The 56,218-nt window shown below is 71.6% G+C and carries 55 protein-coding genes, 1 pseudogene and 1 riboswitch (1 of these 57 cut by a window edge); of the genes and pseudogenes, 43 read left to right on the top strand and 13 right to left on the bottom strand.

The features are described 5' to 3' along the window. Positions 1-198: 198 nt before the first annotated feature. The 5 genes from ABZ854_RS25470 to ABZ854_RS25490 all read left to right on the top strand — a co-directional run bounded on the left by ABZ854_RS25470 (position 199) and on the right by ABZ854_RS25490 (position 4,528). Entirely contained in the window at positions 199-966 is a 768-nt protein-coding gene (locus ABZ854_RS25470; protein WP_361214755.1) for an enoyl-CoA hydratase-related protein, read from the top strand. 286 nt (positions 967-1,252) lie between these two features. Then, positions 1,253-1,771 carry an ATP-binding protein gene (locus ABZ854_RS25475; protein WP_164992284.1) on the top strand — a complete coding sequence of 173 codons (519 nt, stop codon included), beginning with the start codon at positions 1,253-1,255 and terminating at the stop codon, positions 1,769-1,771. Between the two features lie 48 nt (positions 1,772-1,819). Beyond that, the gene (locus ABZ854_RS25480) at positions 1,820-2,638 is read left to right on the top strand and encodes a polysaccharide deacetylase family protein (protein WP_361214758.1); all 819 of its coding nucleotides are present in this window, start codon (positions 1,820-1,822) and stop codon (positions 2,636-2,638) included. After that, the gene (locus ABZ854_RS25485; RefSeq protein WP_361214762.1) at positions 2,638-3,825 is read left to right on the top strand and encodes a hypothetical protein; all 1,188 of its coding nucleotides are present in this window, start codon (positions 2,638-2,640) and stop codon (positions 3,823-3,825) included. Before ABZ854_RS25480 ends, ABZ854_RS25485 begins: the two co-directional genes overlap by 1 nt. 76 nt (positions 3,826-3,901) lie before the next feature. Continuing rightward, on the top strand, positions 3,902-4,528 hold the full coding sequence (locus ABZ854_RS25490; protein ID WP_361214764.1) for an ADP-ribosyltransferase: 627 nt from the start codon (positions 3,902-3,904) through the stop codon (positions 4,526-4,528). On the opposite strand, the gene ABZ854_RS25495 is transcribed toward ABZ854_RS25490, so the two are convergent. Further along, on the bottom strand, positions 4,485-5,156 hold the full coding sequence (locus ABZ854_RS25495) for a GNAT family N-acetyltransferase (RefSeq protein ID WP_361214766.1): 672 nt from the start codon (positions 5,154-5,156) through the stop codon (positions 4,485-4,487). The genes ABZ854_RS25490 and ABZ854_RS25495 overlap by 44 nt on opposite strands. Positions 5,157-5,204: 48 nt before the next feature. On the opposite strand from ABZ854_RS25495, the gene ABZ854_RS25500 reads away from it, so the two are divergent. The 9 genes from ABZ854_RS25500 to ABZ854_RS25540 all read left to right on the top strand — a co-directional run bounded on the left by ABZ854_RS25500 (position 5,205) and on the right by ABZ854_RS25540 (position 16,575). Then, entirely contained in the window at positions 5,205-6,116 is a 912-nt protein-coding gene (locus tag ABZ854_RS25500) for a MerR family transcriptional regulator (RefSeq protein ID WP_361214768.1), read from the top strand. Between the two features lie 59 nt (positions 6,117-6,175). Next, the gene (locus tag ABZ854_RS25505; protein ID WP_129311749.1) at positions 6,176-6,388 is read left to right on the top strand and encodes an EF-hand domain-containing protein; all 213 of its coding nucleotides are present in this window, start codon (positions 6,176-6,178) and stop codon (positions 6,386-6,388) included. Between the two features lie 130 nt (positions 6,389-6,518). Next, positions 6,519-7,181: an NAD(P)-binding domain-containing protein gene (locus ABZ854_RS25510; protein ID WP_361214770.1), complete on the top strand. Its 663-nt coding sequence runs from the start codon at positions 6,519-6,521 to the stop codon at positions 7,179-7,181. A gap of 285 nt (positions 7,182-7,466) precedes the next feature. Beyond that, positions 7,467-8,594, top strand: a complete 1,128-nt coding sequence (locus ABZ854_RS25515) for a hypothetical protein (RefSeq protein ID WP_361214772.1) — start codon at positions 7,467-7,469, stop codon at positions 8,592-8,594. After that, positions 8,591-11,008 (top strand): hypothetical protein, encoded by a 2,418-nt coding sequence (locus tag ABZ854_RS25520; protein WP_361214774.1) that lies wholly within the window; start codon positions 8,591-8,593, stop codon positions 11,006-11,008. The genes ABZ854_RS25515 and ABZ854_RS25520 overlap by 4 nt, the downstream gene beginning before the upstream one ends. Further along, positions 11,005-12,900 carry a hypothetical protein gene (locus ABZ854_RS25525; RefSeq protein ID WP_361214776.1) on the top strand — a complete coding sequence of 632 codons (1,896 nt, stop codon included), beginning with the start codon at positions 11,005-11,007 and terminating at the stop codon, positions 12,898-12,900. The genes ABZ854_RS25520 and ABZ854_RS25525 overlap by 4 nt, the downstream gene beginning before the upstream one ends. Positions 12,901-12,945: 45 nt before the next feature. Next, on the top strand, positions 12,946-13,626 hold the full coding sequence (locus ABZ854_RS25530) for a hypothetical protein (protein ID WP_361214778.1): 681 nt from the start codon (positions 12,946-12,948) through the stop codon (positions 13,624-13,626). A gap of 1 nt (position 13,627) precedes the next feature. Continuing rightward, positions 13,628-14,890, top strand: a complete 1,263-nt coding sequence (locus ABZ854_RS25535) for a protein phosphatase 2C domain-containing protein (protein ID WP_361214780.1) — start codon at positions 13,628-13,630, stop codon at positions 14,888-14,890. Then, positions 14,887-16,575 (top strand): lipopolysaccharide kinase InaA family protein, encoded by a 1,689-nt coding sequence (locus ABZ854_RS25540; RefSeq protein ID WP_361214782.1) that lies wholly within the window; start codon positions 14,887-14,889, stop codon positions 16,573-16,575. The genes ABZ854_RS25535 and ABZ854_RS25540 overlap by 4 nt, the downstream gene beginning before the upstream one ends. An 18-nt stretch (positions 16,576-16,593) precedes the next feature. On the opposite strand, the gene ABZ854_RS25545 is transcribed toward ABZ854_RS25540, so the two are convergent. Next, positions 16,594-17,274, bottom strand: coding sequence for a Crp/Fnr family transcriptional regulator (locus tag ABZ854_RS25545; RefSeq protein ID WP_361214784.1), 681 nt, complete (start codon positions 17,272-17,274; stop codon positions 16,594-16,596). A 593-nt stretch (positions 17,275-17,867) separates the two neighbouring features. On the opposite strand from ABZ854_RS25545, the gene ABZ854_RS25550 reads away from it, so the two are divergent. Beyond that, positions 17,868-18,242: an endonuclease domain-containing protein gene (locus ABZ854_RS25550; RefSeq protein WP_361214786.1), complete on the top strand. Its 375-nt coding sequence runs from the start codon at positions 17,868-17,870 to the stop codon at positions 18,240-18,242. Here ABZ854_RS25550 and ABZ854_RS25555 read toward each other — a convergent pair. The 5 genes from ABZ854_RS25555 to gcvT all read right to left on the bottom strand — a co-directional run bounded on the left by ABZ854_RS25555 (position 18,176) and on the right by gcvT (position 23,221). Continuing rightward, the gene (locus ABZ854_RS25555) at positions 18,176-18,733 is read right to left on the bottom strand and encodes a GH25 family lysozyme (protein ID WP_361214788.1); all 558 of its coding nucleotides are present in this window, start codon (positions 18,731-18,733) and stop codon (positions 18,176-18,178) included. The genes ABZ854_RS25550 and ABZ854_RS25555 overlap by 67 nt on opposite strands. A gap of 122 nt (positions 18,734-18,855) precedes the next feature. Next, entirely contained in the window at positions 18,856-20,223 is a 1,368-nt protein-coding gene (locus ABZ854_RS25560) for an L-serine ammonia-lyase (RefSeq protein ID WP_361214790.1), read from the bottom strand. Positions 20,224-20,292: 69 nt separating this feature from the next. Next, entirely contained in the window at positions 20,293-21,561 is a 1,269-nt protein-coding gene (gene glyA, locus ABZ854_RS25565) for a serine hydroxymethyltransferase (RefSeq protein ID WP_361214792.1), read from the bottom strand. A gap of 14 nt (positions 21,562-21,575) precedes the next feature. Further along, complete coding sequence (gcvH, locus tag ABZ854_RS25570) at positions 21,576-21,950, bottom strand: glycine cleavage system protein GcvH (RefSeq protein ID WP_361214794.1); 375 nt, start codon at positions 21,948-21,950, stop codon at positions 21,576-21,578. A 143-nt stretch (positions 21,951-22,093) separates the two neighbouring features. Next, a complete protein-coding gene (gcvT, locus tag ABZ854_RS25575; protein WP_361214796.1) occupies positions 22,094-23,221 on the bottom strand; it encodes a glycine cleavage system aminomethyltransferase GcvT in 1,128 nt (375 codons plus the stop codon). Positions 23,222-23,379: 158 nt separating this feature from the next. Beyond that, positions 23,380-23,477, bottom strand: a riboswitch (glycine riboswitch). 178 nt (positions 23,478-23,655) lie between these two features. Here gcvT and ABZ854_RS25580 point away from each other — a divergent pair. The 10 genes from ABZ854_RS25580 (at position 23,656) to ABZ854_RS25625 (ending at position 35,180) form a co-directional block, all read left to right on the top strand. Next, positions 23,656-24,333 (top strand): AAA family ATPase, encoded by a 678-nt coding sequence (locus tag ABZ854_RS25580; protein ID WP_361214923.1) that lies wholly within the window; start codon positions 23,656-23,658, stop codon positions 24,331-24,333. 61 nt (positions 24,334-24,394) lie between these two features. Further along, the gene (locus ABZ854_RS25585; protein WP_361214798.1) at positions 24,395-25,186 is read left to right on the top strand and encodes an enhanced serine sensitivity protein SseB; all 792 of its coding nucleotides are present in this window, start codon (positions 24,395-24,397) and stop codon (positions 25,184-25,186) included. A 264-nt stretch (positions 25,187-25,450) separates the two neighbouring features. Beyond that, positions 25,451-26,269 (top strand): enhanced serine sensitivity protein SseB C-terminal domain-containing protein, encoded by an 819-nt coding sequence (locus ABZ854_RS25590; RefSeq protein WP_361214800.1) that lies wholly within the window; start codon positions 25,451-25,453, stop codon positions 26,267-26,269. Between the two features lie 353 nt (positions 26,270-26,622). Continuing rightward, on the top strand, positions 26,623-27,621 hold the full coding sequence (locus tag ABZ854_RS25595; RefSeq protein WP_361214802.1) for an ABC transporter permease: 999 nt from the start codon (positions 26,623-26,625) through the stop codon (positions 27,619-27,621). A 35-nt stretch (positions 27,622-27,656) separates the two neighbouring features. Next, positions 27,657-29,432: an ABC transporter substrate-binding protein gene (locus ABZ854_RS25600; protein WP_361214804.1), complete on the top strand. Its 1,776-nt coding sequence runs from the start codon at positions 27,657-27,659 to the stop codon at positions 29,430-29,432. A gap of 71 nt (positions 29,433-29,503) precedes the next feature. Then, positions 29,504-30,511 (top strand): ABC transporter permease, encoded by a 1,008-nt coding sequence (locus tag ABZ854_RS25605; protein WP_361214806.1) that lies wholly within the window; start codon positions 29,504-29,506, stop codon positions 30,509-30,511. Then, positions 30,508-31,599 carry an ABC transporter ATP-binding protein gene (locus ABZ854_RS25610; protein WP_361214808.1) on the top strand — a complete coding sequence of 364 codons (1,092 nt, stop codon included), beginning with the start codon at positions 30,508-30,510 and terminating at the stop codon, positions 31,597-31,599. The genes ABZ854_RS25605 and ABZ854_RS25610 overlap by 4 nt, the downstream gene beginning before the upstream one ends. Next, positions 31,596-32,984, top strand: a complete 1,389-nt coding sequence (locus ABZ854_RS25615; RefSeq protein WP_361214810.1) for a dipeptide ABC transporter ATP-binding protein — start codon at positions 31,596-31,598, stop codon at positions 32,982-32,984. The genes ABZ854_RS25610 and ABZ854_RS25615 overlap by 4 nt, the downstream gene beginning before the upstream one ends. Positions 32,985-33,085: 101 nt before the next feature. Beyond that, positions 33,086-34,477, top strand: a complete 1,392-nt coding sequence (locus tag ABZ854_RS25620; protein WP_361214812.1) for a M1 family metallopeptidase — start codon at positions 33,086-33,088, stop codon at positions 34,475-34,477. Between the two features lie 43 nt (positions 34,478-34,520). Continuing rightward, positions 34,521-35,180: a trimeric intracellular cation channel family protein gene (locus tag ABZ854_RS25625; protein WP_361214814.1), complete on the top strand. Its 660-nt coding sequence runs from the start codon at positions 34,521-34,523 to the stop codon at positions 35,178-35,180. Here ABZ854_RS25625 and ABZ854_RS25630 read toward each other — a convergent pair. Continuing rightward, positions 35,089-36,324 (bottom strand): alpha/beta hydrolase-fold protein, encoded by a 1,236-nt coding sequence (locus tag ABZ854_RS25630; RefSeq protein WP_361214816.1) that lies wholly within the window; start codon positions 36,322-36,324, stop codon positions 35,089-35,091. The genes ABZ854_RS25625 and ABZ854_RS25630 overlap by 92 nt on opposite strands. A 153-nt stretch (positions 36,325-36,477) precedes the next feature. Here ABZ854_RS25630 and ABZ854_RS25635 point away from each other — a divergent pair, with 153 nt between their 5' ends. Next, positions 36,478-37,338: a thioesterase family protein gene (locus tag ABZ854_RS25635; protein ID WP_361214818.1), complete on the top strand. Its 861-nt coding sequence runs from the start codon at positions 36,478-36,480 to the stop codon at positions 37,336-37,338. Positions 37,339-37,409: 71 nt separating this feature from the next. On the opposite strand, the gene ABZ854_RS25640 is transcribed toward ABZ854_RS25635, so the two are convergent. Then, positions 37,410-38,009: a TIGR03086 family metal-binding protein gene (locus ABZ854_RS25640; RefSeq protein ID WP_361214820.1), complete on the bottom strand. Its 600-nt coding sequence runs from the start codon at positions 38,007-38,009 to the stop codon at positions 37,410-37,412. Positions 38,010-38,109: 100 nt separating this feature from the next. Between ABZ854_RS25640 and ABZ854_RS25645 the strand changes: the two genes are divergently transcribed. After that, positions 38,110-39,099 carry a YafY family protein gene (locus tag ABZ854_RS25645; protein ID WP_361214822.1) on the top strand — a complete coding sequence of 330 codons (990 nt, stop codon included), beginning with the start codon at positions 38,110-38,112 and terminating at the stop codon, positions 39,097-39,099. A gap of 10 nt (positions 39,100-39,109) precedes the next feature. On the opposite strand, the gene ABZ854_RS25650 is transcribed toward ABZ854_RS25645, so the two are convergent. Further along, positions 39,110-39,736, bottom strand: coding sequence for a TetR family transcriptional regulator (locus ABZ854_RS25650; protein ID WP_129306420.1), 627 nt, complete (start codon positions 39,734-39,736; stop codon positions 39,110-39,112). 147 nt (positions 39,737-39,883) lie between these two features. Here ABZ854_RS25650 and ABZ854_RS25655 point away from each other — a divergent pair, with 147 nt between their 5' ends. The 4 genes from ABZ854_RS25655 (at position 39,884) to mnmA (ending at position 42,921) form a co-directional block, all read left to right on the top strand. Beyond that, the gene (locus ABZ854_RS25655) at positions 39,884-40,051 is read left to right on the top strand and encodes a hypothetical protein (protein ID WP_164992281.1); all 168 of its coding nucleotides are present in this window, start codon (positions 39,884-39,886) and stop codon (positions 40,049-40,051) included. A gap of 32 nt (positions 40,052-40,083) precedes the next feature. After that, the gene (locus ABZ854_RS25660; RefSeq protein WP_129306419.1) at positions 40,084-40,362 is read left to right on the top strand and encodes a DUF4190 domain-containing protein; all 279 of its coding nucleotides are present in this window, start codon (positions 40,084-40,086) and stop codon (positions 40,360-40,362) included. A 220-nt stretch (positions 40,363-40,582) separates the two neighbouring features. After that, complete coding sequence (locus tag ABZ854_RS25665; protein WP_361214825.1) at positions 40,583-41,758, top strand: cysteine desulfurase family protein; 1,176 nt, start codon at positions 40,583-40,585, stop codon at positions 41,756-41,758. 41 nt (positions 41,759-41,799) lie between these two features. After that, positions 41,800-42,921, top strand: a complete 1,122-nt coding sequence (mnmA, locus tag ABZ854_RS25670) for a tRNA 2-thiouridine(34) synthase MnmA (protein ID WP_361214827.1) — start codon at positions 41,800-41,802, stop codon at positions 42,919-42,921. A 58-nt stretch (positions 42,922-42,979) separates the two neighbouring features. Here the strand turns inward: mnmA and ABZ854_RS25675 are convergent, their stop codons facing one another. Then, on the bottom strand, positions 42,980-43,762 hold the full coding sequence (locus tag ABZ854_RS25675; RefSeq protein WP_361214829.1) for an alpha/beta hydrolase: 783 nt from the start codon (positions 43,760-43,762) through the stop codon (positions 42,980-42,982). 37 nt (positions 43,763-43,799) lie between these two features. Then, entirely contained in the window at positions 43,800-44,123 is a 324-nt protein-coding gene (locus ABZ854_RS25680) for a DUF427 domain-containing protein (RefSeq protein ID WP_361214831.1), read from the bottom strand. 62 nt (positions 44,124-44,185) lie between these two features. Between ABZ854_RS25680 and ABZ854_RS25685 the strand changes: the two genes are divergently transcribed. The 5 genes from ABZ854_RS25685 (at position 44,186) to ABZ854_RS25705 (ending at position 51,231) form a co-directional block, all read left to right on the top strand. Beyond that, the gene (locus ABZ854_RS25685; protein WP_361214833.1) at positions 44,186-44,725 is read left to right on the top strand and encodes a TIGR00730 family Rossman fold protein; all 540 of its coding nucleotides are present in this window, start codon (positions 44,186-44,188) and stop codon (positions 44,723-44,725) included. Positions 44,726-44,732: 7 nt separating this feature from the next. Next, positions 44,733-45,431, top strand: coding sequence for an SDR family oxidoreductase (locus tag ABZ854_RS25690; RefSeq protein ID WP_361214835.1), 699 nt, complete (start codon positions 44,733-44,735; stop codon positions 45,429-45,431). Between the two features lie 47 nt (positions 45,432-45,478). Further along, the gene (locus ABZ854_RS25695) at positions 45,479-46,486 is read left to right on the top strand and encodes a methionine synthase (RefSeq protein WP_361214837.1); all 1,008 of its coding nucleotides are present in this window, start codon (positions 45,479-45,481) and stop codon (positions 46,484-46,486) included. Positions 46,487-46,501: 15 nt separating this feature from the next. Next, positions 46,502-48,697, top strand: coding sequence for an NAD-dependent DNA ligase LigA (gene ligA / locus ABZ854_RS25700; RefSeq protein ID WP_361214839.1), 2,196 nt, complete (start codon positions 46,502-46,504; stop codon positions 48,695-48,697). A 260-nt stretch (positions 48,698-48,957) separates the two neighbouring features. Further along, positions 48,958-51,231 (top strand): bifunctional diguanylate cyclase/phosphodiesterase, encoded by a 2,274-nt coding sequence (locus ABZ854_RS25705; protein WP_361214841.1) that lies wholly within the window; start codon positions 48,958-48,960, stop codon positions 51,229-51,231. Between the two features lie 144 nt (positions 51,232-51,375). Here the strand turns inward: ABZ854_RS25705 and ABZ854_RS25710 are convergent. Further along, positions 51,376-51,495: pseudogene (locus ABZ854_RS25710) on the bottom strand (TetR family transcriptional regulator); the annotation flags it as partial. Between ABZ854_RS25710 and ABZ854_RS25715 the strand changes: the two are divergent. The 7 genes from ABZ854_RS25715 to ABZ854_RS25745 form a co-directional block, all read left to right on the top strand. Beyond that, positions 51,464-51,859, top strand: coding sequence for a DUF4267 domain-containing protein (locus ABZ854_RS25715; protein WP_361214843.1), 396 nt, complete (start codon positions 51,464-51,466; stop codon positions 51,857-51,859). The pseudogene ABZ854_RS25710 and the gene ABZ854_RS25715 sit on opposite strands and share 32 nt — an antisense overlap. 34 nt (positions 51,860-51,893) lie before the next feature. Further along, entirely contained in the window at positions 51,894-52,388 is a 495-nt protein-coding gene (locus tag ABZ854_RS25720; RefSeq protein ID WP_361214845.1) for a cupin domain-containing protein, read from the top strand. Between the two features lie 121 nt (positions 52,389-52,509). Continuing rightward, positions 52,510-52,806 (top strand): Asp-tRNA(Asn)/Glu-tRNA(Gln) amidotransferase subunit GatC, encoded by a 297-nt coding sequence (gene gatC, locus ABZ854_RS25725; protein ID WP_030231941.1) that lies wholly within the window; start codon positions 52,510-52,512, stop codon positions 52,804-52,806. A gap of 6 nt (positions 52,807-52,812) precedes the next feature. After that, entirely contained in the window at positions 52,813-54,312 is a 1,500-nt protein-coding gene (gatA, locus tag ABZ854_RS25730) for an Asp-tRNA(Asn)/Glu-tRNA(Gln) amidotransferase subunit GatA (protein WP_361214847.1), read from the top strand. Continuing rightward, on the top strand, positions 54,309-54,551 hold the full coding sequence (locus ABZ854_RS25735) for a hypothetical protein (RefSeq protein WP_129306408.1): 243 nt from the start codon (positions 54,309-54,311) through the stop codon (positions 54,549-54,551). The genes gatA and ABZ854_RS25735 overlap by 4 nt, the downstream gene beginning before the upstream one ends. Before the next feature lie 15 nt (positions 54,552-54,566). Then, a complete protein-coding gene (gene gatB / locus ABZ854_RS25740) occupies positions 54,567-56,081 on the top strand; it encodes an Asp-tRNA(Asn)/Glu-tRNA(Gln) amidotransferase subunit GatB (RefSeq protein WP_361214849.1) in 1,515 nt (504 codons plus the stop codon). Positions 56,082-56,173: 92 nt separating this feature from the next. Next, a protein-coding gene (locus ABZ854_RS25745) for a hypothetical protein (protein WP_361214851.1) crosses the window boundary here: on the top strand, positions 56,174-56,218 show its 5' end (the start). It continues 339 nt past the right edge of the window; the window shows 45 of its 384 coding nt (coding positions 1-45); its start codon is at positions 56,174-56,176; its stop codon lies beyond the right edge, outside the window.

A 56,218-nucleotide genomic window follows, 5' to 3' on the forward strand; every position in this document is an offset into this window, starting at 1 on the left:
GTTCCCGGGGCGGCACGGCTGGGGGTACGACGGGGTGTCGCCGTGGGCGGTGCACGAGCCGTACGGCGGACCCGAGGCACTGAAACGGTTCGTCGCCCCTATAGGGGCGCGGGGAACTGCGCGAGCAACCCACCACGACCGCAAGCCGACGACGTACCGGAGTAACCCCGGCCGTGAACGCCCGCTAACCTGCGGAGCATGACCGTGAATCTCGAAGTCGCCGAAGGTGTCGGAACCCTGCGCCTGGACCGCCCGCCGATGAACGCGCTGGACATCGCCACGCAGGACCGGCTGAAGGAACTCGCCGAGGAGGCCACCCGCCGCGACGACGTGCGCGCCGTGGTGATCTACGGCGGCGAGCGGGTGTTCGCGGCGGGTGCGGACATCAAGGAGATGCAGGAGATGGACCACGCCGCGATGGTCCTGCGCGCCCGCGCCCTCCAGGACTCCTTCACCGCCGTGGCCCGCATCCCCAAGCCCGTCGTCGCGGCCGTCACCGGCTACGCCCTCGGCGGCGGCTGCGAACTCGCCCTGTGCGCCGACTACCGCATCGCCGCCGAGAACGCCAAGCTCGGCCAGCCCGAGATCCTGCTCGGCCTGATCCCGGGCGCCGGCGGCACCCAGCGCCTGCCCCGCCTGGTCGGCCCCTCCAAGGCCAAGGACCTCATCTTCACCGGCCGTATGGTCAAGGCCGACGAGGCCCTCGCCATTGGCCTGGTGGACCGGGTCGTACCGGCCGACGAGGTGTACACGCAGGCGCACGCCTGGGCCGCGAGGCTCGCGCAGGGACCGGCGATCGCCCTGCGCGCGGCGAAGGAGTCCGTGGACACCGGTCTGGAGACCGACATCGACACCGGTCTCGCCGTAGAGCGGAACTGGTTCGCGGGCCTGTTCGCCACCGAGGACCGCGAGCGGGGCATGCGCAGCTTCGTGGAGGAGGGCCCGGGCAAGGCCAAGTTCCTCTGACTCCTTCGGCCGAACTTGGGCCAAGTCCCGCCGAGTTGACGCGTCGTCCGATATGGGTCCCCCGATGGGGCGGTTTATGGCAGCCTTAACGCAGCCTTAAGTCTGCCTCGTCGAGGGAGTCGGACGATTGCCCCGTGATGAGTCGTCCCCGCAGGTCAGCCGGGTTCTCGCCGAGCCTCTCCTGCCGTCGGCATATGCCGAGCGAATGGGGCGCATCAGGGGCGTGCGGGGGGCGTATTCCTCCGGAACGGCCACGGAGACGGCTCCGGACCGCCATCATGGGGGCATGGCGGGGCTGGAGGGTATCGAACAGCCGCGGGGACACAGCCGTGCGGCCGCGGCGCGCTGGTCGCCCGCGGTCGAGGACGAGCGAGGACTGAAGGCGCTCGAACTCTTCGGCAATCCCGCGCAGTCGGAGGTGCCGCTGCCGTCCCGCCCCGAGTCCGCGGCCACCGCGCGCCGCCTCGCCCAGGTCGTCGTCCTGCGCAACTGGGGGCTCACCCCCAAGATGACCGAAGAAGTCGTCTTACTCGTCTCCGAACTCGTCGGCAACGCCGTACGGCACACCGGCGCCCGGGTGTTCGGGCTCCGGATGCGCCGCCGCACCGGCTGGCTCCGCGTCGAGGTCCGCGACCCGTCCCGCGGGCTGCCCTGTCTGATGCCGGTTCAGGAGACCGACGTCAGCGGCCGGGGACTCTTCCTGGTCGACGAACTGGCCGACCGGTGGGGCGTCGACCTGCTGCCGCGCGGCAAGACGACCTGGTTCGAGATGCGCGTCACCGAACGCGACCCGAAAATTCCCTAAAATGGGGTAATCGGCGGTTTTCTTACCCAGTCCCCCTTAAATGGTCGGGTGACCACGACCAACCGACGCGAGGTGCTGCGCGCGGGCGCCGGGCTCGTCGCCGGGGGCGCCCTCGCCGCCGGGTGCGGCAGCGCCCCGGACCATCCGTCAGCCGCGGCCTCACCGGCCGCGAACGCCCCCACGTCCTCCACCGCCCCGTCCTCCCGCGCGTCCGGCCACCCCGCGGCCACCCCCCGCACCGCCCCCGCCCCCCGCGCCTACCCCGGCGAACCCGCCCAGATCACCCACGGACCGCGCACCCGCCCCCAGGTCGCCCTCACCTTCCACGGCCAGGGGGACCCCGCCCTCGCACACTCCCTGCTCACCGCGGCCGAACAGCAGGGCGCCCACCTGACCGTCCTCGCCGTCGGCACCTGGCTGGACGACCACCCCGACATGGCCCGCCGCATCCTCGACGGCGGCCACGACCTCGGCAACCACACCCAGCGGCACGTCGCCATCAACGCCATGTCCGAGGCCGACGCCCGCGCCGAGATCACCGGCTGCGCCGACCGGCTCAAGCGGCTCACCGGCTCCATCGGCAGCTGGTTCCGCCCCTCCCGTGCCCCCACCGCCTCCCCGCTCGTCGCCCGGCTGGCCCGCGCGGCCGGCTACCCGCACGTGCTGTCGTACGACGTCGACTCGCTGGACTACACCCGTCCAGGCGCCGACGCCGTCACCCGCAAGGTCCTCGCCGAGGTGCGCGGCGGCTCCGTCGTGAGCATGCACTTCGGATATCCGGACACGGTCGCCGCCCTCCCCGCCGTACTCCACGAACTCGACCGCCGCGGCCTGCGCGCGGTCACCACCACGGAGCTGCTGAGCTGATGCAACCCACCAAAGCCGCCCGCCTGCTGGCCGCCGGAGCCGCCCTCACCGTCCTGTCCCTGCTCTCCGCGTGCGGCACCCAGCAGCACGCGGACGAGGCCCTCGGCAGCAAGGCACCCGCCGCGCCCCGGCCGAAGCCGAAGAAACCCCAGGTCAACGTGTTGCCCGGGATGCCCCCGGTCACCGACCCCAGCGACGTCTACGCCGCCGACCGGCCGAACCACCTCTCCCCGGTCGTCAAGGACTTCCCGCCCCGGGTGTACGTGCCCAACACCGAGTCCGACACGGTGACCGTCATCGACCCGAAGACGTACAAGGTCATCGACACCATCCCGGTCGGCCGGCAGCCCCAGCACGTCGTGCCGTCCTGGGACCTGAAGACGCTGTGGGTCAACAACGACCTCGGCAACAGCCTCACCCCCATCGACCCGCGGACCGGCAAGGCGGGCGACCCCGTCCCCGTGCACGACCCGTACAACCTGTACTTCACGCCCGACGGCAAGTACGCCATCGTCATGGCCTCCATGGACCGCCAGCTCGTCTTCCGCGACGCGCACACCATGAAGACCGTCAAGGCGCTGCCGGTCAGCTGCTACGGCGTCAACCACGCCGACTTCTCCGTCGACGGCCGCTACTTCATCGTCTCCTGCGAGTTCAGCGGCGAGCTGCTGAAGGTGGACACGGTGAAGATGAAGGTCGTCGGACAGCAGAAGCTGCCCTACGACGACGCCCAGCCGCAGGACGTCAAGATCTCCCCGGACGGCAAGCGGTTCTACATCGCCGACATGAAGGCCGACGGGGTGTGGATCCTGAACGGCGACACCTTCGCCAAGCCCACGTTCCTGCCCACCGGCAAGGGCGCCCACGGGCTGTACATCAGCCGGGACTCCCGCGAGATGTACATCTCCAACCGGGGCGAGGGCTCCATCTCCGTCTTCGACTTCACCCAGAACCGGCTCACGAAGAAGTGGCACCTGCCCGGCGGCGGCAGCCCCGACATGGGCGGCGTCTCCGCCGACGGCAAGGTGCTGTGGCTGTCCGGCCGCTACAACGCCGAGGTGTACGCCATCGACACCCGCACCGGCGACGAACTGGCCCGCATCAAGGTCGGCAGCGGCCCGCACGGCCTCGCCGTCTACCCCCAGCCGGGCCGCTACTCGCTCGGACACACCGGGATCTTCCGCTGACCGAGAGTCAGTTGACGCGCCGACGGACGGGTGACGGTCCCGCCCGAGGCGCGCGCGAGCGGCCATCGTGCTCCGTATGACCAGCACCACTCGCTCGCGCCGCCGCCGCGGCACCGCCGCCGTCCTGTCCCTCGGCGCCGTCCTCGCCACCACGGCCGCCACCGCGCCCACCGCGGCCCCGGCCAGGACGGTCCACGCGGCCCCCGCCGCGAAGGCCGCGGCCTCCTGCCCCCAGTTCGACGACAAGCTCCGGGCCGCCGCCGACCGGCGCGCCGACCTCGACCGGATCACCCCGAAGCCGGCGTGGCGCACCACCTGCGGCACCCTGTGGCGCAGCGACAACCGTGACCCGGAGACCGTCTTCGAGGAGGGCTTCCAGCCGAAGGACGTCATCAACGGGCAGTACGACATCGAGAAGTACGTCCTCGTCAACCAGCCCTCGCCGTACGTCTCGACGACCTACGACCACGACCTCTTCAAGGCCTGGAAGTCGAAGTACAACTACTACGTCGACGCGCCCGGCGGCATCGACGTCAACAAGACCATCGGCACCGCCCACAAGTACGCCGACCAGGTCGAGGTCGCCTTCCCCGGCGGCATCGCCCGGCAGTACATCGTCGGCGCCTGCCCGGTCGACAAGGCGACCAAGACGGAGATCCTCAGCGGCTGCGAGAGCAATCCGTTCTACGCCCCGTGGCACTGAGCAACGCCTCCGAGCCCACCGGACGGTAGCCGGCCGCCTGGAACGCCCGCAGACTGCGGGCGTTCCCCGCCGCGACCTGCGCCCACACCGGCTCCCCGGCCAGCCGCCGCGCCGCCGTCACCAGCGCCCGCCCCAGCCCCCGGTGCCGTACCCCCTCGTCGACCTCGACGGCGACCTCCAGCCGCCCCGCGACCCCACGCCCCAGGACGAGCAGCCCGCCGTCCGCCGCCCACACCCGCACGTCGTCCCGCCGCTCGCGCGCGGCCACCACCCGGGGATGCCCGGGGTCGCCGATCTCCCGCAGGGCCGGACCGCCATCCCCGGCCGGCAGCGGCGGGGCGACCAGCAGCACGTCGATCGTGTCGGTACGGCGGCCGGTCCGCTCCATCACCGCGGCGAGGAACCGCGCGTTCATGGGCGCGGCCAGGGCGTCGCACTCGCCGGCGACCGCGTCCAGCGTCTCGCGCACCCACTCCGGGTCCTCGTCCGTGAAGACCACCGAGTGCGCGGTGAGGGCGAGGACGCCGGCGTCGCGCGGCGAGGGCTGCGGCACGACCGTCGTGGTGCCGTCGGCCGGCGGGAAGACACCCCGCGCCGCCCCGTCGAGAATGTCCCGCAGACTCCGCACACCGCTCCCCTTGAGTCTCCACCCGCTGGAAGGCACAGACTCGCAGACGTGAACGACGACGGCACCGCACTTCTCACCATCGGCGCGCTGGCGCGGGCCACCGGCCTGACCGTGCGCACCATCCGCTACTGGTCCGACGAGGGCGCCCTGCCCGTGGTGGCCCGTTCGGCGGGCGGCTACCGGCTCTACGACGCGGGCTCCGTGGCCCGCCTCGAACTGATCCGCACCCTGCGCGAGCTGGGTCTCGGCCTGGACGACGTACGCCGGGTGCTGGCCGGTGAGCGGACGGTGGCCGAGGTCGCGGCCGCACACGTGGCGGCGCTGGACACCCAGATCCAGTCGCTGCGGGTGACGCGCGCGGTGCTGTCGACGGTGGCACGGCGTGGTTCTACGGCGGAGGAGATGACCCTGATGAACAAATTGGCGAGGCTGTCGGCGGCCGAGCGTCGGCGGATCATGGAGGAGTTCGTGGAGGAGTTGTTCCACGGGCTCGACAGCGTGGACTCCGACATCCACGAGAGGATGCGGCAGACCGCGGTGAACCTGCCGGACGACCCGACGCCCGAGCAGGTCGACGCGTGGGTGGAACTGGCGGAGATGGTGCAGGACCCCGGGTTCCGGGCGCAGATGCGCGGGGCCGCCGAGTTCAACGCGGCCGACCGGCGCCACGACACGCCTCCCGGTGCGTCGACGTGGTTCGCCAAGCGGCTCGTCGAGCTGGCCGGGCGGGCCCGGGAGCAGGGCGTCGACCCGGCGGCGCCGGAGGCGGAGAAGGTGCTGCGCGACCTGATCGGCACGGCGGACCGGGCCACCGTGCTGGACCGCATGAGACGCGTCCACCATCCCCGGCTCGCCCGCTACCGCGAACTCGTCGGCGTTCTGAAGGGAACACCCGTCTCCGCCCACGAGGAGGACTTCGCCTGGGTGGTCGCCGCACTGGAGTTTCGGGCGGGCCGTTAATCTGACCTGCGTCAGTAGGCCTGCACGGCATGAGAAACACGAACAAAAGGGGCGGATCGGTGGCGGACATCGAGGAAGCACGCAAGGAATTCCAGCGGATCGACGCGGACGGTGACGGATTCATCACCGCCGCGGAGTTCAAGTCCGCCCTGGCTCAGGGCGGTGACTGGAACGTCACCGACACGGTGGCGGAGGCCATCATCAAGACCCGCGACCTCAACGGCGACAAGGTCCTCTCCTTCGAGGAGTTCTGGGCCCACCTGAGCAAGTGACCCACCTGGGGGTGCCCGTCCCGCGAGGGAGGGGCACCCCTTTGCCGTAGCAGCGGAATAGGCCCGTGGGTGCCGGGGTTGAGGCCCGTGTCGGAAGCATGCATGTGCATTGATCCTGGAAGGGTCTGTCATGAAGATCGGCATCATCGGCGCGGGCAACATCGGCGGCAACCTCACCCGGCGGCTCACCGCGCTCGGTCACGCCGTGTCCGTCGCCAACTCCCGCGGCCCCCACACCCTGACCGCACTGGCCGAGGAGACCGGGGCGACGCCCGTACCGGTGGCGGAGGCCGCCAAGGGCGCCGAGGTCGTGATCGTCACCGTGCCGCTGAAGGCCGTGCCCGACCTGCCCGCGGGGCTGCTCGACGGGGCGGCGGAGGGCGTCGCCGTGATCGACACCGGCAACTACTACCCGCAGCAGCGGGACGGCCGGATCGCCGCCATCGAGGACGAGGGGCAGGTCGAGAGCCGCTGGAGCGAGCGGCACATCGGGCACCCCGTGATCAAGGCCTTCAACGGCACCTACGCCCAGGACCTCCTGGACCGCCCGCGCCCGGCGGGCGACCCCGAGCGCATGGCGCTGCCGGTCGCCGGGGACGACACCGCCGCCAAGGAGAAGGTCCGGGCCCTGATCGAGGAACTCGGCTTCGACACCGTCGACGCGGGCGGCATCGACGACTCCTGGCGCCAGCAGCCGGGCACGCCGGTGTACGGACTGCAGGCCGGCGCGGAGGCCGTGCAGAAGGCGCTGGCCGAGGCGCCGAAGGAGCGGCCGACCGACTTCCGGGGCTAGGCGTGTGTGGGGGGGTGCGAGAGATGCGCCGAGTGGCCAGAGTTGGCAGGGTTGACGATCAACTCATCTCTCCAGCACGGAATATGACGCTTCGCCAGTTTCCGTGCGCGGGTTTCCGATAAACCTGAGCGGGGCATCGTACGCCTCCTGTGACGCGGTGTCGGAAACAGCGGTTCGCGCAAGAGGCCGCTGTGCGCCAGTTGGCGTAGACACCGCACACGGCGCGTTCTATCCAGTTGAGGGCGCGGGGCGCACGCGACCCTGCACCGGTACGGGAGGTCGCACATGGTGGTACAGGACGATCCGCAGGACTACTGGATCGCGCTCCTCGACATCGAGGACTTCAGCCTGCGCCCGGAGACCACCCAGGCCACACTGCACGACGGCCTGTACGACGCCGTCGAGTTCGCGCTGGCGCGCGCCGGCATCGGACCGGAGCAGTACACGGCGCAGGACCGCGGCGACGGCATGCTGCTGCTCCTGCCGCCCGAGACGCGCCCCACCCGGCTCCTGCGCGAACTGGTGCGCGGGCTGGACGACGCCCTGGCCCGGCACCGCGACACCTACAGCGAGGACCACCGGATGCGGCTGCGCCTCGGCCTCGGCCAGGGCCTGGTCCTGCGCAACGGGCAGCGGTGGACCGGCACCGGCATCAACGACGTGGCACGGCTCGTCGACGCGGCCCCCGTCAAGCGGGCGCTCGCGCGGGCCGGCCGCGCACACCTGGTGGTGGTCGTCTCCGACGCCGTGCACCGCAAGGTGGTGCGGGGCCGCTACCCGGGCATCGACGCGGCTGCGTACCTGCCCGCCGACTTCGTCACCAAGCACGGCGAGCAGTGCCGGGGCTGGGTCACCGTGCCCGGCTACCCGGCACCGCCCGGACTTCCCGCGGACTCGGGGGAGCCGCCACGCGCGAGAGCCGGCTCCGGGGGACCGGCCGGTGCGGGCGGTACCGCGGGAGCAGCGGGCGGCGGGACCGAACCGGGGAGCCCGGTCCCGCCGCCCGCCCAGCACGGCCGGCACGGCCGGCACGCCCAGCAGGCCTACGACGCCGGTGACGACGGCGCCACAACCGCAGGCCGCGACGCCGTCGACGCCTACATAGGGCGCGACCGCGTGGGCCAAGACCGGTTATCCGTCCAGGGCGACTACGCGGGCCGCGACCGGGTCACGGTCGACGGCGACTACGCGGGCCGCGACCGGGTCACGGTTCACGGCGACTACGCCGGCCGCGACCACATCACCATCCAGGGCGACCACGTGGACGGCGATCAGCTCACCGTCCACGGCGATTACGTGGGCGGCGACCGGATCACCGTTCACGGTGACTACTTCAGGGACGCGAGACCCGAGCCCCGGCCGGGTGCCCCGGGCGATCGGCGTGGCACGGGCGCCGGGGACGGCCGCTCATGACCACCCCCGCCGGGACCGGGCCGGCCGCCGCGCCGACGACGACGGCCGCACCGGCGGTCACCCCGACGGCGTCCCCCGGCCCGACCGGCCCGAACGGTCCCACCAGTCCGAACGGCCCCGTCGGCCCGCAGGTGCCGACCGCTCCCTCGCCGGGCAGCGGCGGCACCGCACCCGACCCCGGCGCCGGTGGCGCCCACGGCGCCGACCACCAGGCGGGCGCGCCGAACACCGCCCAGCCGGGCGGCCCGTCGGCCCCCGACAACACCGTCGGCAAGAGCGAGAGCGCCAGTCAGGCCACCGCCCGGGTCGGCGCCGGCAGCCTGCGGGCCGGACTGCTGCGCACCGCCTGGACCCGGATCGGCGGCGACCGGGTCGAGGGCGACAAGATCGTCATCCAGGCCGGCAGCGAACGCGGCGTCGTTCTGCGCGTCCTGGCCGCCGGCGTCGTGGAGACCGTCCGGCACACCTTCCAGCCCCCGCCCCGCTGGGACGACGTCGTCGCCGACGCCTGGCGGCGCCGCTCGGTCGTGCTGCGCGGCCCCCTCGGCGCCGGAAAGACCGCGGCCGCCGTACGCCTCCTCCTCGCCGCCCAGGCCAAGTCCTTCTACCTGCTGGACTCCGTCGCCGAACTGACCCGCCTCACCGAACTCTCCCGGCTCGGCACCGGCGCCGGACTCCTCGTCGACCGGCCCGTCGACCTGTCCGAACTGCGCGCCACCCAACTCGCCGGACTGGAAGACCTGTTGCTGCGCGCCGACGCCCACCTGGTGGTGACCGCCGGGCCCGAGGCCGAGCTGGGCCGGGACGTCACCGAGTACGTGCAGCGCATCACCCGCCCCCACGCCCTCGACGGCGTGCTGCGCGCCCACCTCACCCACCGGCTCGGCGAGCCGGACACCGACGGCGCGCTGACCTCCGCCGGTGTCCCCGGACTCGTCACCGAACTGCTCGACAGCGCCGCCGGCTGCCTGCACGCCGCCCGCCTCGCCGAGGTCCTCGCGCACGAGCACGGCACCGGCGCCATCGACCCCGAGCGGGTCCGCGCGCGGATGGACCACACCGGCGGGGAGACCCCCGAGGAGTGGTTCGAGTCGCTCGGCGACACCGCACTGCGCACCCAGGCCGTCGCCCTCGCCGTCCTCGGCGGACTCCCGCAGGAGCATGTGGCCATGGCCGCGAGCGCCCTCCTCGACCGGTTCCGCAGCGAACGGGGTGTCCTCGCCGACAGCGTGCGGGACGGGCCCGTACCCCTGAGCCAGGACCCGTTCAGCCAGTCCCGCCGGCTCCTCGCCGACCAGTTGCGCGCCCGTACCGTCTCCGCCGTCACCAAGGGCGACCTCGGCCTGCTGCCCTGCACGGTCGCCGAGTACCGCGACCCCGGCTACCCGGCCCGGATCATCCGGCACGTCTGGTCCGAGTACCGCATTCAGCGCGAACTCATCGCCTGGCTGGGCGAGTTGGTCGACAAGCCGTCGCTGTCCGTGCGCAGCTTCGCCGGGACCGCCCTCGGCCTGATCGCCACCGAGTCCTTCGACCACATCGCCACCCAGGTGTTCCCCGGCTGGCTGCACGCCGAGCACACCGGCGCGTTCCGCCGCGAGGCCATCGCCTACGCCCTGCGGATCTGCCTGCGCGACCCCCAGGTGCGCACCGGCGTGCGCGCCCTCGTCGACGGCTGGTACATGAGCGGCGCGTGGCAGTCCCAGGCCGCCGCCGCCCGCGCCTACGGCCTCTGCCTCGGCGGCGCCGACCTCGCCACCGCCGTGCAGCGGCTGACCCGGCTCGGCACCGTCGACCACATCGACGTGGCCATCGCCATCGGCGACGCCTTCTCCGACCTGCTCGAACAGGACGTCGCCGGGCACGCGCCACTGGTCCTGCGGGCCGTCGCCGAGATGGCGCACGAACCGTCCAGCAGGCCCTCCGGCCATCTCGCCTTCCTGATCCTCGCCAACGCCCTGCTCACCGAGGAACCCCCCGGCTCCACCCGGCAGCCCCGCCCCCGCCTGCTCACCCTGGCCGCCGAACAGCCGCCCGGCCACGAACTGCGCCGGCTGCTCGGCTACCTGTGGGCGGAGGTGATCAACGGCGAACTCTTCTCCGACGACGCCGGCAGCGTCCTGGAGGGCTGGTTCGCCCGCGCCGAGACCGATCCCCAGCTCCTCGACGACATGGTCCGGCACGTGGTGGAGGACGTGGCCCGCAGCAGCCCCCGTACGGCGATGCTGCTGGACCACCAGGCGGCCCGCTGGACCGACCCCGACCGCTTCCTGTCGCTGCCCCGCTCCTCGGCCGTCCTGCGCGCCGCCCTGCGCGCATCCGCCTCCACTCCGTCCGCCTCGTCGGCGGTGGGCGCCGCAGCCGGCCCCTCCGCCCCGTACGCCCGTCCCACACAGCCAGGAGGTGGCCGGTGAGCGACCCGGTCTCGTTGATCGTCAGCCGCGAGCCCGTGCCCCGGGTGGCCGTCGGGCCCACCAAGGCCAAGGACCCGCACCTCGCGGTCGTCTACGCCACCGCCTCCGGCGAGGTGGACTGCTTCGACGGCGGCCGCCCGATGACCGCCTCGCAGCAGGTGTTCTCCCGCTACCGCACCCGCTACGAGGTCGACCTGCGGCCCCGCAGCCGTACCGCGGTCCTCGGCCGCAACCCGGTCGTCTCCCAGGACGGGGTGCACGCCTTCGAGGTCAAGGTCGACTTCTCCTTCCGCGTCGACGGCTCCGAGGGCGCCAAGAACCTGGTGCGGGCCGGCATCGACGACGCCCTGCCCGTCGTCCACGGCTACCTGGTCCGCCGGTTCCACGGCGCCGGACAGCGCTTCGCCATCGAGCGCTCCTTCGAACTCCAGCACCACCTCAACCAGTTGTGTGCCCAGCCGATCGTGCTGGCGGAGGGCCTGGTCGTCTACGACTGCCAGGTGTCGGTACGGCCCGACGCGAAGTCCCTGACCTACCTGGAGTCCCTGATCGACGCGGGCCGGCGCGAGACGCTGGGCCAGGCCGACCACACACCCGACCTGGGGAACGTCGTACGGCAGGGCGAACTCGAGGCAAAGCAGCAGGAGTTGCGGATCGAGCAGGCCGCCCGGCAGGCCGAGGCGCTGCGCGGTGTGCCCATCGACAGCGAGAGCCTGATCCGGCAGTACATGAACACCCACCCCGAGGACGCGGCCGGCGCCTTCGAGATGCTCCGCAAGCTGGAGGAGGCCCGGTTCGCCACGGCCGAGCTGCAGAACCAGCGTGCGCTGGAACTGTTCCAGGCGATGGCCGACAAGAACCTCGTACAGGCCGGCGACCTGGAGGTCATGCGGCACCTGCTGAACGGCGTGGTGATGCGGGCCGCCGGCGGCGACGGGACAGCGGCCCTGCCGGCGGCCACCCCGCAGCTCCCGGGCGCCCGCCCCTGGGACGCCCCGGTCGGCCGGCTCGCCCCGGGTCCGGCGGCCGGCGCCCCGCCCCGCACCCCCTCGCCCCCGCCACCGTACGCGCCGGGACCGCCTGGGCCGGGTGCGGCGGCACCAGGCTCAACGGCCCCAGGCACGGGAGCCCCGGGTGCGACGGCCTACGCCCCGCCCTACGCCCCGCCCTACACCCCGACCCTGACCCAGCCCGTCCACCCCGGCCCCGCACCCGTCGGCACCTCGCCCACCCCCGCCTACACCGCGCTCATCTACCTCGCCCTCGACGAGTCCGCCAAGGACTGTCTCGCCGAGCTTAACCGCGGCCTGAGCGACCTGCACGCCGCGCTGTGCGCCGCCCCCGAGGTGTCCGCCGGGCTCCGGCTCTCCGTCCTCGGCATGGCCGCCACCAGCGAACCCCGGCTGCAGCTCGCCACGGTCACGCCGGCCGCCGCCACCCCCCTGCTCACCGCGCGCCCGGGACTGTCGTACACGCACGCCTTCCAGCAGCTGCGGACGGTCGTCGGACAGGACGTCGGCGTCGTCAAGGCACAGGGCGGGCAGGTGCTGCGCCCCATCGTGTACGTCGTCAGCGGCCGCGCCCCCGACGAGGGCGGCGGCTGGCGGGACGCCCACCGCGCGCTCACCGACGTCGAGACCAACCCGGCCGCGCCGCACGTCATCGCGCTGGGCCTCGGCCAGGCCGACCCGTTCGCGATCCGGGCCGTGGCCACCCGGCCCGAGTTCGGCTTCATGGCACCGCCGCACCAGGACGCCGTGTCCGCCGCCCACAGCTGCGCGGCGTTCCTGCGAGACGGCGTCGTCGGCTACGGCCGGCGCCTCGCCTCCGGGGACCCGCAGTTCTCCGTCGGCCCGCCCGACGGCTTCCGCCTCGCCGAGGACGCCTACTGACCTGACAGCACCGCACCAACCCACCACGCAGGGAACGGAACGACGATGATGGACAGCAACCGGGGGCACTTGCTCCCCATCTACGTCCTGGCCGACGAGTCGGGGTCGATGACCGAGCACATGGACGAGCTGAACGCCGGCCTGCGCTCACTCCACCAGGCACTGCTCGGCGAGCCGATGGCCGCCGCCAAGGTGCGCTTCTCCGTACTGGGCTTCTCGGACGACGTGATCGAACGCGTCCACCTCGTCGACCTGCGCAGCGCGGGCGAGTTCCCGCAGCTGCGCACCCGCGGCATGACCAGCTACGCGGCCGCCTTCGAGGACCTGATCCGCCGCATACCCGACGACGTGGCCGCCCTCAAGGGCGAGGGCTACCAGGTGCACCGGCCCGCCGTGTTCTTCCTCAGCGACGGACTGCCCAACCACGGCGAGGACTGGAAGTCCGCGCACCGCAGGCTCGTCGACCGGCAGGCCACGCTCGGCGCGCCGAACATCATCGCCTGCGGCATCGTCGACGCCGACGCGCAGACCATCAACCAGGTCGCCACCGAGGCGCAGTTCGGCTTCGTCGCCAACAAGGGCGTCGATGTGGGCGCGGCCATCGCCAAGTTCTGCACCGCGCTCACCAAGAGCGTGATCTCCTCGGGCCGTTCGCTCGGCTCGGCGGCCCCGCAACTCGTGGTGGACAAGCCGGAAGGCTTCACCGTCGCGATCGATGTGATCTGAGGTGGCCTTGTTCCACAACCGCCGCTCCGACGACGACCACCGGGGCGAGAAGCGACGCGAGCCCCCGCCCCCGCCCGGCCCCGCCCCGGCGCTCTACCCGCCGTCCGAGCCGGCGACCGGGCAGCCCGACCGGCCCGATCAGCCGGCCCAGCCCGCCCAGCCCGCGCAGATGTACGACTGGGAGCAGCCGGGCCCCTGGCCGCCCGTCGCCCCCGGCCCCGCCCCCGCGACGGCGCCGGGCGCCCGGCCGGGACCGCAGCAGCCCGGACCACAGCAGCCGGGGCCGTCGCAGGTCCGGCCCCAGCCCCCGGCGCAGCATGCCCAGCACGCCCCGCCGCCCCCGGCGCAGCACCCCGCGCTCCCTCTGGACGACTTCGGCCGGTACTGGCACCCGATGGTGATCGACGGCGTCGTCCCCGACTTCACGCCCAGGCCGCCCGGCCGCGTGCTGTCGTACCGGCCCGACACCGTCTGCGACGGCTGGTCCACGCCCGCCCTGGACCTGCGCCTGGCCTCCGTGCGCGGCTACGCGCACCGGGTCGAGGGCCGCCCCCGCGAGGACGACGCGGCCGCCTCCTGGGACGAGACCACCGGCACCGTGGTGTTCGCCGTCGCCGACGGCGTCTCGGACGCGAGCCAGCCGCACATCGGCTCCCAGCTCGCCTGCCGCAGTGCCGTCGACGAACTGCTCGCCCAGGTCCGGGCGAGCAACGGCCTGGTCACCGACTGGCCCAAACTGCTCGGCACCGTCCACTGGCAGCTGCGCGAACAGGCCACCCGGCTGCTGCGCGGCAAGGACGCCACCGTCGACGAGACGGCCGACCTGCTGGCCACCACCCTCGTCGCCGGTGCCGCCACCCCCACCCGGGACGGCGTCCACGTGGCGCTGATCTCGGTCGGCGACTCCGGCGCCTGGGCGATCAAGTACCAGGAGCTGTACCCGCTGCAGGGCGGCAAGCAGGCCGGCGCCGACGGGCTGATGTCCTCCGTCGTCCAGCCCATGCCGTACGTCCCCGCCGACGCGAGGCCCGCCGAGTTCCGCCTCGACCCGGGCACCGTGCTGCTCGTCGGCACGGACGGGTTCGGCGACCCCGTCGGTGACGGCCGCGGCAAGGTCGCCCGCCTCTTCGCCAACGAACTCGCCACCCCGGTGCCCCCGTTGGCCTTCGCCTACATGCTCGATTTCTACCGGGAGACCTTCGACGACGACCGCACCCTGCTGGCCCTGTGGCCGCGCGCCGCCGGGCCGGGAGGGCCGCGATGACCGCCGTACAGATGGCCTGGGTACTGCCCGACAAGCTCGGCCGGTACACCGACCACAGCCTCGGCAACGGCGGCCAGGGGATCGTCTACGGCGTCCCCGACCCGCCCGGCCGGTTCGCCGGGGAGTACCTGGCGTACAAGGAGTACCTGCCGGTCGTCTCGTACGACGCCGACGTCCTGCACGACATGGTCTGCTTCCGCCAGCTGCTCGGCCCGGCCGACCGCGCCTTCCTCGACGAGCGGACCACCTGGCCGCTCGCCCTGGTCTACCGGGGCGACACCCCCACCGACCCGCTGCCGTCCCGCAACCCGAGCACCAAGGTCACCGGCTTCCTGATGCACCGGGTGACACCGGCGTACGAACTGCACAGCCCGGTCCTGGGCGGGGCCCAGCTGCAGGCGCTGGAGTACCTGCTCAACGTGGACGACTACGGCCGGCGCATCGGCCTGGTCGTCGACGACACGCGCCGCGTGGAACTGCTGCTCGACCTCGCCCGCACCATCGCCTGGCTGCACAAGCACCGCATCGTGGTCGGCGACCTCTCACCGAAGAACGTGCTGTTCACCCTTCAGGGCGCGGCCCGCTGTCTGCTCATCGACTGCGACTCCATGCGCCATAAGGGCAAGGACGTGCTGGACCAGGTCGACACCCCCAGCTGGGAGGTGCCCGAGGCGCTGAAGGCCACGACCGCCGCCGACTCCTGGAAGTTCGGCCTGCTCGCCCTGCGGCTGTTCAACCGCGACCAGGACGACCGGGACCCCGGCCCGCTGCGTGCGCTGTCCACGGGGCTGGCCGGCCTCGCCAACCGGGCCCAGAACGCGGACCCGGGCCGCCGGCCGGCCCTCGCCGAATGGCTCCCCGAACTGGAACTCGCGCACGACCGTCTCCGCCGCCGCCCCACCCCGCCACCCGCGCCCAAGCCGACGCCCACGCCCCCGTCCCCGCAGCCCGTGCCGCCGAGGCCGGTGCCACCCCGTCCCACGCCCCCACGCCCCACGCCCCCGCGCCCCGCGCCCCCGAGGCCCGCCGCCGCCTCGACCGGCAAGCGGGTTGCCGGCTGGCTGCTGGCGGCGCTGCTGGTCGGCGCGATCGGCGGCTACACGGTCACCCACATGCGCAACACGGGCGACAGCCAGGCGACGCCGTCCTCCACGACCCCGACCGCCGACACCTACCGGGACGACGACTCGGGCTCCGGCTCCGGCCCCACCCCGTCGGACACCACCCCCACCCCCACGGAGTCGAAGGACCCCACCCTGGTCGTCGCGAAGGGCGCCTCCGTCGACTTCTCGGCGGTCGCCGACGACTCCCGGGCCCCGCACGTCGCGGGCATGTTCGCCGCGTTCTTCGGCGCGGTCAACCAGCACCGCTACGACACCGCGCTGAGGTACTACGACCCCGGCAGCGGCATCGTCGACCTCGGCTCCGACTCCAGCCGAGCCGACTGGAAGAAGGTCATGTCGACCACCCAGGACAGCGAGTTCGTCCTCAACAGCCTGCAGAGCGACAGCGGTTACACCCTGGCCACGCTCAGCTTCCGCAGCCACCAGGACGCAGGCTACGGCCCGGCGAGCAGCCCCGACGACACCTGCGACGACTGGACGATCACCTACCAGCTGACCCACTCCAAGGGCTACCGCATCTACAAGGCGCCGAGGGAGGGAGTGAGTTACACCCCCTGCTGACGGCTGTGCGTCGGCCCCTCACCCCCCGTGGGCCAGCCGCTTGAGCTGGTCCACGGCCCGCACGGTCACCGTCTGCCGTCCGGTCACGATCCAGCCCCGGGCCCGCCACTGCTCCAGCACCCGGCTCACCGTGCGCCGCGAGGTCAGCGCCAGACCCGCCAAGTCGTCCTGGGAGAGTGACAGTCCGATACGGCGCCCGGTGCCGTCGGCGTCCGGCAGCCCGCACCGCTCCACCAGGTCCAGCAGCAGCCCGGCGAGCCGGGCGGGCACCGGCTCGGTGATCCCGGCGCGCTGCACGTCGGCCTCCCGCAGCCGCTGCGACAGGGTCCGCTCCAGCGCGGCGGCTATCTGAGGCCGGGAGCGGGCCAGCACGTGGAAGCGCCCGGCAGGCAGGTTCAGCACCTCGGCCGGGGTGGCCGTCACCAGCGACGCCGAACGCCGCCGCCCCCGCTCCACCGAGGCCTGCTCGCCCAGCAGTTCACCGGGTCCGCGCAGCGCGAGCAGCGCCCGGTACCCGGCGTGCGACTGCGCGACCACCTTCACCCACCCGCCGACCAGCACGATCAGATGATCCGAACCCTCCCCCTGGGTGAGGAACTGCCGGTCCGCCTCCAGCACCATCCGCACACCGGCCCGCCGCAGAGCAGCCCGGTCCCCGGCATCAAGAGCCTCCCAGAAGGAGGCGGTACGGCTGGCCACGACCTCTCCCTCCTTCCTGGTCCTTCACATCAGGCTTGCATGAGTGTGGCCCTGCCTCACCGCTGCTGAAACCTCGCCCTGACGTTCGTGCCCGTTACGTGAGTTCGACTTCTTCGTTGATCAGGTGAAATCTTGAGTCGGCGGGTGTCAGGGGGCGCATGAGTGTGTGTGCAGCGAACGGTGATGGCCGGCAGTGCGACCGGTCCTCAGACAGGTATCCGTTGACCAAGGGGATGTGCAGGGCTCACTACGCGCAGTTCCTGAGGGGGAGAAGGCTTTCCCCCGTCGATGCCAAAAGGGCAGCGGCGATGAGCCGGAGTTGTGCGTTCTCCGACTGCGTGAGAGTCGCTTCTGCCAAAGGACTCTGCACTGCTCACTATCAACAGCAAGCCAAGGGGTATCCGCTCGCAACCGTACGCAAGAAGCGGGGCAACGGTGTCGTCCAGGAGATGGTGGCGAGGGGAGTCATCGAGTGTCGCGGGTGCGGGGAAGACAAGCCCATAACGGATTACTCGCCGCTGAACGCAACGGGTACGCCGCGCCCGTACTGCAAGCCGTGCAACGCCGAACTCGTACGCCTTGGGCACTACAACGTGACCAAGGAGTTCCTGCGCCTGTTGATCCTGTACCAGGAGGGGAGACGTGCGGTCTGCCGCGAAGTCGACAGAAGCAGCCGAGCCATGGACATCGACCACGATCACGCATGCTGCGCGGGGCGGCGGAGTTGCGGTGCATGCGTGCGTGGTCTGGTGTGTAACAGCTGTAATGTTCATGCGCTGGCCTGGTACGAGGCGCTTCGGCCCGAGCTTCGAACCTTCGACCTGCTGAACACCTATCTGGCGGATCCGCCCGCAGGGCGGCTGCAGGCGGAGCTTGCGGCGTCGGTCGGCGCTTGGCGGACTCAGGCGCCGGCGGCCCATTTTTTCAACTCGGCCTTGCTCTCGAACGCCGCCACATCCTTGTCGTGAGGCTCGCTGCTGTATTGGTGGAAACGCCACTTCGCCTTGATTCGGGGGTGCCCCGCCGTGACGTAGTCGGCGATCCACAAGCCGTCTCCGGCGTAGGAAGTAGTGTCGACCGACAGCCAGTAGTTCCGGTTCGTGTACAGGATCACCCGGTTGTGCGGCCGTAGTTCCTTCACCTTCCGGATGAAGGCGTCCTTCTCCTTGTTGCTCGCGTGGGTGCCGTCGCCGGTGGTCTCCCAGTCGACGGCCAGGATGTCGCCGGCCTTCTCGGGAGCGTGCCCCACGAAGTACTCGGCCTGGGTGGTGAGGTTGCCCGGCCACAGGAAGTGGTAGAAGCCGACGACCAGTCCGGCGTCACGGGCGGTCTTGGTCTGGGCGGTGAGCCGCGAGTTGACGTACGAGTGACCCTCCGTCGCCTTGATGAAGACGAAGGACAGCCCGTCCGTACCGTACGAGGACGACTGATACGCGCTTACGTCGATGCCGTGCAGCATGGCTGAGTTGTGCCCGCCGACGCCCCATCCGGAAACCAACGTTCCGCACCGAGCCCTTGGACAACCGCGAGACCCCGACAACAGCGCTGAAAGAAGGAAACGCTCCGGCCAGGGCCCACCGCTCAGCACTCGATGATGTTCACCGCCAGCCCGCCCCGGGCCGTCTCCTTGTACTTGACCGACATGTCCGCGCCGGTCTCCTTCATCGTCTTGATGACCTTGTCCAGGGACACCTTGTGGGAGCCGTCGCCGCGCATGGCCATCTTCGCGGCGGTGACCGCCTTCACCGCGGCCATGCCGTTGCGCTCGATGCAGGGGATCTGGACCAGCCCGCCGACGGGGTCGCAGGTGAGGCCGAGGTTGTGTTCCATGCCGATCTCGGCCGCGTTCTCGACCTGCTCGGGGGAGCCGCCCAGGACCTCGGCGAGGGCGCCTGCCGCCATGGAGCAGGCGGAGCCGACCTCGCCCTGGCAGCCGACCTCGGCGCCGGAGATGGAGGCGTTCTCCTTGAAGAGCATGCCGATCGCGCCGGCCGCGAGGAGGAAGCGGACCACGCCGTCCTCGTCGGCGCCGGGGACGAAGTTGATGTAGTAGTGCAGGACGGCCGGGATGATGCCCGCCGCGCCGTTCGTGGGGGCCGTCACCACGCGGCCGCCGGCCGCGTTCTCCTCGTTCACGGCCATCGCGTACAGGGTGATCCACTCCATGGCGAGGGCCTGCGGGTCGCCCTCGGAGCGCAGCTTGCGCGCGGTGTTCGCGGCCCGGCGGCGGACCTTCAGGCCGCCCGGCAGGATGCCCTCGCGGGTCATGCCGCGCTCGACGCACTCCCGCATCACCCGCCAGATCTCCAGCAGGCCCGCGCGGATCTCGTCCTCGGTGCGCCAGGCCCGCTCGTTCTCCAGCATCAGCGCGGAGATGGAGAGACCGGTCTCACGGGTGAGGCGGAGCAGCTCGTCGCCGGTGCGGAAGGGGTACTTCAGGACGGTGTCGTCCAGCTTGATGCGGTCCGCGCCGACCGCCTCCTCGTCCACGACGAAGCCGCCGCCGACCGAGTAGTAGGTCTTGGTCAGGAGCTCCGCGGCGGAGGTGTCGTACGCCCAGAGCGTCATGCCGTTGGCGTGGTAGGGGAGTGCCTTGCGGCGGTGCAGGACCAGGTCACGGTCGTAGTCGAAGGCGATCTCGTGCTCGCCGAGCAGTGCGAGGCGCCCTTCGGACTTGATCGTCTCCATGCGCTCGTCGGCCGTCTCCACGTCCACCGTGCGCGGCGAGTCACCGGCGAGGCCGAGCAGGACGGCCTTCGGGGTGCCGTGGCCGTGCCCGGTCGCGCCGAGGGAGCCGTACAGCTCCGTGCGGACGGCGGCGGTCCGCTCCAGCAGGCCCTCATTGCGGAGCCGGTGGGCGAACATGCGCGCCGCGCGCATCGGGCCCACCGTGTGGGAGCTGGACGGGCCGATGCCGATCGAGAACAGGTCGAAGACCGAGATGGCCACGGTCACTCCTCGGGACAAGGGCGGGGCACTCCTCGTCGAGTGCCCCACCGGGGACTTCACGTTCCGGATCTACTTGTTCAGACCCGGGTACAGCGGGTGCTTGGCGGCCAGGGCGGTGACCCGGGCCTTCAGCGCTTCGGCGTCGTACGACGGCTTCAGCGTCTCGGCGATCACGTCCGCGACCTCGGTGAAGTCCTCGGCCGTGAAGCCGCGGGTCGCCAGCGCGGGCGTGCCGATCCGCAGACCGGAGGTCACCATCGGCGGCCGCGGGTCGTTCGGGACGGCGTTGCGGTTGACCGTGATACCGACCTCGTGGAGGCGGTCCTCGGCCTGCTGCCCGTCCAGCTCGGACTCGCGCAGGTCGACCAGGATCAGGTGCACGTCCGTACCGCCGGACAGCACGTTGACCCCCACCTCGCGGGCGTCGGCGGCGGTCAGCCGCTCGGCGAGGATGCGCGCACCTTCCACGGTACGACGCTGGCGCTCCTTGAAGTCCTCCGAGGCGGCGACCTTGAAGGAGACCGCCTTGGCCGCGATCACGTGCTCCAGGGGGCCGCCCTGGAAGCCCGGGAAGACGGCGGAGTTCAGCTTCTTGGCGAAGTCCTTGCCGCGGGCCAGGATGATGCCGCCGCGCGGGCCGCCGAGCGTCTTGTGCGTGGTGGAGGTCACCACGTCGGCGTACGGCACCGGGTTCGCGTGCAGACCGGCCGCGACCAGGCCCGCGAAGTGCGCCATGTCGACCCACAGGTACGCCTCGACCTCGTCGGCGATCCGGCGGAACTCGGCGAAGTCCAGCTCGCGCGGGTACGCCGACCAGCCGGCGATGATCACCTTCGGGCGGTGCTCCTTGGCGAGCTTCTCCACCTCGGCCATGTCGACCAGGCCGGTCGCCGGGTCGACGTGGTAGGCGACGACGTCGAACTGCTTGCCGGAGAAGTTCAGGCGCATGCCGTGGGTGAGGTGGCCGCCGTGCGCCAGGTCCAGACCCAGGATGGTGTCCCCGGGCTTGGCCAGGGCGAACAGCGCCGCCTGGTTCGCGGAGGCGCCGGAGTGGGGCTGCACGTTGGCGTACTCGGCGCCGAACAGCTCCTTGACCCGGTCGATGGCGATCTGCTCGGCGACGTCGACGTGCTCGCAGCCGCCGTAGTAGCGGCGGCCCGGGTAGCCCTCGGCGTACTTGTTGGTCAGCACCGAGCCCTGCGCCTCCATCACCGCGAGCGGCGCGAAGTTCTCGGAGGCGATCATCTCCAGAGTGGACTGCTGGCGGACCAGCTCGGCGTCGACCGCGGCGGCGATCTCCGGGTCCAGCTCGTGCAGGGACGTGTTCAGGACAGTCATACGGCTACGACTCCTCAGCCGGCGATGAAGGTGTCGTACTCGGCGGCGGAGAGCAGCTCCGGCGCGTCGCCGACCTTGACCTTGAACAGCCAGCCGCCCTCGAAGGGGGCGGAGTTCACGAGCGAGGGGTCGCTGACGACGTCCTCGTTGACCTCGGTGACCTCGCCGGTCACCGGGGAGTACAGGTCGGAGACCGACTTGGTCGACTCCAGCTCGCCGCAGGTCTCGCCCGCGGACACGGTGTCACCGACCTCCGGGAGCTGGACGAAGACGACGTCGCCGAGCGCGTTGGCGGCGTGCTCGGTGATGCCGACCGTCGAGACGCCGTCCGCGGCGGCCGACAGCCACTCGTGCTCCTTGCTGTACCGCAGTTCCTTGGGGTTGCTCATGGCCTGAATTCTCCTGTACGCGCGGGAGTGCTGGTGAAAGGGGGACCGCAGGCGCCGCTGCCGGGGCAGGCGGGATGTGCGCGGGGTCACACGGGGGTGACGGGCCGCGCCCCGGTGCCCGGCCGTGACGCCGGTAGAAGTGTCTACTTCTGGCGCTTGTAGAACGGCAGCGCCACGACGTCGTACGGCTCGTGGCTGCCCCGGATGTCGACGCCGACACCCTCGGTGCCGGGCGCCGCGTGCGCCGCGTCGACGTACGCCATGGCGATCGGCTTGCCCAGGGTGGGGGAGGGGGCGCCGGAGGTGACCTCGCCGATCACCTGGCCGCCGGCGACGACCTGGTACCCGGCGCGCGGCACGCGGCGGCCTTCGGCGATGAGGCCGACCAGCACGCGCGGGGGGTTCGCCTCGGCGCGGGAGGCGGCTTCGGTGAGCGCCTCGCGGCCCACGAAGTCGCCCTCCTTCTCGAACTTCACGACCCGGCCGAGGCCGGCGTCGAAGGGGGTGAGCGCGGTGGTCAGCTCGTGCCCGTAGAGCGGCATGCCCGCCTCCAGGCGCAGCGTGTCGCGGCAGGACAGGCCGCAGGGGACCAGTCCGGCGGCCTCGCCGGCCTTGGTCAGCGCCTGCCACAGCTCGACGGCGTGCTCGGGCTTCACGAACAGCTCGAAGCCGTCCTCGCCGGTGTAGCCGGTGCGGGCGATCAGCGCGGGGACGCCGGCGACGGTGCCGGGCAGGCCGGCGTAGTACTTGAGGCCGTCGAGGTCGGCGTCGGTCAGCGACTTCAGGATGCCGGGGGACTCGGGGCCCTGGACGGCGAGGAGCGCGTAGGCGTCCCGGTCGTCGCGGACCTCGGCGTCGAAGCCGGCGGCGCGCTCGGTCAGCGCGTCCAGCACGACCTGGGCGTTGGAGGCGTTGGCCACCACCATGTACTCGGTGTCGGCCAGGCGGTAGACGATCAGGTCGTCCAGGATGCCGCCGTCGGCCTGGCAGATCATGGTGTAGCGGGCGCGGCCGACGCCTACGGAGGCGATGTTGCCGACCAGCGCGAAGTTGAGCAGTTGGGCCGCCTGCGGGCCGGTGACGGTGATCTCGCCCATGTGGGAGAGGTCGAACAGGCCGGCCTTGGTGCGCACGGCGAGGTGCTCGTCGCGCTCGGAGCCGTAGCGCAGCGGCATGTCCCAGCCGGCGAAGTCGGTCATCGTCGCACCGAGCGAGCGATGCAGGGCATCGAGCGCGGTGCGGCGCGGCTCAGTGGGTTCGGTACTGCTCATCGGTCGGTCGTCTCCCGGGTCGGCTGTGACAGGCGAGGAACGTTCCTCCCCATCTGTCATCGGAACCTGAGAGGTTCGCCACGACCGCCACAGGGACGATCAAGGGCTTGCACCTTGGGTGGGGCCACTGCCGGCAGCGGCCCGCTTTTCAGATGTGCCTCGCCCGCGCGGTAACGGGGCCTGAGAGATTCAAGGGAGGGACTTGCTCCTTCGGCGCCCCAGCGGCGATGGCTGAGGACTCTCCCGCGCGGATTCAAGCGGCCGGTATGCAGTTGGCGCGCACATCATTGCACGCCGGACGCGCACCCGTCAGGACCGGTATCTGTAACCGACCTGTGGCCGTACGCGCACGCCGCCGTCGGACACCGCGCATTACCTTCTCTTTACATTCGATGGGCATGGATATTACCGAGCCCAAGGGGAGGACGATCACGGTGAACAGGACCACGGCGTACGCCGCCGCGACCGGCATCGCGGTGCCGAAGCAGCCCTCCGCCCCCGCCCGCGAGCGCACCGCGGACCGACCCGCCCCGGTCGTCCGCGACCTGCGCGACCGGGCCGGCCGCAGCCCGCACGCCCTGCTCTTCGGCCCGGACGACCTGGTGGTGATCACCGGCCTGCCCGGCAGCGGCAAGTCCACGCTGATGCACCGCGCGGTCCCCGGCCCCCGCGTCGACTCCCAGGACACCCGCGACCGCTGGGCCGCCCGGCTGCCCCGCCGCCTGCCCTACGCCCTGTACCGCCCCCTGGTCCGCCTCGCCCACTACGCGGGACTGCGCCGCGCCCTGCGCTCCGGCGAGGGCATCGTCGTGCACGACTGCGGCACCCAGACCTGGGTGCGCGGCTGGCTGGCCCGCGAGGCCCGCCGCCGCGGCGCCCGCCTCCACCTGCTCCTGCTCGACGTGGCGCCCGAGGCGGCCCGCGCGGGCCAGCGCGAGCGCGGCCGCGGCGTCTCCCGCTACGCCTTCGGCCGCCACCGCCGTACGACGGCCCGGCTGCTGCGCGCGGTGGAGCGCGGCGACCTCCCCGCCGGCTCGGCCTCCGCCGTCCTCCTGGACCGCCCCGCGGCCGACGTCCTGCGCTGCATAGCCTTCGCACAGCGCGCGGACTGACCAGCCACTAATCTGATCGCCGCATCAGTGGTTTCGATGGTTTCCAGCAGGCGGTAGGCACATGGACTTCCCGGCGGACGTTCCCGCGGACTTCCCGGCACAGGCGCACCCCCACCCGCACGGCGGTTGGCCCGGCAACGAACTGGAGGAGGTGCTCTCGGCCTCCCTCGGCGTGCCCGGCGCGGCCGGGCGGATCATCGAGGTGCTGGGCCGCAGCTTCCTGTGGATACCCCTGCCGGGCGGCGGCGGCCCGGACAGCGGCCCCCTCGACCTGCCCAGCATGGAGATCGACGGCCAGGTCTACGTCCCGGTGTTCAGCTCCGAGGAACAGTTCCGGCAGGCCGCCGGCGCCCACCTGTCGTACACCATCGCCCCGGCCGTGGAGTTCGCCCGCGGTCTGCCCCCGCAGGCGGGCCTGGCCGTCAACCCCGGCGGCGTGGTCGGCGTTCCCCTCCCGCCGGACGCGGTGGCCGAGCTGTGCCGGGCCGGCCGCACCCCGCTGGACGGCCCCAACACCGGCGGCCGGGTCCGCCTCTTCGAGCCCGACTGGCAGGACGACCCGGTCGACTTCCTCGCCGCCGCCTCCGCCGAGTTCGCCGCCACCGGCGTGGTCCGCACGGCCCGCCGCTGCCTCGCCGCCATCGAGGCGGCCGACCCGGTCATGTTCATCGGCGTCGAACTCACCCAGTGGGAGGGCGACCTGCGCGACCTCCCCCTCCAGGCCCTCGGCCGAGCCCTCACCACCACCCCCGCCCCCTGCCCCGTCAACCTCCTCCTCATGGACGCAACAGACGACCCGGTAGCCACCTGGCTCAGAACAAACGTCCGACCCTTCTACGAGCACGGCCACTGAGGCGCCCCGCAGGGGCGCCCCAAAGGGGCGCGGGGCTGTGTCCGATACGCGGCTCCGCCGCGTGGGCGCGACAAGCCACAGACGACCCCCACCCGCGACCGACCCCCGGACCCCGCCCAGCAGGGGCGCCCCCAAAGGGGCGCGGGGAACTGCGCGATCAACCACCACGCACCCGCACCCGCGACCGAACCCATGGCCCCGCCCCCCTGGGCGCTTAAGCTGTCACCAAACGCGGGGCAACTGCCAGAAGGGCCGGTACAACAGGTGAGCGCGAGCCACAGCGGCAGCGTCGAGCACATGCTGCGCCAAGTAACCCCCGGGCGCTACGACGCCTACGAGGCCCTGCTGCGCGCCCTCGCCACCCCCTCCGCCGGCCAGATCTGGATGCTCCTGTGGCACGGCCAGGCCGGCTCCCCGGACGCCCAGTACGGCACGATGGACGTCGACGGCTCCCACTACGCCCCCTGCGTCACCTCCGCTCAGGAACTCTCCGCGAGCGGCTGGAACCGGTCGTACGAGGTCGTCGACGGAGTCGACGTGGCCCGCACCCTCTACCCCGACCACCACGGCCTCTGGCTCAACCCGCATGCCCCCGGCGGCGGCGTCGGCATCCCCTGGCTGGACCTGCGCCGCATCGCCACCGGACTGGACCGCCAGCCGGCCGGCCCGCTGCGCCTGTCGGAACCCGGCATCGAGATCCCGCAGTTCTACGCCCTGCTCGCGCAGAACGCCCACCGCACCCCGGCCCTGCGCTCCCTGCGCCGAGCCTGGGTGCAGCCCGCGCTCGGGGCGCCGTACCTCGCGATCGGGCTGGACGTGTACGACACCTCGCCGGCCGCCGTGGACTCGGTGCGCGCGATGATGCAGCAGTCGGTCGGCGCGGTCCCGGAGGGGCTGCCGGTCTCGACGGTGGCGATGACCGACGACTACGACCCGGTCGTGATGTGGATGCGGGTGAACGGCCGTCCGTTCTACGACCGCGACGCCCACGCGCCGGCCCCGCAGTCACCGCTGCCGTCGCCGCCTCCGGACCGAGCCCCCGCCGCCGGATACGGTTACCCACCGGTGCACGGCGGTTACTGATCAACAACCCCGTAGTGCCCGCTTGTTGACCCGGGCAACGAAATCTGCGGTGCGACCCCGACTCTGCGCGCGTAGAAGCCCGTGAGGGGCGCCGAATCGCGCAAAATCGGCGTTCCCGCCCAAGTTCCCCCCGTCCGACGTGCGTTACCCAAAGTTCGGATAACGGAATCCTCCGCACTGCATCACGGTTGCGCATATATTCCCCGTCACATCTGGCGGGTGATCGCGAACACGCTGAAGACTCCCGAGTCACGGACACGCGGTCGACGACCACGTGTCCGGGAGCAAGTCGACAAAGCCGCAATCCGCGGCAGGCGCAGGCCGGTCACCACCGGCGAGAGGGGTCGCTCACCGTGACCGCACCGATCGAGACCACCGGGGCGGCAGCCGAGGCGCAGCCGGAAGCCGTGCTGGAGGGTGCAGGAAAGGGGCAGATCGAGGGTCGTTCCCTGGGCCAGATCGCCTGGACCCGGTTCAAGAAGGACCGCGTCGCCGTCGCCGGCGGCGTCATCGTGCTCCTGCTGATCCTCGTCGCCGTCCTGTCGCGTCCGATCCAGGCCATGTTCGGCCTCGACCCCAACGCCTTCCACCAGGACCTGATCGACGCCAACACCTCGCTGCCCAAGGGCGGCATGGGCGGCATGAGCCTCGATCACCCGCTGGGCGTGGACCCGAAGTTCGGGCGTGACATCGCCACCCGCGTCCTGGAGGGCTCCTGGGTGTCGCTGGTCGTCGCCTTCGGCGCCACGATCCTGTCGAACGTCATCGGCGCGATCATGGGCGTCGTCGCCGGCTACTACGGCGGCCGGGTCGACGCGATCATCAGCCGGCTGATGGACACGTTCCTCGCCTTCCCCCTCCTGCTCTTCGCCATCGCGATCTCGGCCACCCTCCAGGGCGGCGCGTTCGGCCTCAACGGCCTGCCGCTGCACCTGAGCGTGCTGATCTTCGTCATCGGCTTCTTCAACTGGCCCTACCTCGGCCGGATCGTCCGCGGCCAGACCCTCGCCCTGCGCGAGCGCGAGTTCGTGGACGCCGCCCGGGGACTGGGCGCCAAGGGCCCGTACATCCTGTTCCGCGAGCTGATGCCCAACCTGGTCGGCCCGATCATCGTCTACTCGACGCTGCTCATCCCGACCAACATCCTCTTCGAGGCGTCCCTGAGCTTCCTCGGCGTCGGCATCCAGCCCCCGCAGGCCTCCTGGGGCGGCATGCTCCGCGAAGCGGTGACCTTCTACCAGGTCGATCCCCAGTACATGATCGTGCCCGGCCTCGCCATCTTCGTGACCGTCCTGGCGTTCAACCTGCTCGGCGACGGTCTCCGCGATGCTCTCGACCCGCGCAGCCGCTGACAGCCTGCCACCGAGAGCCCAACAAGTTTCCGACTATGGAGGGGAAAGCACCCATCATGCGAAGGTCAGCGCTGGCCGCGATCGCGGCCATCGGAAGTGCGAGCCTGCTGCTCGCCGGCTGCAGCAAGGCCGATGACAACTCGAGCGGCAACGGCAACGGCAGCGGCAAGTCCGCCGGGGCCAACGCCGCGACCAAGGGTGTCGTCAACGCCTCCTCGAAGAAGGGCGGGACGCTCACCTACGAGCTGTCCGACGTCCCGGACTCCTTCGACCCGGGCAACACGTACTACGCCTACATGTACAACTTCAGCCGGCTGTACGCCCGCCCGCTGATGACGTTCCAGCCCGGCGCCGGACAGAAGGGCAACACCCTCGTCCCGGACCTCGCCGCGGGCAAGGGCGTCCCCAGCGACGGCGGCAAGACCTGGACGTACAAGCTCCGTTCCGGCCTGAAGTACGAGGACGGCTCGGCGATCACCTCGAAGGACGTCAAGTACGCCGTCGAGCGCTCCAACTTCGCGCGTGACGTGCTCTCCCTCGGCCCGAACTACTTCCAGCAGTTCCTGGTCGGCGGCGACAAGTACAAGGGCCCCTACAAGGACAAGAGCGCCAAGGGCCTGTCGTCCATCGAGACGCCGGACGCCACCACGATCGTCTTCCACCTGAAGCAGGCCTTCCAGGAGTTCGACTACCTGGTCGCGGCCCCGCAGACGGCCCCGGTGCCCCAGGCCAAGGACAAGGGCGTCGACTACGTCAAGCACATCGTGTCCTCGGGCCCGTACAAGTTCCAGAGCTACGACGAGGGCAAGCAGGCCGTCCTCGTGCGCAACTCCAACTGGGACGCGAAGACGGACCCGCTGCGCAAGGCGCTCCCGGACAAGATCGTCGTGAACCTGAAGGTCAACGCGGAGACGATCGACAAGGACGTCCTCGCGGGCACCGCGATCGACCTCGGCGGCACGGGCGTCCAGGCCCAGACGCAGGCGCAGCTGCTCAGCGACGCCTCGAAGAAGGCCAACACGGACAACACCTACGGTGGCCGCCTGGTCTACATGGCGATCAACACCAAGGTGGCGCCGTTCACCAACGTGGCCTGCCGCAAGGCCGTCGAGTACGCGGTGGACAAGGTCTCGGTGCAGACCGCCGAGGGCGGCCCGATCCGCGGCGACATCGCCTCCACCGTGCTCCCGCCGGACATCCCGGGCTACCAGAAGGCCGACGTCTACGCGACCCCCGGCAACAAGGGTGACGTCGCCAAGGCCAAGGCGCAGCTGAAGGCCTGCGGCAAGAAGTCGATCACGACGAACATCACCGCGCGCACCGACCGCCAGCCGGAGATCGACGCCGCCACGGCGATCATCAGCTCGCTGAAGAAGGTCGGCATCAACGCCACCCTGAAGACGTACCCGTCGGGCAAGTACTTCACCGACTACGCCGGCGTGCCGAAGTTCACCGAGAAGAACAACGTCGGCCTGATGATGATGCAGTGGGGCGCCGACTGGCCGTCCGGCTACGGCTTCCTGCAGCAGATCCTGAACGGCAAGGCCATCAGCCAGTCCGGTAACACGAACCTGTCGTCGTACGACAACAAGAGCGTCAACGACATGCTGGCCAAGGCGATCGGGACGCAGGACACCAACGAGCGCAACAGCGTCTACACGCAGATCGACAAGCAGGCCATGGACGACGCCGCGATCGTTCCGCTGGCCTACTTCAAGGTCCTGTTGGCCCGGCCGAAGGCCACCAACCTGGTGTCGTCGGCCGCCTGGAGCGGTCAGTACGACTACCTCAACATCGGCACCTCGAAGTAGCAGCCCCGGAAGGCAGGTGAAGGCATTGGTGCCCGCGGGTTCCTGACCCGCGGGCACCGGCGCCGGCCCCCGTGATCTCGTACATCCTCCGCCGGACGTTCGCGGCAGTGATCCTGCTGCTGGTCGTCTCCGCGGTCACCTTCGCCATCTTCTTCCTGCTGCCACGGCTGGCCGGCCAGACCGCCGACCAGTTGGCGACGCAGTACCTCGGCAAGAGCCCGTCGAAGGCCGACATCCTCGTGGTCAAGCACAACCTGGGTCTTGACCAGCCCCTGTACCTCCAGTACTGGCACTTCATCAAGGGCATCGTGGCCGGCGCCACCTACGACCTGGGACCCACCACGGCGCACTGCAACGCGCCGTGCTTCGGATACTCGTTCAAGACGCACCAGGCGGTCTGGCCGCAGCTCACCTCGCGGCTGCCCGTGACGCTCTCGCTGGCCTCCGGCGCCGCCGTGCTGTGGCTGCTGTCCGGTGTCACCATCGGTGTCATCTCCGCGCTCAAGCCGCGCTCGGTCTTCGACCGCACCTTCATGGGCGTCGCGCTCACCGGCGTCTCGCTGCCCATGTTCTTCACCGGCAACCTGGCGATCCTCCTCTTCACGTACCAGTGGCCGATCTTCGGCCGCACCTACGTACCGCTCACCGAGAACCCGGCGCAGTGGGCCAACACCCTCTTCCCCGCCTGGTGCTCCCTCGCGCTGCTCTACTCCGCGATCTACGCCCGGCTCACCCGCTCGGGCATGCTGGAGACGATGAACGAAGACTTCATCCGCACGGCCCGCGCCAAGGGCCTGCGTGAGCGCAAGGTCGTCGTCCGGCACGGCCTCAGGGCCGCGCTCACCCCGATCATCACCGTCTTCGGCATGGACCTCGGTCTGCTGCTCGGCGGCGCGGTGATCACCGAGACGGTGTTCTCGCTGCACGGCATCGGCGAGTACGCGGTGCAGGGCATCACCGACAACGACCTGCCGCCCATCCTCGGCGTGACCCTGCTCGCCGCCTTCTTCGTCGTGATCGCAAATCTCCTGGTGGACCTGCTCTACGCCGCCGCCGACCCGCGGGTGAGGCTCTCGTGACCGAACTGTCCAAGACCGGCGCCGCCGTCGGCGAACCCACGCCCGACCGCACGCCGGACGCCTTCCTCGAAGTCCGCGACCTCAAGGTGCACTTCCCGACCGACGACGGCCTGGTCAAGTCCGTCGACGGGCTCAGCTTCTCGCTGGAGAAGGGCCGCACCCTCGCCATCGTCGGCGAGTCCGGCTCCGGCAAGTCCGTCACCTCGCTGGCCGTCATGGGCCTGCACCGGCTCGGCGCGCGCGGCAAGAACGTCCAGATGTCCGGCGAGATCTGGCTGGACGGCAGGGAACTGGTCTCCGCCGCCCCGGACGAGGTGCGCAAGCTCCGCGGCCGCGAGATGGCGATGATCTTCCAGGACCCGCTGTCCGCGATGCACCCCTACTACAAGGTCGGCGCCCAGATAGTCGAGGCCTACCGGGTGCACAACAACGTCAGCAAGAAGGTGGCCCGCGCCCGGGCCATCGAGATGCTCGACCGCGTCGGCATCCCCGAACCGCACAAGCGCGTCGACGGCTACCCGCACGAGTTCTCCGGCGGTATGCGCCAGCGCGCCATGATCGCCATGGCCCTGGTCAACAACCCCGAACTGCTCATCGCGGACGAGCCGACGACCGCCCTCGACGTCACCGTCCAGGCGCAGATCCTCGACCTCATCCGGGACCTGCAGAAGGAGTTCGGCTCCGCCGTCATCATGATCACCCACGATCTCGGTGTGGTCGCCGAGATCGCGGACGACGTCCTGGTCATGTACGGCGGCCGGTGCATCGAGCGCGGACCGGCCGGCGAGGTCTTCGAACAGCCGCAGCACCCCTACACCTGGGGCCTGCTCGGCTCGATGCCCCGCATCGACCGCGAGACCTCCGAGCGGCTCATCCCGGTCAAGGGCCAGCCGCCGAGCCTCATCAACGTCCCCTCGGGCTGCGCCTTCCACCCGCGCTGCCCGTACGCGGACCTGCCCAAGGGGAACGTCACCCGCACGGTGCGTCCCGAGCTGGAGCTGGTGAGCACCGGACACTGGTCCGCCTGCCACCTCTCGGCCGAGGACCGTACGCGGATCTGGACCGAAGAGATTGCGCCGAAGCTGTGAGTGAGACGAAGAAGACCAAGTCCGCCGATGGCGAGGCGCTGCTCAAGGTCGAGGGACTGACCAAGCACTTCCCCATCCGCAAGGGCATCCTGCGGCGGCAGGTCGGCGCCGTGAAGGCCGTCGACGGCATCGACTTCGAGGTGCGCAAGGGCGAGACCCTGGGCGTGGTCGGCGAGTCGGGCTGCGGCAAGTCGACCATGGGCCGGGTCATCACGCGCCTCCAGGACCCGACCGGCGGCACGATCCACTTCGAGGGCCAGGACATCACGACGCTGAAGGCCGGGCAGATGCGCCCGCTGCGCCGTGACATCCAGATGATCTTCCAGGACCCGTACGGCTCCCTGAACCCCCGCCACACCATCGGCTCGATCGTCTCGGCGCCCTTCCGGCTGCAGAACGTGGAGCCCGAGGGCGGGGTGAAGAAGGAGGTCCAGCGGCTGCTGTCGCTGGTCGGCCTGAGCCCCGAGCACTACAACCGGTACCCGCACGAGTTCTCCGGCGGCCAGCGCCAGCGCATCGGCATCGCCCGCGCGCTCGCGCTGAAGCCGAAGCTGGTCGTCGCCGACGAGCCGGTGTCCGCGCTGGACGTGTCGATCCAGGCCCAGGTCGTCAACCTCATGGACGACCTCCAGGAGGAGCTGGGCCTGACGTACGTGATCATCGCGCACGACCTGTCCGTCGTCCGGCACGTCTCGGACCGGGTCGCGGTGATGTACCTCGGCAAGGTCGTCGAACTCGCCGACAGCACCAAGCTGTACGAGTCCCCGATGCACCCGTACACCAAGGCGCTGATGTCGGCCGTGCCGGTGCCCGACCCCACGCGCCGGGGCGTCAAGAGCGAGCGCATCCTGCTGCGCGGTGACGTGCCCTCGCCGATCGCCCCGCCGAGCGGCTGCCGCTTCCACACCCGCTGCTGGAAGGCGACGCAGATCTGCAGGACGACCGAGCCGCAGCTCGTGGAGCTGAGGCCGGGTCAGCAGGTCGCCTGCCACCACCCCGAGAACTTCGCCGACCAGGCCCCGCAGGACACGGTCCTGCTGTCGGCGGCGAAGGAGGCCTCGGAGCTGGTGGCCTCCGGCGGTACGGCGGAGGAGACGGCGGCGGCCGCCGGCACGGCGGAGAAGACCGCCGAGGGCGCCAAGACCTCGACGGGCACGCCGGCGAAGACGGCCGACAGCCCGGTGGAGGAGCCGGCCGGCGGCACCGCCGCCGAGGCGGACGCGGAACCGGCCCCAGAGGCGGAAGCGGCTGCCGAGACGGAAGCCGAGCCTGAGACGCCCGCCGAAGCGGATGCCGAGCCTGAGCCGGAGGCCGACGCCGGCACCAAGCCGGAGGCCGACGCCAAGCCCGCCGCGGCCGATTCCCAGGAGTCAACCGGCAAGTAGCACATGACGACTCGGCAAAGTCATGTACATGCCTGAACGGGAGAGCGCACAGTCGTCCGTGTCCGTCCACCGCAACGGAACACGCTCGAAAGGGACGACTCATGGCACTCTCCCGTTCGGCACGTTTAGCGGCCCTCGCCACCGCGGCGGCCTCCGTCCTGGCCATCGGCGCCACCCGCGCCCCCACACCCGGCGCCCCCGGCATCGGTGACTCCTACTTCCCGAAGCTCGGCAACGGCGGCTTCGACGCCCGCCACTACGACCTCTCCGTCGCCTACGACCCCGGCACCGGCCGTATGGACGGCCGTACCACCCTCACCGCCCGCGCCACCCAGAACCTCTCCTCCTTCGACCTGGACCTGCAGAAACTCGACGTCTCCAGGGTCGAGGTCGACGGCAGACGCGCCCACTTCACCCGCGACGGGGACGAGATCACCATCACCCCGCGCCACACACTGCGCAAAGGCCGGCACTTCACGGTCACCGTCACCTACGGCGGCGTACCCGAGCCCCTGACCGGCCCCATCGTCTTCGGCTCGAAGTACGGCTGGATGAAGACCCCCGACGGCGTCTTCGTCGCCTGCGAACCCAACGCCGCCTCCACCTGGTTCCCGTCCAGCGACCACCCCTCCGACAAGGCCACCTACGACATCCGGATCAAGGCCCCCCGCGGCCTGACCGCCGTCTCCAACGGCCGGCTCGTCTCCACGCGCAGCAGGGGCGGCTCGACGTACACCCACTGGCGGGAGAGCAGGCCCATGGCCACCTACCTGGCCACCGCCACCATCGGGAAGTTCGACGTGCGGACCGGACGTACCCCCGGCGGCATCCCGGTCTACGTCGCCATCGACCCGGTGCTGAAGAACAGCAACAGCGTCGACGTCTACGCCGTCACGGCCGCCGCCACCGACTATTGGTCGAAGATCTTCGGCCCGTACCCGTTCGAGGAGACCGGCGCCATCGTCGACGACATGCCCGAGGCCGGGTTCTCCCTGGAGGTGCAGAGCAAGCCCGCCTACTCGGCCGTCCGCAACGAGACCACCATCGTCCACGAACTGGCCCACCAGTGGTTCGGCGACTCCGTCAGCGTGCGCCGGTGGCAGGACGTCTGGCTCAACGAGGGATTCGCCACCTACGCCCAGTGGCTGTGGGCCGAGCACCAGGGCACCCGCTCGGCACACGACTCCTTCCTGGCCGGCTACGACTCCCGACCCGCCGACTCCTCCTTCTGGCAGACCGAGGTCGCCGACCCGCAGCGCGACACCATGTTCGCCTCCGCCGTCTACCAGCGCGGCGCGATGACCCTCCAGGCCCTCAGGGAACGCATCGGCGACACCGCGTTCTTCCGCCTGCTGCCAGCCTGGACCAGGCTCCACCGCTACGGCAACGCCGACACCGCAGACTTCGTCCGCCTCGCGGAACGGATCAGCGGACAGCGGCTCGACGGCTTCTTCCACACCTGGCTCTACACGACCGGAAAGCCCGCTCTGTAGGCCGCCGCGCGTCGGTCCGGCCCGGCCGGGTGAGAATGGCCGGGTGCAGTACCAGCAACTCTTCAGTCCCTCCGTCCAGCACACGCTCGATGTCATCGGCATCTTCGTGTTCGCGATCTCCGGCGCGCTGCTGGCCGTCCGGAAGAACTTCGACGTCTTCGGCATCGCCGTGCTCGCCGAGGTCACCGCACTGGGCGGAGGGATGTTCCGCGACCTGGTCATCGGGGCCGTACCGCCGTCCGCGTTCACGGACCTCGGGTACTTCCTCACCCCGCTGCTCGCCACGCTCGTGGTCTTCTTCCTGCACCCGCACGTCGAGCGCATCCAGGCGGCCGTCCTCGTCTTCGACGCCGCGGGCCTGGGCCTGTTCTGCGTCAGCGGGACGACCAAGGCGTACGCCTACGGCCTCGGCCTGACCTCCTCCGCCACCCTCGGCCTGGCCACGGCCGTCGGTGGCGGTGTGCTGCGGGACGTGCTCGCCAACGAGGTGCCCTCGCTGCTGCGCTGGGACCGCGACCTGTACGCGGTCCCAGCGATCGTCGGCGCCACCATGGTCGCGCTGTGCATCCGCTACGACGTGCTGAACCCGCTGACCACCGGGCTCGCGGTCGTCACCGCCTTCGTCCTGCGCCTGCTCGCGATGCGGTTCCACTGGCGAGCGCCGCGTGCGTGGAACCGGCGGACGAACGTCGCGGAAGAATAGACCGGTCCACACCCCTGGGACGGTTCTGGCCCATCTGCATGGTCAGCCAGCGGAAGACCGTGGTGACCTGGGGCCGCCACAGCGCCATCGTGTGCCCGCCCGCACTGCGCGGCAGGAACGCCACGTGCACGGTCGTCGGGGCCTTGGCGATCGACCGCAGCGCCATCCCCGACTCGTAGCCGTCGCCGGACTCCCCGGAGAGGTAGAGCGCGATCTGCGGCGGCTCCGGCTTCTTCCTGAGGAGCAGGTAGGGGTTGTTCGCGGCGCGCAGGGCAGGGCTCTGCGCGGCCAGCGAGTTGCGCTCGCCGATCGGGTCGTTGTAGCCGGACATGCTCACCGCGGCCCGGTACCGGTCCGGGTGGGCGACGGCCAGCTTGACCGCGCAGTGCGCGCCCGCCGAGTAGCCGGCCACCGCCCAGCCGCGCGGACCCGCCTGGGCGCGGAAGTTGTCCGTGACCATCTTCGGCACGTCGATGCTGAGCCAGGTGTCCGCGTTCACCGTGCCCGCGATGTTGGCGCAGCCGGTGTCGACGCCGGCCAGCAGGTTGGTGCGCGGTGAGACCAGGATGAAGGGCGCCACCTGCCCGCTCCTCATCAGCGGCAGCAACTGCTCGTGCGCCTTCAGCGAGCCGAACCAGGCCTTCGCCGAGCCGGGGTAGCCGGGTAGCAGCTCCACCACCGGGAAGGTGCGGTGCCGGTAGGCGGGCTCGTTGTACTGCGGGGGCAGCCAGACGTAGACCTCGGCGTTCACTCCGGAGACCCGGCCCTTGAGCTGGGTGACCCGGACCCCGCCGGCCGCGCGCATCCCGGGGCCGGTGGCCGGTTCGAACTCCTGCCTCATCTTGGGCAGCCGCTTCAGCGAGATGCCGCCCGTGCCGTCCTGTCCCAGGTCGGCCGCCCGCTGGACGTGGTTGCCGGTGCCGAGCAGGTCGGCCCAGTTGTCGTACAGGTTGTTCTGGTTGTTGACGAGGACGAACACCAGGGTGACGGCCGTACCCTGGGCGAACAGCAGCATCAGCACCCGGGCCGCGGTGCGCAGGAACCTCGGCCCCCGCATCCTCGACCACAGGGCGAGCGGCAGTATGAGGGCGACCACGGACAGCACCATGGTCGTGTAGAGGAACGAAGTCCCGGTGAGGCTCATGTCCCCATAGAGGCGAATCGGAAGCACGGGGTTGTGGACGTGTCCGGACACTTACCGAGAAATTGCCGGGATCTCACCCGGGAGCGGGAGTGGATCATGCACCCAGGGGACAAAAAGCTACCGCTTAGTAATTACCTGTTGTACGGTTCACCCATGCCCGAAGCAGCTTCCGCACCGGCCGCACCGGCCCGGACCGGCGACAGTGAGTTCGACCGCGACACCGCGGTCATCCGGCGCGAGCCCGGTGTCTACGACATCGACCTCTCGGCCGGCTGGACCATCATCAGCGCCGTCAACGGAGGCTATCTGCTGGCCGTCCTCGGGCGGGCCCTCGCGGACACCCTCCCGCACCCGGACCCGTTCACCGTCTCCGCGCACTACCTGACCGCCTCCCGGCCCGGCCGGGCGGTCGTCCGCACCGAGACCGTCCGCACCGGCCGCACCCTCTCCACCGGCCAGGCGTCCCTCTTCCAGTACGACGACGACGGCAACGAGGTCGAACGCATCCGCGTCCTCGCCTCCTACGGCGACCTCTCCACCCTCCCGGACGACGTCCGTACGACCGCCGAGCCGCCCGCCATCCCGCCGATGGAGCAGTGCTTCGGCCCCGAGGACGGTCCGGCGCCGGTTGAGGGCAGCTCCGCCATCGCCGACCGGCTGATGCTCAAGCTCGACCCCTCCACCCTCGGCTGGGCCCTCGGCGCGCCCTCCGGCAAGGGCGAGATGCGGGCCTGGTTCGGGCTGGCCGACGGCCGCGACCCCGACCCGCTGTCCCTGCTGCTGGCGGTGGACGCGCTGCCGCCGACGGCCTTCGAGATCGGCCTGAAGGGCTGGGTCCCCACGGTCGAACTCACCGTCCACGTCCGCCACCGCCCCGCCCCCGGCCCCCTCCGCGTCTCCATCACCACCCGCAACCTGGCGGGCGGCTTCCTGGAGGAGGACGCGGAGGTCTGGGACAGCGAGGGGCGACTGGTGGCGCAGTCGCGCCAACTGGCACGGGTACGACTGGGCTGACGACCGTCGTACGGGTGTCGCGCCGTCGTGGCTGGTCGCGCAGTTCCCCGCGCCCGTTCAGGGCGCCGTCGTCAAGGCCGGTCGAGGGGCTCACGGCCCATCCACGCGGCCAACTGGCCGTAGACATCCGCGCCCTCGGGCGCCTCGCGGCGCGTGTCGAAGGGGGTCTGCTCGTCGCGCGGGCGGGAGTCCGGGAGGAGCTGCCGGGCGGCGGCGAGAGCGAACGCCCCCACCTCGGGGTCGAGTTCGAGAGGCCGGCCGAGCCCCTCGGAGAGGTCCCACGTGTGGGTCACGATCTCCATGACGTAGCCGGACAGGGCCGCGTGCCCCGGCACCTCGCCCCACGGCACCGTGACCGCCGTCGTCATCCGCTCGTCGCTCTCCCAGGCCTTCAGCACCCGGACGCGCACCTCGTCGTAGGCCGCCGCCCAACCGTCGTCCGGCACCCCCTCGGTGGTCGGCTCGACGGCCATTCCGTCGCCGCCCTCGCCGACCACGGCGATCCGCCGGGTGCCGCCCACGACGTGGCCCAGCAGCGCGCGTACGTCGAACTCGGCACACGGCGTCGGCCCGGTGAGCTGCTCGGGGCGGACCGTCTTGATCAGCGCGGCCGCCTGCTCGGTGGCGCGGACGTAGACGGGACGCGGGTCGGTGAAACCGGTGCTGGTCATGGTGTACCTCTCCTCAGTCGGTAGGACGCAGCGTGCCCGGAAAACCTGACAGAACCCGTCAACATTTGCGTCGAGCGCTTCCCGGCGCGATTGTGGGCCGGTGAAGTCCGACCGGCTGCTGTCGATCCTGCTGCTCCTGCAGACCCGGGGCCGGGTCCCCGCGCACGAACTCGCCGACCGGCTCGAGGTGTCGGTCCGCACCATCTACCGGGACGTCGAGGCGCTGTCGGCCTCCGGTGTCCCCGTCTACGCCGAGCGCGGCCGGCACGGCGGCATCGAACTCCTCGCGGGATTCCGTACCGACGTCACCGGGCTGACCGCCGACGAGTCCCGCGCCCTGTTCATCCTCGCCGCCCAGGGCGCCCACGCCGCGCTCGGTCTGGACGCGGCACTCGGCTCGGCCCTGCGCAAGGTGATGGCCGCACTGCCCGCGCCGCACCGGCCCGCCGCCGAGGTCACCAGCCGGCGCGTCCTGGTCGACGCCACCCGGTGGAGAAGCGGACCCCAGCAGGCCGTCGACCTGGACGTCCTGCAGGACGCGGTGTTCTCCGACCGGCGCCTGAAGCTGCGCTACCGGCACAGCGGACAGCGCGAGCCGCGGACGTACACCGTCGATCCCTACGGCCTCGTCGCCAAGGCCGGGACCTGGTACCTGGTCGCCGACCGGCGCGGCCGGCCCCAGCTGTTCCGGGCCGACCGGGTGCACTCCGCCCGCCTGCTGGACGACCCGGTGCGGCGCCGGTCCGGGATCGAACTCGCCGACGCCTGGGAGGCGTTGCGCAGGCAGGTCGAGGAGCGGCCGGACGGGATCCAGGTCACGGTCCGGATCCGCCGCGAACACCTCGACATGTTCCGGCGCATCGCCGCCCAGCAGCTGACCGCGCCCCCCGAGGACGACGGTGAGGGCGACTGGGTCACCGTCCGGCTGTCCTACCCGGTGCTGCGCGCGGTCCGCCAACTCCTCGCGTTCTCCGACCGGGTGGAGGTCCTCGCCCCGCCCGAGGCGCGGGCGGAACTGGTGGCGGGCGCCCGTGCGGTGCTTGCGCGGTACGAGGGGGAGACCCCGGCCGACCGACGACGCCGCCGGTGAGGGGCGTGGCTCAGTCCAGCCAGTGCCGGCGGCCGATGCTGATGAGCCGCAACTGCCGGGTGGCGAGTCGGGTGACCCGCTCGCGCTCCTCGGCCGGACCCTCCAGCGCCTCCAGGAAGAGGGAGGCGGTGATCAGCATCTGGTCCACGTACAGGTGGGCCAGCATCAGCAGATCGTCGTCGCTCCAGCCCGCGGCCTGCGCGTCGCCCGCCAGTTCGGCCTTCACCTCCTCGGCGAACCGGGCCAGTTGGGCCTGGATGGCCTCCCGTACCGGCTGCACCCCGCCGTGCCGCTCACGCGCGATGAACCGCACGTGAGCCGGGTACGTGTCCACGTGGTGGCCGATCAACTCCACGGCGCGGGCGATGCGTTCCACGCTGCTGCCGGTGCCGGACACCGTCGTCCGCACCATCGGGTGCAGGCTGCCCAGCGCCTCGTCGACGAGCGCCACGCCGAGGTCGGCGGTGGACCGGAAGTGCCGGTAGAACGCGGTCGGGGCCACCCCGACGGCCCGGGTGACCTCGCGCAGGCCCAGGCTGCTCAGGCTCTGCTCCTCCAGCAGCGTGAGCGCCGCGTCCAGGAACGCCTGCCGCGTCTTCTGCTTCTGGGCCTGCCGGATGCCGAGGGTGTGACTCATGTCATCCAGTTAACAACTGTTCTCTGGAATTGCAAAGCCGTGGGAAGCGCTAGACTCGAAGTCAGTGAACAACTGTTACTACAATTGTTCACCGAAACTTCACACCGGCCTACACACACGAGGCATCTCGGAGGGGGATCCGATCCCATGCTGTTCCTCGTCGCCGCACTCATGCTGCTCGGCGTCGTCCTGGGCACCGTCGCTCACGCGCCGCTGACCGTCACCGCCGTCCTGGCCGCCGTCATCGCCGTCTGGCTCGGCGTCTTCGCGATCCGCGAGCGCCACGGCCGCCGCCGCCAGTCCTCGGCCAACTGACCGTCCGCACCGACTTCCTGGAGCTGAGCACCATGCGACTCACCGCACCGGCCGTCCCGCGCACCGACACCGCGCCCCGGACCCGCGACGCCGACGGCATGGCCGTCGCGTCCTTCATCCTCGGCCTTCTCGGCCTGCTCGTCCTCAACATCTTCCTCGGCCCGGTCGCCATCGTCCTGGCCGCCGTCTCCCTCTGGCGAGGCACCACCCGCCGAGGCCGCGCCTACCTCGGCCTCACGCTCGGCATTGCCGACCTCGCAGCCCTGGCCCTCTCCATGGAACTGACGAACACAATCTCCTGGAGCCTGTAGCCCCACCGGCCTCCGCCTCCCGCCGTGGGCAGCACCCGCTAGTGCCGTGGGCAGGCGTTCCGCAGGGCGATGGGGGTCACCCCCGCTCGAGCGGAGCCGAGAGTGGGGGAGGGTGGGCACGGCCTGCAGCGCCGGGCGCCACGCCACCAACCCCGGCGGCGGCCAACCAAGGGCGCACCGGCCCAAGCCAACCGCAGGGGAGCCGTAGAATCGCCTCACCATGGCTTACCTCGACCACGCCGCGACCACCCCGATGCTCCCGGAGGCGGCAGAGGCACTGACCGCGCACCTGAGCATCACCGGCAACGCGTCCTCCCTGCACGCCTCCGGCCGCCAGGCCCGCCGTACGGTCGAGGAGTCCCGCGAAACCCTCGCGGAAGCGATCGGCGCCCGCCCCAGCGAGGTCGTCCTCACCTCGGGCGGCACCGAGGCCGACAACCTCGCCGTCAAGGGCCTGTACTGGTCCCGCCGCGACACCGCCCCCGCAGGCACCCGCACCCGCGTCCTCGCCAGCCCCGTCGAGCACCACGCCGTCCTCGACGCCGTGCACTGGCTCGGCGAACACGAGGGCGCCACCGTGGAGTACCTCCCCGTCGACGCCCACGGCCGGGTGCACCCCGACGCGCTGCGCGAGGCCATCGCCCGTAACCCCGACGACGTCGCCCTGGCCACCGTGATGTGGGCCAACAACGAGATCGGCACGATCATGCCGGTCCGTGAACTCGCCGACGTGGCCGCCGAGTTCGGCGTCCCGCTGCACGCCGACGCCGTCCAGGCCCTCGGCCAGGTCCCCGTCGACTTCGGCGCCTCCAAACTCGCCGCCATGACCGTCTCCGGCCACAAGATCGGCGGCCCGTACGGCATCGGCGCCCTCGTCCTCGGCCGCGAGTACACCCCCGTACCCGTCCTGCACGGCGGCGGGCAGGAGCGCCACGTCCGTTCCGGCACCCTCGACGTGCCCGCCGTCGCCTCCTTCGCGGTGGCCGGCCGGCTCGCCGCCGAACAGCAGGAGCGGTTCGCCCGCGAGATCGGCGCCCTGCGCGACCAGCTCGTCGACGCCGTCCTGACGGCCGTCCCGGACGCGATCCTCGGCGGCGACCCCGCTTCCGGCGGCCGGCTCCCCGCCAACGCCCACTTCACCTTCCCCGGCTGCGAGGGCGACTCCCTGCTGCTCCTGCTGGACGCCCAGGGCATCGAGTGCTCCACCGGCTCCGCCTGCACCGCTGGCGTCGCCCAGCCCAGCCACGTCCTCCTCGCCACCGGCACCGCCCCCGACCTGGCCCGCGGCACCCTGCGCTTCTCCCTCGGCCACACCTCCACCGAGGCCGACGTCGAGGCCGTGGCCAAGGCGATCGGACCGGCGGTGGAACGGGCCCGCGCAGCGGGCCTGAGCTGAGCGGCACTCCCGGTCCCGCGGCCCCGTACCCTGAATGGGTTATGACTGAGACCCCGCAGCGCCCCCTCCGCGTCCTCGCCGCCATGTCCGGCGGTGTCGACTCCGCCGTCGCCGCCGCGCGTGCCGTGGACGCCGGGCACGACGTGACCGGCGTCCACCTCGCGCTCTCCGCGAACCCGCAGTCCTTCCGCACCGGTGCGCGGGGCTGCTGCACCATCGAGGACTCCCGCGACGCGCGCCGCGCCGCCGACGTCATCGGCATTCCCTTCTACGTCTGGGACCTCGCCGACCGCTTCCGCGAGGACGTCGTCGAGGACTTCATCGCCGAGTACGAGGCGGGGCGCACCCCCAACCCGTGCCTGCGCTGCAACGAGAAGATCAAGTTCGCCGCGCTGCTCGACAAGGCCCTCGCCCTCGGCTTCGACGCCGTCTGCACCGGCCACTACGCCCAGGTGATCGTCCGCGAGGACGGCACCCGCGAGCTGCACCGCGCCTCCGACATGGCCAAGGACCAGTCGTACGTCCTCGGCGTGCTGGACGACCGGCAGCTCGCGCACGCGCTGTTCCCCCTCGGCGACACCGTCACGACCAAGGACGAGATCCGCGCCGAGGCCGAGCGCCGGGGCCTCGCCGTCGCCAAGAAGCCCGACTCGCACGACATCTGCTTCATCGCCGACGGCGACACCCAGGGCTTCCTCGCCGGCCGGCTCGGCAAGGCGGAGGGCGACATCGTCGACGAGGCCGGCAACCGGCTCGGCACGCACGAGGGGGCGTACGGCTACACCATCGGCCAGCGCAAGGGCCTGCGCATCGGCACCCCCGCCCCCGACGGCAAGCCCCGCTACGTCCTCGACATCTCCCCGGTCACCAACACCGTGACCGTCGGCCCGGCCGCCGCCCTGGACGTCACGGCCCTCACCGCGATCAAGCCCCGCTGGTGCGGCGCCGCCCCGGCCGGCCCCGGCACCTACACCGCCCAGCTGCGCGCCCACGGCGGCGAGACCGAGGCGACGGCCGAACTGGTCGACGGCCGCCTGGAGGTCACGTTCACCGAGCCGGTCCGCGGTGTCGCCCCCGGCCAGGCGATCGTCCTCTACGACGGCACCCGAGTCGTCGGCTCGGCGACCATCACGACGACCACGCGCGCGACGGCGACGCTGTGACCCGAGCGGCCGCTCGGCCGCTCACCCGGTGACGAGGTCCCGCCGGCACCGGGCCCGCTCACCCGATGACGAAGTCCGCCAGCACCGGCCCCAGCACCCCCGGCTCCACCATGTGGGTCTGGCCCTCCAGGACGCGGTACGTGCCCTGCGGAACCGTCTCCGCGACGGCGCGGCCCGCCGTGCGCATCCACTCCGGGCTCGCCCCGCCGGCCACCGCCAGCACGGGCACGGGGATCGCGGCCAGCAGGTCGCGGGGGAGCAGGCCGTCGCCCATGACGGCGTTGTCGTACGCCAGGCTCGGCGCGACGGCCTCCATGCCCGCCCACATCGGGGACTGCCGGGCCCCCTGGATCATCTGCTCGCCGAGGCCGGTCAGCCGCAGGAACAGCTCCACCGCGTCCCCGCGCCGGCCGTCCGCGAGCGCCCGGTCCAGGTTCTCGGTGTACGCCGCCTGCTGTTCGGCGCCGCCCGCCAGAGTGTCGGCGAACGGCACCTCGTACACCGCCGCCCGGCGCACCGGAAGCCCGCTCGCCGCCGCGTGCAGGACCAGCGCGCCGCCCGAGGAGACCCCGAACAGGGCTGCCTCGCCGCCCACCGCCTCGACCAGCGCGGCCAGGTCCTCGACCTCGCGGGCCACCTCGTACGGCGTCGTGTCGCCGCTCTCGCCGCGGCCCCGGCGGTCGTACACCACGGCCGTGCAGCGGTCGGCGAGGCGTTCGGCCAGCGGCGCCATGGTGGCGCCGGTGGACATCGCGCCGCTCACCAGGATCACCGTCGGCCCCCGGCCCCTCATCTCGTAGGCGAGGGAGGTGCCGTCACGGGAAGTCGTCATGTTGTCCATGCCGGTGCAGACTGCCGCATGGCGCCCGGCTCATCGGTCAGGACACGTCGACGTCGTAGAAGCAGTAGTGATCCTTGATCCGGGCCACGTCCGGCTTCGGGTCCGGGTACGCCCACACCAGGTCGGGCGCGTCCGGCAGCGACCAGTAGGACGCCGTGCCCTTGAACGGGCAGAAGGTGTGGGTGTCTGAGGCGGCCAGGAGGTCGAGACGGACGTCCTCGGCGGGGATGTAGTACCGCACCGGACAGCCCGTCTCGCGCAGCTCCAGCGCGCGGTCGGTCTCCGCGAGCACCTGCCCGTCGCGCACCACGCGCACGTGCCGCTCGCCCTGCTCGATCGTGATCGTGTGTCCATCAGCCATACCGGGACAGCACCCGCGGGCGGGCGGTTTCTTCCCGGATCCGCCCGCGTACGGTGGACGCCATGAACATCTGCGTCTTCCTCTCCGCCGCCGACCTCGACGAGCGCTACACGCGCCCCGCGCGCGAGTTCGCGGAACTGATCGGCAAGGGCGGCCACACCCTGGTGTGGGGCGGCTCCGACGTCGGCCTGATGAAGGTCGTCGCCGACGGGGTGCACGAGGCGGGCGGCAGGCTGCTGGGCGTCTCCGTCGACTTCCTCGCGTCGCGGGCCCGGCCGGGCACCGACGAGATGGTCATCGCCGCCGACCTCGCCGAACGCAAGAAGCTGTTGCTGGAGAAGGCCGACGCGGTGGTCATCATGGTGGGCGGCACCGGCACCCTCGACGAGGCCACCGAGATCCTGGAGCTGAAGAAGCACAGGCGGACCGAGAAGCCCGTGGTGCTGCTGAACACGGCCGGCTTCTACGACGGCCTGCGCGAGCAGTTCCAGCGCATGGAGGACGAGGGCTTCCTGCCACGCCCCCTCGCCGAGCTGGTGTTCTTCGCCGAGGAGCCGGTCGGCGCGCTCGCCTACCTGGAGGAGTCGCTCGGTACCCGGTGATGCGAGCATGGCGGGCATGGCTACTCATGTGATCACCGGGGCCGGATCCGGCATCGGCGCGGCCGTCGCCCGCCGCCTGCACGCGCGCGGGGACGAACTCGTCCTCCACGCGCGCGACGCGGGCCGCGCGAAGGAACTGGCCGCCGAGTTCCCCGGCGCGCGCACCCTCGTCGGCGACCTCGACGAACCCGACCGGCTGTCCTGGGCGTTCTCCCACCAGACGCTCCCGGACCGCGTGGACTCCCTGCTGCACATCGCCGGCGTGGTCGACCTCGGCGGCGTCGGCGACCTGACCCCCAAGTCCTGGCGCCACCAGCTCAACGTCAACCTGATCGCGCCGGCCGAGCTGACCCGGCACTTCCTGCCGCAGCTGCGGACCACGCGCGGCCACGTCGTCTTCGTCAACTCCGGCTCCGGTCTGAACGCCCACGCCGGCTGGTCCGCGTACGCCGCCTCCAAGCACGGCCTCAAGGCGCTCGCCGACTCCCTGCGCCAGGAGGAGCACGCGGCCGGCGTCCGCGTCACCTCCGTCTACCCCGGCCGCACCGCCAGCCCCATGCAGGCCAAGGTCCACCAGCAGGAGGGCAAGGACTACGACCCGGAGAAGTGGATCGACCCCGAGTCGGTGGCCACCACCATCCTGATGGCCATCGACCTCCCCGCCGACGCGGAGGTCAACGACCTTGCGGTCCGGCCGGGCCGTTGATCCGGCCGGGGGAGTTCCGCGGGGCTGTGGTTCCGTAGGCTTCCCGGGTGAGCGAAAACAGCGTGTTCAGGTTCCCGGGGGCCACCGGGGTGGGGTCCATGCCCGGCGGGGACGCCCGGGAGGCGGCCAAGACGGTCGCCGGCAGCTTCGAGGACTTCCCGTACCTCCCCGAGTTGCCCGCGCGCGGGCCCGGCGCCGACATGATCGGCCGTACGGCGGGGATGCTCGTCGAGCTGTACGCGCGCGTGGAGCCCAGCGGCTGGCGGATCGGCGACCGGCCGGGCCGGGACACCAAGCGGGCCCGCTCCTGGCTCGGCGAGGACCTCGACGCCCTGGAGGAGTTCACCCAGGGCTACGAGGGCGACCTCAAGGTGCAGGCGGTCGGCCCCTGGACCCTCGCCGCCGCCCTGGAGCTGAGGAACGGCGAGGCCGCCCTCTCCGACCCCGGTGCCTGCCGCGACCTCGCCGCCTCACTCACCGACGGACTGCGCCAGCACCTCGCCGAGGTCGCCCGCCGCGTCCCCGGCGCCCGGCTCGTCCTCCAGCTCGACGAGCCCTCCCTGACGGCCGTCCTGCGCGGCCAGGTCCGCACGGCCAGCGGCTACCGCACCCACCGTGCCGTGGACCGCCAGCTCGTCGAGTCCACCCTGCGGGACGTCATCGCGGCCCACGGGGACGGGCCCGTCGTCGTCCACTCCTGTGCCCCCGACGTGCCCTTCGCGCTGCTGCGCCGCTCCGGAGCGGCCGCCGTCTCCTTCGACTTCTCCCTCCTCACCGAACGTGACGACGACACGATCGGCGAGGCCGTGGAAGCCGGGACCCGCCTGTTCGCCGGTGTCGCGGCGGGCACGGACGGCCCATTGTCAGACCCTGCCGGTAGCGTCATGGGTGTCAGGACGCTGTGGCGCAGGCTGGGCCTGCAACCGGGGCTGCTCGCCGAGGCGGTCACGGTGACCCCGGCGTGCGGTCTGGCGGGGGCTTCTCCCGCCTACGCGCGCCAGGTGCTCGCCCACTGCGTCCAGGCGGCGAGATCCCTCGCGGACAACCCTGAGTAACGGGAGGACCACACGGTGGCCGGCGACAAGCAGCAGGCGGAGACGGCAGTGCCCGCCGAGGCACGTGAGAAGCACGCGCAGCTCGCTGAGCAGATCGAGGAGCACCGCTTCCGGTACTACGTGAAGGACGCCCCGGTCGTCAGCGACGCCGAGTTCGACCAGCTCCTGAAGTCCCTGGAGGCCCTGGAGGAGCAGTACCCCGAGCTGCGCACCCCCGACTCGCCCACCCAGAAGGTATCCGGGTCGTACGCCACGGAGTTCACGGCGGTCGAGCACCGCCAGCGGATGCTGTCCCTGGACAACACGTTCAACGACGACGACCTGGCCGCCTGGGTCGACCGCATCGCCAAGGAGCTGGGCGAGCAGGAGTACCACTTCCTGTGCGAGCTGAAGGTCGACGGCCTCGCCGTCAACCTCACCTACGAGCGCGGCCGCCTCACACGCGCGGCGACCCGAGGCGACGGCCGCACCGGCGAGGACATCACGCCGAACGTGCGCACGATCGCGGAGATCCCCGACGGCCTCCAGGGCGAGGACGTCCCCGACCTGGTGGAGATCCGCGGCGAGGTCTACTTCCCGATGGAGAAGTTCCTCGAACTGAACGAGCGGCTCGTCGCCGCCGGTGACAAACCGTTCGCCAACCCGCGCAACGCCGCCGCGGGTTCGCTGCGCCAGAAGGACCCGCGCGTCACCGCGACCCGCCCGCTGCACATGGTCGTCCACGGAATCGGCGCGCTGGAGGGCTTCACGGGCATGACCCGCCTCTCCCAGGCCTACGGCCTCCTGAAGACCTGGGGCCTGCCCACCTCCCCGCACAACCGGGTGGTCGACGGACTGGACGGCATCCGGGAGTTCATCGCGTACTACGGCGAGAACCGGCACTCCGTGGAGCACGAGATCGACGGTGCGGTCGTCAAGCTCGACGAGATCCGACTCCAGGGCCGCCTCGGCTCCACCGCGCGCGCACCCCGCTGGGCCATCGCCTACAAGTACGCGCCGGAGGAGGTCAACACCAAGCTCATCGACATCAAGGTGGGCGTCGGCCGCACCGGGCGGGTCACGCCGTACGCGCAGGTGGAGCCGGTCACCGTGGCCGGCAGCGAGGTCGAGTTCGCCACCCTGCACAACCAGGAGGTCGTGAAGGCCAAGGGTGTCCTCATCGGGGACACGGTCGTCATCCGCAAGGCCGGTGACGTCATCCCGGAGATCCTCGGCGCGGTCGTCGACCTGCGGGACGGCAGCGAGCGGGAGTTCGTGATGCCGGGCGAGTGCCCCGAGTGCGGTACAGCGCTGCGGCCCATGAAGGAGGGCGACATCGACCTCCGCTGCCCCAACGCCCGTACCTGCCCGGCCCAGTTGCGCGAGCGGGTGTCCTACCTGGCGGGCCGGGAGTGCCTGGACATCGAGCACTTCGGCGGGGTGGCCGCCGCCGCGCTCACCCGCCCGCTGGAACCGGCCGACCCGCCGCTGGTGGACGAGGGCGACCTGTTCGACCTGACGGTGGAGAAGCTGCTCCCCATCAAGGCCTACGTCCTCGACCCCGACAGCGGCCTGCCCAAGCGGGACCCGAAGACGGGCGAGGAGAAGGTCGTCACGGTGTTCGCCAACCAGAAGGGCGAGCCGAAGAAGAACACCCTGGCCCTGCTGGAGAACATCGAGGCGGCCAAGCAGCGCCCGCTGGCCCGGTTCCTCAACGGCCTGTCCATCCGGCACGTCGGCCCGGTCGCCGCACAGGCCCTCGCCCGTGAGTTCCGCTCCCTCGAGCGCATCGAGCAGGCGACCGAAGAGGAGCTGGCGGCCACCGACGGCGTGGGGTCCATCATCGCCGCCGCGCTGAAGGAGTGGTTCGCCGAGGACTGGCACCGCGAGATCGTGCGCAAGTGGAAGGGCGCCGGGGTGCCGCTGGAGGACCAGTCGTCCGGCGAGGACGAGGGCCCGCGCCCGCTGGAAGGGCTTACCGTCGTCGTCACCGGCACCCTGGAGAACTTCACGCGGGACGGCGCCAAGGAGGCGCTGCAGAACGGGGGCGCGAAGGTGACCGGTTCGGTTTCGAAAAAGACCTCGTTTGTGGTGGTTGGTGACAGTCCTGGATCGAAGTACGACAAGGCGATGCAGCTGAAGGTTCCCGTTCTGAACGAGGCCGGTTTCACCGTCCTGTTGGAGCAGGGACCCGAGGCGGCGGCCGAGGTCGCGCTTCCGACCGAGGAGTAGCGGTTGAAGGCCACCCGATCGGTGCATATCAGTTGCATACGGGTGGCCCGGGCGCATTCGGGCAACCGTCGACGACCGCTGCCCCTGGCAGCGTTCCGCGGCCTACTGTTGTCGGGTGCGCCTGCCGTGCCCAGCTGCGGTCGGGGCATTCCCCGTGCCCGCCGAGGGCCCGGGGAAGGGTTTTCCAACGCGGATCCGCTGATGGTTGTCGGGCATCGGGCCGCGTGGCGTGGGCACCGCCGGCTGTGAGAGGGACGGGAATGGAACCGACCGAGAGCGCCGCCCCGGACTCCTCGCTGCCCCCGCGCCGCCGCGTCGGCGCGTGGCGGGGAAGCCGACGGACGGCACGCGCGAGCACGCGCACCGGCACCTCCGGGACGTCGGGCACGTCCGGCACGGACGGGAACCCGTCCATACCCGTCCAGGCGCCGAAAGCGCATTCCCCGGCCCCTCTCGCCATCGAACCGCCGCCCCCCCTGACCGGCCCCGGCACCGGGCCGCAGCGCCGGCTGCCCCGGCCCGCGCTCCCCGCGGCGGTCGTGGCCGGCGCCGCGTGCGCCCTCGGCGCCGGCTTCTACCGGGCCGTCGCAGGCGACCACGCCCTCTTCCCGTGCGGCACCGCCGGCTGGTCGCTGGCCCTGCTCACCGGCATCATCGTCGGCCACCTCGTGCTGCTCGGCCGCGCCCGCTGGTGGGGCGGCACCGGCTCCGGCGCCGCCCTCACCCTCGCCGTCCTGCTCCTCTACGGCTGGGTCGCCGCCGGACTGGTCAGCCTCACCGTCGTCGTCCTGGTCGGCATCGCCCGGCGGCACCGCTGGCGGCAGGGGGTCCTGCACGGCGCCGTGGACATCCTCGGCATTGGCGCCGGCGCCCTGGTCCTCGGCGCCTTCGGCCGCGTGCCGACCGTCGAGAAGCCCTGGCACCCGCACACCTGGACCCTCGCCACGGCCCCCGAGTTCGTCCTCGTCGCCCTCGCCTACCTCGCCGTCAGCCGCGGCCTGCTGTGGTACCTCCAGGCCCCGCCCGGCGGCGGACTGCCCACCGTGGCCCGCACCGCCCTGGTCCGGCAGGGCCTGATCGCCGCCGCCCTGCTCGGCATCGCGCCCCTCGTCTGCGTGGTCGCCATCGCCAGGCCCGTCCTGCTGCCGCTGTTCGCGATCCCGCTGATCGCCCTCGACTCCACCCTGTGGATGGCCCGGGCCCGCGCCGAGGAGCAACTGCGCGACCCGCTGACCGGACTGCCCAACCGGCAGTGGCTCCAGGAACGCATCTGGACCGCCCTCGACGACGCCGAACGCATCGACGCCCGCGCCGCCCTCATGCTGATCGACCTCGACCGGTTCCGGTCGGTCAACGACACACTCGGTCACCTCGCCGGTGACCGGCTGCTGCTCCAGATCGCCGACCGGCTCCGGCTCGCCCTGCCGCGAGGAGCGGAGGCCGCCCGGCTCGGCGGTGACGAGTTCGCCGTCTTACTGCCCGTCGCCGACTCCACCACCTCCGCCACCCGCGTCGCCCGCGGCATCGTCGCCGCGCTCAGCTCACCGCTCGACCTCGACGGACTCACCCTCGTCCTGGAGGCCAGCGCGGGCGTCGCCGTCTTCCCCGACCACGCGCTCGACGCCGAGGGCCTGCTGCGCCGCGCGGACGTCGCGATGTACCAGGCGAAGAAGGGCCGTACCGGCGTGGAGGTCTACGAGTCCAAGCGGGACTCCAACACCCCCGACCGGCTGGGCCTGCTCGGCGATCTGCGCCGGGCCCTGGACGCGCGCGAGGTGCAGCTGCACTACCAGCCGAAGGTCCGCTTCGACGGCCAGGTCGCCGGACTGGAGGCCCTGGTCCGCTGGGTGCACCCCGAGCGCGGCAAGGTCCCGCCGGACGAGTTCATCGCGATCGCCGAGTCCTCCGGGCTGATGCCCCACCTCACCGAGTACGTGCTGGAGACCGCGCTCGCCCAGGTCGCCCGCTGGCGCGCCCAGGGGCTGCGGGTGCCGGTGGCGGTCAACGTCTCCCCGCGGGACGTCCACACCCCCGGCTTCGCCGGGTCCGTCGCCGCCCGGCTGGCCCGGCACGGCGTCCCGGCGGGCGCGCTCCAGCTGGAGATCACCGAGCACGTCCTGCTGGAGGACCCGCAGCGGGCCGCGGACACCCTCGCGGCGCTGACCGGGCACGGCGTGAAGATGTCCCTGGACGACTTCGGCACCGGCTACTCCTCCCTGGTGCACCTGCGGCGGCTGCCCGTCAGCGAACTGAAGATCGACCGCTCCTTCGTGGCCCGGCTGGCCGTGGACACCGAGGACGCGGAGATCGTGCGCTGCACCGTCGACCTCGCCCATTCGCTCGGCCTCCTCGTCGTCGCGGAGGGCGTCGAGGACGACGAGACGTGGGAGCGGCTGCGCGACCTCGGCTGCGACGCCGTACAGGGCTGGCTGGTCGCCGCGGCGATGCCGGCCGACGAGACCACGGCATGGCTCCTCGCCCGCGGCTCCCGGGGCTGGCAGCGACCACGTGCCGCGCTCCCGGCCGCCGAGTAGCTCTGCGGCCGGAGTACTTTCCCGACCCGCCCGCCTGTGCGGCCCGGCCGGGTGGCGGGCCTTTGCCGTGGGGGCTGAGCGCCGTCCGCGGCCGCGGCTCGTGTGCGGGGCCCTGCGCCGTCGGCGGCTGCCGCGGCGCTCGGCTCAGGTCGTCCCCGCCGTGAAATGGCCGATCAGCAGGGCCAGCCGGGCTTCGTGGGCGCGTTCCGGCAGGCGGCCGCTGCGCATCAGGATGACCAGGCCGTGCAGGCCGGCCCAGACTGTCACCGCGTACACGCTCGCCGGCCGGCTCGACTTGTTCTGCGTGTTCCTCGGCTACCGGTTCTGGTTCCGGCCCGGCCCCGCCGCGGCCGGCTACGGCGTCCCCGCCGATCCCCGCGGTGACGCCGGCGCCTATCTGTCCGTCAAGGGGCTGCGGGACGGCGCCTACGGCCTGACGGGCCTGGCGCTGCTGGCCTTCGCCGAGGCGCGGGCCGAGGCCTGGTTCATGGTCTGCGTGGCGCTCGTCCCGCTCGTCGACACGCTGATAGTTCTGCGTAACGGCGGCCCGAAGGACACCGCGTTCGGGATCCATTTGGCCACCGCGATCGTCGTACTGATCAGTGCCGGACTGCTGTTCGCCGTCTGATCGCCACAGGCCGATCACCCAGAGGGGGAGAACCGTGTCGCTCTTCGTACCGAAGTTCGATGAGACCGTGATTGTTCGTGACGCCGACGCCGAGGTGCTCGGCGGAGATCCCACAGGCGTCAAGCTGCTCGCCGACAGCAGCGCGAGCGGAGGCGCGCTGTCCACCGTCCGCGTCACCCTCGCGGAGGGTGCCGACGGTGCCCGCCCGCACGTGCACCACAACTCCGCCGAGATGTTCTACCTGCTCGACGGCGCGGCCGAGGTCCTCTCAGGTGACGACGTCGTCACCGCCGAGCGCGGCGACCTGATCATCGTCCCGCCGGACCGGCCGCACGCCTTCGCCGCCGCCCCCGGCGCCACGGCCGACCTCCTGATCGTCATCGCCCCGGGCGTGGAGCGTTTCGAGTACTTCCGGCACCTCCAGCGGATCCGCCTCGGCGAGCTCACCCCGGAGAGCCTGCTGGAGGTCCAGGAGCGTTACGACAACCACTTCCTGAAGAGCGAGGCCTGGGACACCCGCCGCGGCTGAGGGCGGCCCCGGGGCGGACCCGGACGGCGGGGCACCGGCGAACCGTTTCACGGTCACCGGGCCCCGCCCCATAGGATTGGGGTCAGTCGCACACCACACACTCACCCCAGAGGATCGCTGCATGCCTGGCATCACGCGCGAGGAGGTCGCCCACCTCGCCCGGCTGGCGCGTCTGGAGCTGAAGCCCGAAGAGCTCGAACACTTCGCGGGACAGCTGGACGACATCATCGGCGCGGTCGCCCGCGTCAGCGAGGTCGCCGACCAAGACGTACCGCCGACCTCGCACCCGCTCCCGCTGACCAACGTCATGCGGCCGGACGAGGTCCGACCCTCGCTCACCCCCGAGCAGGCGCTCTCCGGCGCCCCGGCCCAGGAGCAGCAGCGTTTCAAGGTGCCGCAGATCCTGGGGGAGGACTGAACCGCCATGACGGACAGCAACATCATCAAGCTCACGGCGGCCCAGATCGCCGAGAAGATCGCCTCCGGCGAGCTGACGGCCGTAGAGGTCACCGAAGCCCACCTCGCCCGGATCGAGGCCGTCGACGAGAAGGTGCACGCCTTCCTGCACGTCGACCGTGAGGGCGCCCTCGCCCAGGCCCGCGCCGTGGACGAGAAGCGGGCGCGCGGCGAGAAGCTCGGCCCGCTGGCCGGCGTCCCCCTCGCGCTGAAGGACATCTTCACCACCGAGGGCGTGCCCACGACCGTCGGCTCGAAGATCCTCGAAGGCTGGATCCCGCCGTACGACGCGACGCTCACCAAGCGGCTGAAGGCCGCCGACGTCGTCATCCTCGGCAAGACCAACATGGACGAGTTCGCCATGGGGTCCTCGACGGAGAACAGCGCCTACGGGCCGACCGGCAACCCCTGGGACCTCACCCGCATCCCCGGCGGCTCCGGCGGCGGCTCCTCCGCCGCGCTCGCCGCCTACCAGGCGCCGCTGGCCATCGGCACCGACACCGGCGGCTCCATCCGCCAGCCGGCCTCCGTCACCGGCACGGTCGGCGTGAAGCCGACGTACGGCGCGGTCTCCCGGTACGGCATGGTCGCCTTCTCCTCCTCCCTGGACCAGGGCGGCCCCTGCGCCCGTACGGTCCTGGACGCGGCTCTCCTCCACGAGGTGATCGCCGGACACGACCCGATGGACTCCACCTCCATCGACGCCCCGGTCCCGCCGGTCGTCGAGGCCGCCCGCAACGGCAGCGTCCAGGGCATGCGCGTCGGCGTCGTCAAGCAGTTCCGCGGCGAGGGCTACCAGGCCGGCGTCATCCAGCGCTTCGACGAGTCCGTCGAGCTGCTGAAGGAACTGGGCGCCGAGATCGTCGAGCTGGACTGCCCGTCCTTCGACCTCGCCCTGTCGGCGTACTACCTGATCGCGCCCTCCGAGTGCTCCTCCAACCTCGCCCGCTTCGACGGCCTGCGCTACGGCCTGCGGACCGGCGACGACGGCTCGCACTCCGCCGAGGAGGTCACCTCCCTCACCCGCGAGGCCGGCTTCGGCCCCGAGGTCAAGCGGCGCATCATGCTCGGCACGTACGCCCTCTCCAGCGGCTACTACGACGCCTACTACGGCTCCGCGCAGAAGGTCCGCACGCTCATCACGCGCGACTTCGAGAAGGCGTTCGAGCAGGTCGACGTGATCGTCTCGCCGACCACGCCGACCACCGCCTTCCCGATCGGCGAGCGCGCCGACGACCCGATGGCGATGTACCTCGCCGACCTGTGCACCATCCCGACCAACCTGGCGGGCAACGCGGCCATGTCCCTGCCCTGCGGCCTCGCCCCGGAGGACAACCTCCCGGTCGGCCTGCAGATCATCGCCCCGGCCCTCAAGGACGACCGGCTCTACCGGGTGGGCGCCGCCGTCGAGGCCGCCTTCGTGGAAAAGTGGGGCCACCCGCTGCTGGAGGAGGCACCGTCGCTGTGAGCAAGACACTGTCGAAGGCCAAGGGCTTCAAGAAGTCCAAGTCCGGCCTCTACCTGTCCATGGCCACCACCGCGTTCGGTGCGGTCAGCGTCGCCAAGCAGGCCAAGCTGGCCCGCACCGAGAGTGACACGCTGCGCCTGATCGACGCGGCCGTGTCCGCCGCCGCCATCGTCACCGGCCTCGCCATCCTCTACCGCGAGCTGAAGCGGCTGGGCGACGACGACGTCCTGCTGGGCTGAGAGGGAAGTTTCACCGTGACCACCACGACCGACCTGGTGTCGTACGAGGACGCGCTGGCGTCGTACGACCCCGTCATGGGCCTCGAGGTCCATGTCGAACTCGGCACCCGCACGAAGATGTTCTGCGGCTGTTCGACCGCGCTCGGCGCCGACCCGAACACCCAGACCTGCCCCGTCTGCCTCGGCATGCCCGGCGCGCTCCCGGTCGTCAACGCGACCGGCGTCGAGTCGGCGATCAAGATCGGTCTCGCGCTGAACTGCGAGATCGCCGAGTGGTGCCGCTTCGCCCGGAAGAACTACTTCTATCCGGACATGCCGAAGAACTTCCAGACCTCCCAGTACGACGAGCCGATCGCCTTCGACGGCTACCTCGACGTACAGCTGGAGGACGGCGAGACCTTCCGCGTCCAGATCGAGCGCGCCCACATGGAGGAGGACACCGGCAAGTCGACGCACGTCGGCGGCGCCACGGGCCGTATCCACGGCGCGTCCCACTCCCTGCTGGACTACAACCGCGCCGGCATCCCGCTCATCGAGATCGTCACCAAGCCGATCGAGGGCGCCGGCGAGCGCGCCCCCGAGGTCGCCAAGGCGTACGTCCGTGAGCTGCGCGAGGTCATCCGCGCCCTCGGCGTGTCCGAGGCCCGCATGGAGATGGGCCAGATGCGCTGCGACGTCAACCTGTCGCTGCGCCCGAACGGCACCGAGAAGTTCGGCACCCGCTCCGAGACGAAGAACGTCAACTCGCTGCGATCGGTGGAGCGGGCGGCCCGCTTCGAGATCCAGCGGCACGCGGCCGTGCTGTCCTCCGGCGGCACGATCATCCAGGAGACCCGCCACTTCCACGAGGACACCGGGTCGACGACCTCGGGCCGCGTGAAGGAGGAGGCCGAGGACTACCGGTACTTCCCGGAGCCCGACCTCGTCCCGGTGGCGCCGTCCCGCGCGTGGGTCGAGGAGATCCGCGCGGCCCTGCCGGAACCGCCGCTGGCCCGCCGTACCCGGCTGCTCGCCGAGTGGGGCATCTCCGCCACCGACATGCAGGCGATCCTGAACGCCGGCGCGCTGGACCCGATCGTCGCCACGATCGACGCCGGTGCCGACGCGGCCTCCGCCCGCAAGTGGTGGATGGGCGAACTGGCACGCAGCGCCAACGAGTCGGGCAAGGCCCTGGACGAGCTGGGGATCACCCCGGCCCAGGTCGCCCGGGTCACCGAGCTGGTCGTGAAGGGTGACCTGAACGACAAGCTGGCCCGTCAGGTCATCGAGGGCGTCCTCGCGGGCGAGGGCACCCCGGACGAGGTCGTCGACAAGCGCGGCCTGAAGGTCGTCTCCGACGAGGGTGCGCTCACCACCGCCGTCGAGGAGGCCATCGCCGGCAACCCGGGCATCGCCGACAAGATCCGCGGCGGCAAGGTCGCCGCCGCCGGCGCCCTGGTCGGCGCGGTCATGAAGGCGACCCGCGGCCAGGCCGACGCGGCCCGCGTGAAGGAACTCATCCTGGAGAAGCTGGGCGTCTCCGAGGGCTGAGCCCGCGAACGACCCACAGGGGGGATGTGCCGAGCCCGGCACATCCCCCCTCGGCGTTCCGTCCGGCATCCGACCCGCTACGCTCGCGCGCCATGAGTGGACGTACCCGTTCCGGCCCCGAACCCGCCATAGCCGAG

This window comes from Streptomyces sp. NPDC047028 (genome assembly GCF_040644095.1).
GTDB lineage: Bacteria > Actinomycetota > Actinomycetes > Streptomycetales > Streptomycetaceae > Streptomyces.

What these genes read in the sequence shown, in the direction of transcription:
- ABZ854_RS25650 (WP_129306420.1), bottom strand. Translation starts at nt 39,736, where the DNA reads ATGAGTCACACCCTCGGCATCCGGCAGGCCCAGAAGCAGAAGACGCGG.
- ABZ854_RS25540 (WP_361214782.1), top strand. Translation starts at nt 14,887, where the DNA reads ATGACCGCCGTACAGATGGCCTGGGTACTGCCCGACAAGCTCGGCCGG.
- glyA (WP_361214792.1), bottom strand. Translation starts at nt 21,561, where the DNA reads ATGACTGTCCTGAACACGTCCCTGCACGAGCTGGACCCGGAGATCGCC.
- ABZ854_RS25600 (WP_361214804.1), top strand. Translation starts at nt 27,657, where the DNA reads ATGGAGGGGAAAGCACCCATCATGCGAAGGTCAGCGCTGGCCGCGATC.
- ABZ854_RS25515 (WP_361214772.1), top strand. Translation starts at nt 7,467, where the DNA reads ATGGTGGTACAGGACGATCCGCAGGACTACTGGATCGCGCTCCTCGAC.
- ABZ854_RS25555 (WP_361214788.1), bottom strand. Translation starts at nt 18,733, where the DNA reads ATGCTGCACGGCATCGACGTAAGCGCGTATCAGTCGTCCTCGTACGGT.
- mnmA (WP_361214827.1), top strand. Translation starts at nt 41,800, where the DNA reads ATGACTGAGACCCCGCAGCGCCCCCTCCGCGTCCTCGCCGCCATGTCC.
- ABZ854_RS25675 (WP_361214829.1), bottom strand. Translation starts at nt 43,762, where the DNA reads ATGGACAACATGACGACTTCCCGTGACGGCACCTCCCTCGCCTACGAG.
- ABZ854_RS25655 (WP_164992281.1), top strand. Translation starts at nt 39,884, where the DNA reads ATGCTGTTCCTCGTCGCCGCACTCATGCTGCTCGGCGTCGTCCTGGGC.
- ABZ854_RS25620 (WP_361214812.1), top strand. Translation starts at nt 33,086, where the DNA reads ATGGCACTCTCCCGTTCGGCACGTTTAGCGGCCCTCGCCACCGCGGCG.
- gatA (WP_361214847.1), top strand. Translation starts at nt 52,813, where the DNA reads ATGACGGACAGCAACATCATCAAGCTCACGGCGGCCCAGATCGCCGAG.
- ABZ854_RS25530 (WP_361214778.1), top strand. Translation starts at nt 12,946, where the DNA reads ATGATGGACAGCAACCGGGGGCACTTGCTCCCCATCTACGTCCTGGCC.
- ABZ854_RS25635 (WP_361214818.1), top strand. Translation starts at nt 36,478, where the DNA reads ATGCCCGAAGCAGCTTCCGCACCGGCCGCACCGGCCCGGACCGGCGAC.
- ABZ854_RS25715 (WP_361214843.1), top strand. Translation starts at nt 51,464, where the DNA reads ATGACCAGGCCGTGCAGGCCGGCCCAGACTGTCACCGCGTACACGCTC.
- gatC (WP_030231941.1), top strand. Translation starts at nt 52,510, where the DNA reads ATGCCTGGCATCACGCGCGAGGAGGTCGCCCACCTCGCCCGGCTGGCG.
- ABZ854_RS25640 (WP_361214820.1), bottom strand. Translation starts at nt 38,009, where the DNA reads ATGACCAGCACCGGTTTCACCGACCCGCGTCCCGTCTACGTCCGCGCC.
- gcvH (WP_361214794.1), bottom strand. Translation starts at nt 21,950, where the DNA reads ATGAGCAACCCCAAGGAACTGCGGTACAGCAAGGAGCACGAGTGGCTG.
- ABZ854_RS25510 (WP_361214770.1), top strand. Translation starts at nt 6,519, where the DNA reads ATGAAGATCGGCATCATCGGCGCGGGCAACATCGGCGGCAACCTCACC.
- ABZ854_RS25705 (WP_361214841.1), top strand. Translation starts at nt 48,958, where the DNA reads ATGGAACCGACCGAGAGCGCCGCCCCGGACTCCTCGCTGCCCCCGCGC.
- ABZ854_RS25680 (WP_361214831.1), bottom strand. Translation starts at nt 44,123, where the DNA reads ATGGCTGATGGACACACGATCACGATCGAGCAGGGCGAGCGGCACGTG.
- ABZ854_RS25685 (WP_361214833.1), top strand. Translation starts at nt 44,186, where the DNA reads ATGAACATCTGCGTCTTCCTCTCCGCCGCCGACCTCGACGAGCGCTAC.
- ABZ854_RS25485 (WP_361214762.1), top strand. Translation starts at nt 2,638, where the DNA reads ATGCAACCCACCAAAGCCGCCCGCCTGCTGGCCGCCGGAGCCGCCCTC.
- ABZ854_RS25665 (WP_361214825.1), top strand. Translation starts at nt 40,583, where the DNA reads ATGGCTTACCTCGACCACGCCGCGACCACCCCGATGCTCCCGGAGGCG.
- ABZ854_RS25630 (WP_361214816.1), bottom strand. Translation starts at nt 36,324, where the DNA reads ATGAGCCTCACCGGGACTTCGTTCCTCTACACGACCATGGTGCTGTCC.
- ABZ854_RS25475 (WP_164992284.1), top strand. Translation starts at nt 1,253, where the DNA reads ATGGCGGGGCTGGAGGGTATCGAACAGCCGCGGGGACACAGCCGTGCG.
- ABZ854_RS25520 (WP_361214774.1), top strand. Translation starts at nt 8,591, where the DNA reads ATGACCACCCCCGCCGGGACCGGGCCGGCCGCCGCGCCGACGACGACG.
- gcvT (WP_361214796.1), bottom strand. Translation starts at nt 23,221, where the DNA reads ATGAGCAGTACCGAACCCACTGAGCCGCGCCGCACCGCGCTCGATGCC.
- ABZ854_RS25490 (WP_361214764.1), top strand. Translation starts at nt 3,902, where the DNA reads ATGACCAGCACCACTCGCTCGCGCCGCCGCCGCGGCACCGCCGCCGTC.
- ABZ854_RS25660 (WP_129306419.1), top strand. Translation starts at nt 40,084, where the DNA reads ATGCGACTCACCGCACCGGCCGTCCCGCGCACCGACACCGCGCCCCGG.
- ABZ854_RS25470 (WP_361214755.1), top strand. Translation starts at nt 199, where the DNA reads ATGACCGTGAATCTCGAAGTCGCCGAAGGTGTCGGAACCCTGCGCCTG.
- ABZ854_RS25690 (WP_361214835.1), top strand. Translation starts at nt 44,733, where the DNA reads ATGGCGGGCATGGCTACTCATGTGATCACCGGGGCCGGATCCGGCATC.
- ABZ854_RS25585 (WP_361214798.1), top strand. Translation starts at nt 24,395, where the DNA reads ATGGACTTCCCGGCGGACGTTCCCGCGGACTTCCCGGCACAGGCGCAC.